Below are 53,044 nucleotides of genomic sequence, written 5' to 3' on the forward strand. Positions count from 1 at the left end.
CCCCAAAGGGGATAAAGTGGAGGAGCCGTATGCGATGACCCGCACGTACGGATCTGTGAGAGGCGCATGAAATATTTTCATGCGCCTACTCTATTACGAAAAGATACATAATAACAAAAGGAATATTTTTTGGACTACAAGTTAAGTTATTCATCATGTTTGTTGAGGTGAACGAATCAATGCCAATGCTGAATGTGAAAGATGTCAGCCTATATTATAATGTTAAAGGAAATGGAACGCCCATAGTTTTTATTCATCCTCCTTTACTTACCTGTGAAAATTTCAGATATCAAATGGAAGAACTTTCTCAGTATTTTAAAGTTATTTCTTTTGATATAAGAGGACATGGAAGAAGCCAGTATTCTGTCAAGCCCATTACTTATCACTTAATTGGAGAGGATATAACTCATCTTTTAGATCATTTAGGAATAGAAAAAGCATTTCTTTGCGGTTATTCAACTGGTTCCTCTGTGGCGTTGGAGTTTATGCTGACCTATCCGGACAGAGCATTTGGAAGTATCTTAGTCAGCGGAATGTCGGAAGCAAGTGATTTTTACATTCGTAAGAGGATTTCTTTATCAATCAAACTCGCAAATCCAGCTACTTTTTCTATCCTAGCTAAAGCGATTACTATTGGTAATGCTGATTCAATGGAGACATTTAAAACATTGTACCAGGCAGCCGAAAAAGGTGACGTTAAAAATATTAATCAATATTTTCAATATAGTTTGGAATATAATTGTACGAAACAGCTAGAAAATATTGAACTACCCGTATTACTGGTCTATGGTAAGAAAGACAAATCATTTCATCAATATGCCAAACTTTTGCACGAAAAATTGCCATATAATGAATTAAAGTTTTTATCTAATGAAAAACATCAAATACCCACAAAAGCAACACAGCAATTGAATCAATTAATAATAGATTTTGTGCACTTACACAATAAGAGTTGAATCCTAAAATTATTTTAAAGATATGAAACGATCGTAGGCATGGATAACTCGGGTTATTAAAGGATTCCAAAGGTTCGAAGATAGGTTAACACATGTAGCAACTATACTTCCTATTAAAGCACTGCCTATAATATCGGAAGGATAATGCTGTCCCATCCAAATACGTGATAGCCCTGTTAGGAAAGCTAAGATGGACAGTATAAGACCTAATGTGTGCTTGTAAAAAAGTACGGAAATGGCTGCAGCAAAGGCTAATGCCGTGTGTTTGCTTGGGAATGTAGAATTCTTTTTTGATGGTACCGGCGCTAATAGATTTACTCTTTTTTTCAAAAATGGACGAGGCTTAAAATAAACAAATTTAATCATACTGGTGAACAGGAATGCAGTAATTGCTGAAATTCCTGCTAAAATAGCGATTCTTTTATGAAAGTTATTTCGAAACCACAAGATGATCAAAATAATCGCAAATAGATAGCGAAGTTTCTTTGAGATTATGATCATAAAAATATCAAGAAAATGATAGCGCCCTGTGAATTGATTTAGTATTCTAAATAACCAATTGTCCATCATAATGCCTCCTTTTAAATTGCTCCATTATTTTTTCCTTAATAGTATTTATTATGTGATTTCTGTTCTGTAGTTAATTGGCTCGGTTAAAAGGAGAATCTGATTGAATTATTTCAAAATTCGGGAAATTTTTTCTATTTCTTGGGAAAGCGCAAGAACAGACATTTCTTGAGCTATGGTGTCAATTGTTGTTGTCGTAATAAAAGGCGGGAAAAATTGATTTTCATCGATACCACCAAGAAGCATAGAGTGTTTTTCGAAAATAGAGAGGAATAGGTATGAAAATTGTCGTAATTTCGGATACACATCTTCCAAAAAGAAAAAAAGGATTGCCTCCTAGGTTATTAGAAGAATTAAAGGATGTCGAACTCATCATACATGCGGGAGACTGGCAAACAATTGATATCTATCATGAGCTGCTGTCGTATGCAAGCGTTGAGGGTGTTTATGGGAACGTGGATGAGGAGGAAATAATCGGATTATTACCATCAAAAAAGATTGTGGAAGCGGGCGGTTTTAGATTTGGCGTTACACATGGACACGGGAAAGGAAAAACAACTGAAAAACGTGCCATTGCAGCATTTGAAGGGGAGAAAGTAGACAGTATAATTTTTGGACATTCTCATATTCCTGTCAAGAGGTATGAAGGGAATCTATTAATTTTTAACCCCGGTTCACCGACCGACAAAAGAAGACAAAAGTTATTTTCCTTTGGGGTAATCAGCTTAAGTGATAAAATAACGGCAGAACATATTTTTTTTAATGAACAGCAGTAACGGTTGGAAGGAGAGGAACCAATGGATAAAGGAGTTATTGTCTATACAACAAACGACTGTATCGAGTGTACGATGGTCAAAAAAGTACTTACTGAGGAAGGCATTCCTTTTGAAGTTAGAGATATATCAATTAACGCGGATTATCAACAAGAAGTGGAAAAGTACGGCTATCTAGGCGTTCCAGTAACGGTGTTAGGAAATAAAGCTGTTAAGGGTTTTACGAATGAATTAAAGGAAATTATCGAAACAGCAAAAAAGAGCTAATGTTTAGTTAGCTCTTTCGATATATTAAAAACCTGTTAGCTTTTTAGCATAAAGCATATTGGTTTTTAGAATCTCATAGTAAAGCCCCGGATATCCTGCTACTAACGCAATATCGTGTGATGGGTTGCAATGGTCAATTTCTGTAAGCCAAATATCACCTAATTCTCCTACCGTAATATCAACAGCTGCGTTTGCAAAATGTACGTCCATACCTTCAATTTCTTTTACACAATCAATGGCAATATGGTGCAGTTCCTCATAGGTTAAAGAAGCATGCAAATCACTTTGCTGCAAGAAATCTTTTACGATTTCTTTTTCAAATTTCACCAATGGCAGTAATCTGCCATCATTTTTTACCGATTGGTCTCCTCTCGTAAACGAACCCATTACCTGCCATTCACCTGAGTGATTTTTAACCGTAATAAACCTTATAGTGATGGTTCGATATCCTGTTACATCAATGGATTCTTGGATGATGTTTTCTCCCTCTTTAAAATATTTACTAAAGATAGAATAGGCTTGGTCCCGATTATTAAATCTATAATTCTTTGATTCCATATTTGCTAAATTCGTTATAACGAGAGAGTTTGAATCTTTTAGTAATATTCTATATGTCTGTCGGTTGGCGCTGTTTAGAGGCTTCACCGTTAAATTAGGAAATTTCTTTAAAAAGTAGTATAGATCTTGTGGTGATCCATAAAGATTTGTATCGGGAAGATAACATTTTACCCCGATGGAACCTGCCAATTTCTTATGAATACTCCATCGATTAAGAAAGAAATCATTAAAAACCACATTGCCGATAATCGATTTGAAATGTTGAATCCATGCAGTGCTTACGGAAGATGTCATCACAAAAATAGAGGCTGGATATGGGTAAGTTCCTTCTTCCCATTGTTTTGTCCGAGGATTATAAAGATAGCCTTTAACTTGATGGTTAACTTTATCAACATGGTCAAGAGAAAAGACTAGGATGGCACCCTTAATTTCACGATAAAGTAACACATAATCACGAAGATGATCGAGATATTTCTTAATCGAGCTTTGATAATAACCTGCAAGTAAACCGATAAAGGGTCCAATTTGTAGTTCGTTGCCATTCTGCTTGATTTCAAGGCTGCAATGCTGTGGTATATTCAGCATGTCCAAAATATCTTCAGATAGGCTTGCCCCATTTAGTGGCAGTTCATCAGAGATGTCAACAATAGATTGATAGGTGTTTGCTCCAAATCTGATTTTTCTAGCCGTAATTTGAGTAATTCCCATTGATTCTGCTAACTTGGGATGTAACGTTAAAATCCCTCTGTTAGAGGTGTTTCTTGATAGCAGAATAACATTTTCCATTTTAATTCCCCCCAACCATAATATTGGATAAGTTATTATATGTACAATAACGAAGAGTGTCTTAAAAATGGGGGGGATTCTTACAAATTGGACAAGTGTACCATTGTTATCTTGAAATATGTTTGGAGGCTTATTCGTCTTGTTTATGATTGTTTTTATCTTCGTTTTCTTCAACAGGGTGACCGTATAGCTCATTGATTTCATTAGCTAATTCATCTAAAAATTCATCTGATAAAAGCGGCTTTTTCTTTTTAGACATATATAATTCTCCAATCTTTATTTTTTTATAAAATTTTCATTTACATTTAAGAAACACAGGAGTATGATAATCACAGTTTCATATTTCTAAATCGCTGAGACCAGAATTGGTGCGGGGGACCCATTCAATGGATAGTATATCCAAGGGGTGAATCCTTTAAAAGGTAGGGCTACTCAAGGCCCGAATCCGACAGCTAACCTCGTAAGCGTTAATGAGAAGGAAGGTGGAGCTTGTGAGACAAGTTTATTAATGTCTGCAGGTCTATTTAACTTTGACTTGCAGGCATTTTTTTGTGCTTTTTTAGGGTGAATTAACAACTAATAACTTTATAGAAAATTCGGTGGTGCAGACAATGGTTTCTTCGGTCAAAAGATTATTAATTGGCAGACCTTTAAAGTCAACAGAATTAGGGGAACAAAAGCTCAATAAAACAAAAGCGCTGGCAATTCTTTCGTCAGACGCATTATCGTCGGTAGCTTACGGACCGGAACAAATACTGATAGTGCTCGTAACCATTAGTGCTGCGGCCTTTTGGTACTCCATTCCGATTGCAATCGGTGTATTAGTTTTATTAGTTGCCTTAATTTTATCCTATCGACAAATAATTTTTGCCTACCCGCATGGCGGAGGAGCCTATGTAGTTTCAAAGGAAAATTTGGGTGTGAATTATGGGCTGATATCGGGAGGTTCACTCCTTGTTGACTATATTTTAACGGTGGCAGTTAGTGTGTCAGCCGGAACAGATGCCATAACATCAGCCTTTCCTGCATTTCATGACCATAATGTGGGTATTGCGATTATTTTTGTCATCTTGATCACTACTTTAAACTTAAGAGGTGTAACGGAGTCTGCTTCTATTTTAGCATATCCTGTATATTTATTCGTGCTCGCTTTATTTATTTTAATTGGCGTGGGAATATTTAATATTCTAACGGGGCAGGTTCCAGCAGAATTGCATACACCAGTTGGAACTCCTATTGCAGGGATATCTTTATTTTTGCTCTTAAGGGCATTTGCTTCAGGCAGTTCAGCTCTTACTGGAGTTGAGGCGATATCGAATGCGATTCCGAACTTTAAAGATCCAGCTCCAAATAACGCTGCTAAAACTTTGGCTGCAATGGGAGGATTACTGGCGATATTATTTTCGGGAATTGTATTGTTAGCCTATTACTATGGGATTACTCCGAATGAAAAGGTTACAGTCGTTTCCCAAATTGCGGAGCAAACATTTGGACGAAACTTTATGTATTTCTTTATACAAGGCACAACCGCATTAATCTTAATTCTTGCTGCAAATACAGGATATACAGCTTTTCCACTGCTGGCAGTCAATCTTGCAAATGATAAGTTTATTCCAAGAATGTTTAAGATTAGAGGTGACCGATTAGGGTATTCTAATGGAATTATTACATTAGGTTTAGCTTCGATCTTGCTAATTATCTTTTTCAAAGGACAAACGGAGCACTTAATTCCACTTTATGCGGTTGGGGTCTTTATTCCGTTTACCTTATCCCAAACGGGGATGATGTTAAAATGGCTTCGTGAAAAGCCACAGGGCTGGATGTCTAAGCTTATCATTAATACGATGGGTGCTGTTATCTGCTTTGTCGTAACGATTATGTTCTTTTTAACTAAGTTTGCACAGGTATGGCCTGTCTTAGTGTTCTTACCAGTGATTGTGTTTGTCTTTTACCGAATTAGAAAGCATTATGAAGCAGTGGGAGAGCAGCTCAGATTAAATTGTGACGAACCTGCAGTGCCAATAGAGGGGAATGTGATTATTGTTCCTGTAGCTGGTATTACGCAAGTGGTAGAAAACTCACTTAATTATGCAAAATCCTTAGGTGCGGATCAAGTACTCGCAGTCTATGTTTCCTTTGAAAGGGACGATGAAAAGAAATTTGAAGAAAAATGGAATAAGTGGCAGCCTGATATTAGACTCGTAACCCTTCACTCACATTACCGGAGTATCATTCAACCTTTAACTAAATTTGTTGATACGGTGCAGCACAAAGCAAGTGAAGCAAACTACAGGGTAACTGTCATCATTCCACAGTTCATACCGAAAAAGGGCTGGCACAATATTCTGCACAACCAATCCAGCTTATTAATAAAAGCATACCTGTTATATAAACGAAACGTAATTATTACCACAGTTCCATACCATCTAAAAAAATAATTAAAAGAGCAGACTCCATTTTGGGAGCTGCTCAATTTTCGTTTTCAGGATTCGTGAAGATACATCCGGGAACCTCAAAGGTTAGACCATTCGCGGTTAAAGTGATCGAACAGATCGCAGTACCAATGATTGTTTCATGCAGAAAATGTATGTTTGATAGAACGGCATTGTCATGAAAGTTGACTCCAGAGGCTTGTCCTTCGGCTGTTAATATCATACCGGTACCGCCGCCGGATACGGATTCATATGTTGGCAAACCGGGTGCTGCGGATTTAAAAACAAAGCTATTGTTTTGATTAATATCGTCACCATAAAGAATGGAAATAAAACAGTTATTGGCTGTACAATCAACATCACATATTCGTGCAGATACCGTAATTATGCCGCTAGAAGGGAACCGATTGATTAAGGTTTCGACGGGTACGGCGGTTGCCGATACTTTTGCACGACAGTTACAACTTTCCATAAAACACCTCTCATTCACAATATTACTTATATATATGAAACAGCTTGTCTTTTGGATTGGACAAGAAGTGGAGTAAAATGGAAATAAACAAATAATATTAATTATTAGGGAACACTTTTTTGTGCTGCGGTTTGATTGGAAGTACCATAGTATGGGAAAATATGGAGAGGTGATAAAAAATGTTGAAATTTGATTTACATACACATCATGATCGGTGTGGGCATGCAAGGGGAGGCATTCGAGAATATATCGAAGCCGGTATAAAAAAGGGGTTAAATATTATCGGGATTTCTGACCATACCCCTTATTTTTCAAGTAAAGAAGACCATCCGTTTCCTCACATAACCATGGCAGCAAGCCAATTTCCTGAATATGTAGAGGAGGTCTTGAAGTTAAAACAAGAGTATTCTGGGAAAATTGAAGTACTATTAGGAATTGAGGCTGATTTCTTTCCTGAATATGTAGAAAACTATCGTCTGTACTTTGACCGCTATCCATTTGATTATATTATTGGATCTGTTCATCACGTAGATGGGGTGAGCATTTTTAAAAAGGACCGCTGGGAAGGGATGAGTTCTAAAGACCAAATAACGACCAAAGAATCCTATTATTCATTAATTGAACAATCTGCGCGCAGCGGCATGTATCAAATTCTTGGTCATATTGATGCGATGAAAGGCTTCTATCCTGACTTTTCAAACATTCAAACAGCTGCAGTCGAACACACACTAAAGGTCATAGCGGAATGCGATGTCGCTATTGAAATTAACACCTCAGGAAAAACCAAATACGTGGGGGGCTGGTACCCAGCCGATGACATTTTAGAAATGGCACTCCATCACGGAGTAAAAGTCACCTTCGGCTCAGACGCCCACGACCCAGAGCGAGTCGGCGACGAATTCGAAATCGTCCAAGCCCGCCTCAAACAAATAGGCTTCAAAGAATGGGTTTACTTTAAAGAACGAAACAGATATGCAGTAAAACTATGAATAAATGCATAAATGGTGACAGGCACCAAAAGGCAAAAAAAATGTAATGGAAACTAGTCCATTACATTTTTTCTTGTTTACCAATTTGTTTGCGTTTTTTGGTTAAGGTTCTAATTAGGTAGATACCGCCGATGAGTGCTAGTAGATTCAGTGAGTCACCCAGGTTTATGGTTAGGTTGAAGTTGTTGTTTCAAAATGCTAGTTTTTTACTAACATAGTTTTTGTGAATTTCCTGGTACGCGAATACATGAGAAGAAATACAAAGGCACTTCCTATTCTCATAATGGAATTCAACTCCATAGCTGTTTGTATGCCTAGTCCTTCTAGAAGCAAGATACCAATTTGAGGAGCAATAAAGGCAACAAAGGAAAGGAGTACATTATAAGTAGTGATACAATATGTTCTCGTTTCTTCTGGTGATTGCTCCAGCAAAAGGTTGAACAATAAGAGCACAACCCCAGAAATGAAAAATCCAGAAAGTGCCTGGACACAAGTTAAATAGAATAGATTGGTAGACAAAACAGTTAGAAATGGAACAAGCGCCATTCCCAGCGCAGCCCATACGAGCATAAGCGTATTAGATTTTGCCTCTGCCCATTTTTTCCATAGAGGGAAAGTAAAGATTTGGACCAATTGACATGCCACCGAAAAGATACTAATCCAAAGGATGGTCGCTTCTGCGATTCTGACATGATAAATATTGAAAATACCCCAGGACATCTGCCAGGTGAAATTAAAACAGAGTGCCGCAATCAGGAACCATTTGTACCCATGATCTTTAAAAATCGACCAATCCATCGACGACTTTTTTGTAGAAGTTACGGCTTGAACTGTCTCTTTATGTTTCATTAAGAAAAACACTTCAAGTAATCCAAAAAGTAACGCTGTGAAAAATAACCACTGATAGGCGTTTGCGTTATTTGTTTGGTTCTTCATGATAATCCCGATAATAAGCGTGGAAATCATCCCAGCGATCGTCAATAACCGGTTACGATCACTAAAAAAAGAACCCCTGCGTTCGTCTTTAATCATCCCGCTAATTAATGTCTGCCAGCCAATGTTAGCAATGGTGGCGGGTACATTCATAAATGCGATAATGATTAAAAATACCCATGCTTGGTAAGAGGCAGAGATATAAACAACTCCGATGAGAAGTAAAAATAATAATCGAGCCCCTAATACTGACATGGCAACCGTTTTTTTCTGCGTCTGCAAACGATTTAAGAGAATGGCAGCAGGAATGGTCATCAAAAGGGCAATTAAAGGTGGAAGAGAACTAATTAATCCAACTTGATAATTGGTAGCTCCAAGAATCGAGATAGCAAAGATGGGATAAAAGTTGCCTGCCAGGTTTATAGCAATGGTAGAAACCATTCCATGATAGATACTAATCTTTTCATTATATTTACGCACGATTCTTCACCAGTTTTCTCTATTAATAAATAACGATAATATTATACTACGGTATCCGAAATTTCTATATAATACTTTTGAAAATTATTTAACAAAAAATAGACCGTTTAGAGCAGCAAATATTACTCAAGTGAGCCAAAATCCAGTATAATAAATCTTTGGCTTTTATATTTCAGTTTTTCTAGGAGTTTTTATATGAATCAGACGTTTACATTAAAAGAAAAGACAAAACAAATTTTTGTCATGCTTATACCTATTTTAATCACTCAGCTCGGGATGTTTTCGATGGTGTTTTTTAACACGATTATGTCGGGAAAATACAGCTCCTCTGACCTAGCCGCTGTTGCCATTGGTTCGTCGATTTGGAGCCCGATATTTACAGGGATAAGTGGAATTCTGCTGGCGGTTTCTCCAATAGCAGCTCAACGGTTCGGGGAAAAGCGGAGCAGGGAAGTGGCATCGGTTGTAAGACATGGACTCTACATATCCGTCATGATTACCATCTTGGTAATTATGCTTGGTGTCTTCTTTTTAGATCCACTTTTAGATAAAATGAATCTTCCAAGTGACGTACAGGAAACAGCATTTGACTATTTGGTTGGTCTTAGCTATGGAATTCTTCCGCTGTTTATCTTTAACGTGCTTAGGTCATTTATCTATGCATTAGGAAAAACAAGGATAGTAATGTATATCCTGCTCTTGTCTTTACCGATCAATTTCTTTTTGAATTTTGTGCTGATCTTTGGATATTGGGGTTTTCCGGAACTTGGCGGAGCAGGTGCAGGATATGCCACCTCCATCACGGAATGGTTGATAACTGGGATGACAGTGTACATTGTAAAAACACAGGAACCATTTTCAGGCTTTGCCGTGTTTGAGAATTTGAAGAAATTTTCATTAGCAGAGTGTAAGGAAATACTGAAAATTGGTGTACCCATGGGACTATCAACGTTCTTTGAAACAAGTATGTTTGCAGTTGTAACCATTCTATTAAGTAAATTTAATGTCACAACGATTGCAGCCTATCAATCAGCATTAAACATCGTTTCTTTCCTTTACATGATTCCGATAAGCATATCGATGGCACAAACGGTTCTTGTAAGTTATGAAGTAGGGGCACGAAGATACAAGGACGCAAAGAGCTACAGCTGGTTAGGTATTTATCTCGCTATCTTAATAGCTCTCATTACCGGGGTGTTAGTGGTTTTATTCCGATACCAAGTGGCTGGATTATACTCAAATGAAACAGAAGTCATTAACCTAACGGCGCACTTCTTAATTTTTGCGTTGTTCTTCCAAATCAGTGACGCCATACAAGTAACGGCACAAGCCGCCTTACGGGGATATAAAGATGTTAATATTGCCTTTGTCATGACTCTAATCGCGTACTGGTTAATCTGCCTTCCAGTTGGCTATCTACTTGCAAACTATACAGGACTGGGTGCGACAGGATATTGGCTTGGTCTCACAGCAGGTTTATTAGCGGCGGGAATCGCGTTATCATGGAGACTCATCTACATCCAAAAACGAAAATTCATAGACACACAAAAATTAGAAGCAGTATAACAAGCGGCCAAAAGTCCTCATCACTCTCTATTGTGATGGGGACTTTTTTGAACCAACTGTCCGCCTGAGGTGGACAGTGTCCACGAGCGGTGACAGGCACCGTGATGACGGCTCCAAAATGACAGTGTTGTCATCGTGATTATGGGATAATGTGTTTATTCTTATAGGAAAGAAGGGGTTAGGATGGAGAGGTATTTTGTTTTTGTGTATGGGACGCTTAGGAGGCATGAGCGAAATCATTATTTATTGAAGGATGCGGAGCTTGTTGCGGAGCAGGCTTGGACAGAAGGGAAGTTATTCGATACGGGTTTTGGCTATCCTGCTCTCCAGGAGTCGGCTGCGGATGTGGTTTATGGAGAATTGTATCTCGTTACGGAGGATCAGCTTCATAGATTAGATGAGCTGGAAGGTTATAGTGTGAAGGCGCAAGATAACTTATATAACCGTAAAATACAACGGATCTTTCATGATACTGGGAAAACCGAAGCTTTTATTTATACCATTGCAAAACACAATATTCATATGTTGAAAACGCCCATCAATAGTGGTGATTGGAAGGAATATCACCTTCGCAAACAAGATCCAATCCTTTATTATGCATATGGAAGCTGCATGGATCATGCGCGATTTAAACTTGCAAAAGTGGATCAATATTTTCAAAAGGTGACAGGCACCGGCATTCTGCACGGTTATACATTACGATACTCTGTGAGTATGCCTGATGGCGGTCGTGCTGACATTGTCGAGGAAGGGGGCGTGGTAGAAGGAAAGGTTTATGAGATTCCAACAGATTGTGTTCCCTATCTTTATAGGAGAGAAGGGGTAGGTTCACGCTTATATCGTCCAACATTTGTGGACCTATTCATAAATGGAAGCTTATACAAAGATGTGTTGACCTTTACGGTTGTCAGTAAGGAAGCAGAAACAGCGCCGCCCGAACATTATTCTGAAGAAATCATTAGAGGCGGAACAGGCTTCTTAAGTGAAGCTTATCTTAAAGAGTTGAAGAATCACATAAATATATTATGTAAACAAAAGTAAAACAAAAAATCTTACTCTAAAAACAGGGTAAGATTTTTCAATTTATTAGAGTAATAGGCAAATATGTATTTTATGTGTATTTATGAATTTTCAGTTAACAGGCTGAAAGGTTAATTTAAATGAGCTAAGAATGTGCTTAAAAAGAGAAAAATAGATGAATTTTGAGGGTTAAAATAAATGTCGAACTATGTCTTTGTAAATAAAAGCATTAGTCGGAAATAAAAAATATTCATTATACGTTAAAAATTAACGTTCGTCAATATGGTACACCAACATTGAATAGTATAGTGTGAGTGACCAAAAAATTATTTATATATAACAGATTTACTTTCTATCTTCTTGTAAAATATACTATTTTTGAGGAGGAATTTTGTGGAAATGTGTAACGGAAACGAGGAAAAATTATCACCCTCGGGTATTGATCTTAGCGGAACGAAACCCAAGGGCAAGGCAAGTTGAGTATATCAACTTTATGTTAGTATACTCTTATTCTTAAAATAAGCAACCACTAATACTAGAAAAGAGGCTGACTAATTTATGGACATAAGAGATAAACACCTAATTAATGAAAAGACGGTTTTACTAACAGGTGAATACAATAATCGAGGAGAATTATGGTCAAGGTTAATCGAAGGGGAAGAAACTTTCCTCGTTAGAAAGAGTCCAATTACGGTTATCGAGGAAACACTATTACATTTAGGGTCAAATTTCCTTGGAGCCCGACGCAGTTCAAAATACCTGCTTTCTCCAACAAGGATGCACCCTATAAGTGTGAACCCGCAGATGGGCATTTTATTGTTTCCTACAAAAAATATGAAATGCCATTGCAATATATGGTTTTCACTTATGCATGTAAAAACAACAAACCCTGCTGGAATCAATCAAATTGAAGTGTTAACGAGCTTTGGTCATACAATCTTAATCGATATGTCGGAAAGAGCCTTTAACAACAAACGGCAAAAGGCAGTTCAGCTTCAAGAAGCCATTACCCATAATCTAAATTGTCCCTTAAATTTCTATATCGAACCAAAGAAAGGCTTTTATATAAGTAAAAACCAAAAAGAAAATAATTATTCCCTTGAGAAAAAATAATGAAAGAGAGCAGCGTCCTTAATGGAGGCTGCTCTTATAATTTGGTAGTTTTGATTTTCGGCGAAGCAGTAAGTCAATCCCCGCAAGCACAATACCTATCAAAAACGGTACAACCTTCAGGCTGACAGTCTGATCATATAACAAGAATCCATAAATACTAATCATCTCTGTAAGAAGGATTCCAAGAACAAAACCGGTAATAAAAATTAGCACAGTTCTCATTCCTCGTCTCTCCCTTCAAATATCTGTTTTCTCTGATTACCAGTATAGCAGTGCAGTGATATTTTCAAAATGAGCCAGAGCCGTAACTTTCTCTACACCTTAGGTCTTAGATACACCCACTTTTGTACCAAATAGTGGAATAGTTTAGATAAGAATAAACAATGCTAATATTGGAGGATTAAAGTTCCATAAGCGTAAATTTGTGACATTATGACATTCCCTTGAAACAACAAGAGAAGATAGTAGGAGTGTTAACGTACATGAGACGTCCATTTTTAAAAAAAATAAAAACAAATCATATAGAAACCAGTGAAGAGTTGTTTGAACATGATGAAAGCACGAAAAAAAACTACATTTCAGGAGATCTATTACTCGATGTTCCTAAAATAAAAGAGCTTTACTCTTATCCAAAAAATATAGACTTTACGGTGAGGGAATTCACGATTCATATGATGGGTAGAAAGGCAGTTATATTCTTTATTCCATCTTTGACTGACACGAAATTAATTGATGAGGAAATTATAAAACCTTTAATATTAGCTACCAAAGAAATTATCGATATTCCTTCAGCTATAAGTATCAGTGCAATCCAAGAGGAGAAAATGATATCCGGTGCAGTAAGTGAATTAAACACAGGAGCCACTTTGTTACTTGTTGAGGGCATAAATGTGATCTATATCCTAAAAACTTCTTCCGCAGCAGGAAGAAGTGTTGAAAAACCACAAAATGAAACAACACTATTAGGTCCAAAAGAATCATTCGTTGAGAAAGCAGACCAAAATATTTCACTTATCCGGAAAAAAATTCGTTCAGAAGATTTTACTGTTGAAAAAATGATTATTGGCAGTCGTTCCCACAATGAAGTCTATATCATTTACAACAAAGAATTAGCCGGAGAGAAAATTTTAGATGAAGTAAAATCAAGGATTGGGGCTATTCAAAAAGACGCAGTCCAGAATCTAGGTCTGCTTATTCAGCATATAGAAGATCGGTCAACTAGCTTATTTCCGACCATTTTACAAACGGAAAGACCTGACAGAGCTGCCTCTTTTATCGAAGATGGTCATGTTATTGTGGTAATGAACAACTCCCCGTTTGCGATCGTAACACCAGCAACTTTTTGGTCCTTTTATCATTCTGCCGACGATCATTATTTAAGATTTATATATGGTAACTTTACAAGGTTTTTGCGGATGACTGCCATGTTTATTACGTTATTTACTCCTTCTATTTATATCGCAATTACAAATTATCACATTGAAATGCTTCCTGCCGATTTACTCTTAGCGATCGCCGGTGCCCGTGAGATGGTCCCGTTTCCAGCTATTTTAGAATTACTTTTAATGGAAATGGCATTTGAATTAATACGGGAAGCGGGGATTCGAGTACCAACTCCGATTGGTCCAACGATTGGCATTGTTGGTGCATTAATTTTAGGTCAGGCTGCAGTCGAGGCAAATGTGGTGAGTCCCATCGTGGTGATCGTAGTAGCATTAACGGGCCTCTCGTCCTTTGCGATAAGTGATGTGAATTTAAATTATGCCATAAGGATAGCTCGATTTGGCTTTCTTTTATCCGCTAGTTTATTTGGTATATTCGGCATGGTGGGTATCTTTATGATCGGATTATTTTATTTATCGGTTGTTAAAACGTTTGGTGTCCCTTATTTGGCGCCATTTACACCGAAATACAAGTCTTCAAGAGATACATTATTTCGGAGGTTATTAAAGAATGAAAAATTAAGACCAGCTTATGTAAAAACGAAGGATTTAACAAAAGAGCCTGTTCAAAATGAGTGAAAATAGGTGGTAGTTTGGTTAAGGTTGAGAAGGATTTAATAGGTATTAGGGAGTTTTTTTCAATTATGGTTTTTATGATTAGTACAAAGGCCACAGATATGAACACAACACGTCTTTTTGAAGATACTCTTAACTCAGCTTGGATGGTTATCATTGGTTCCTTTGTCATCATTCTCCCTTCTATCATTGTTTTAAATCTTGTCCTAAAAAAATATCAAACGAAAAATTTAATAGAACTCCTGCAAATAGCGATGGGGAGGTATGTAGCCTTTGGAATTGGGTTTATCCTGTTTCTATTCTTGTTGGTTAACACAACAGTGGAAAGCAGAAGCTATGCGGACCAACTTATTACGATGAATTTCCCGAAGACTCCATTATTTATCCTTTACATTGCATTGTTATTATTTTGTTTATGGGGTGCTAAGAAAGGCTGGGAAGCACTTGGTTCTGTCGCATGGATGATCTTTCCTTACGTTACCATTGCATTAGGGATATTGGTTTTTCTTCTAGCGAAAGATGCTGTAATAAACCGGATATTTCCATTGTTTGGAGCGGGTAAATGGGAGATAGCGAAGTCAAGCTTTGATAATGTACCTATTTATGCAGAAGCCTTTTTCGTTTCTATGTTGTATCCCTTTGTCAAAGATCATAAAACCTATTCGAGAGGTCTTTTTGGTTCTTTAGCTTATTCTGCTTTGATGATGGTGATACTCTATATGTCCTATATATTAGTTTTTGATTCCCAGAGTGTAGGGAAAATAACCTACCCTTTTAATGAAGCAACTAGACTAGTGTCAATTGGAAGAGTCATTACCAATATCGAAACCTTTTTCTTAACTTTTTGGTTATTGGTGATCATAGTAAAGTTTGCTGTTTATCTATACTTGGTAAGTATGTTGTTTGGATATGTTTTTAATATAAAGGAGTTTGAACATACTCTCATTCCAATTACCATATTGGTTCTGTTACTTGGATTGATCCCAACAAATCAATTAGATAATATCTTTATCGTTAAACAAAAAATAATCATGTACTCGAAGTACATGTTGCTGCTCCTTCCTCCGTTGCTTTGGCTAATACTCAAAGTAAAGGCGGTAAGGAATAGATGAGTTACATAAAAATCATTTTAGTGTTGGGGATTGTCTTATCCCTTGCCGGCTGCTGGGATCGGAAAGAGTTAGAGCAAATGTCATATACGATCGCAATTGGATTAGATTTACCCGAGAAGATTGAAGCAAAAGAGAAACAAGCGGTAGATGTAAGCTTTCAATTTGCTAATCCAAAGTTGAATATTAAAGGAGCACCAGGACAAGAGGAAGATCCAGAGAGAAATATTGTTACTTTGACAGCACCGGATATTGTAACAGCCAAGAATATGGCTAATTCTTTTGTTACAAGGCAAATTTCATTCAGTCACGCTAAAGTAATCGTGGTATCAGAGGAGCTGGCAAGAACAGACGTCTTTTATCGTTTCATTGGATCTGCGCTCAAGGAGAGAGAGGTCCGTAGAGAAACAAGTATTATTGTAACAAAGGAGAAAGCATCTGAATTTATTAGAAAAAATAAACCAGAATCACAAATACGTGCACACAAATATTATCAATTTATTATCGATCGATCAGTTGAAACCGGTTTAGTACCAGAGTCAACGATCAATCGTCTATTAGCGATTACAGATGGAGACGCCGACCTATTTTTAGCGATAAACGGCTCAATTGGTAAAAAAAACAATGGTGTTACATTTAAAGAGGAGGACCAATATTTAGCTGGCCATGTTCCGAAAAAAGGTGGGAATCAGGTGCAGTTAATAGGTTCTGCGGTATTTAAAGAAGGGAAAATGATCGCTAAATTAACAGGAGAAGAGACCCGAAGTGCTCTTCTCCTAGATAATACATCGAGGATTGAAGATATGTATGTAAGTTATCAAGATCCATTGAACGAAAAATATATGGTAGCATGCAGAGTTAAGAAAAAAACGGCCACAAAGGTAAAAGTAAAATTAAGACAGGGTCCACCCGTAATTAATGTCATGGTGCCCATTGAAATAGAAGTATTATCTACCCCGAGTATGGAAAATTATGCTGAAGACCTAAAAAAACAGAAGATCTTGAAAAAGAAGATTGAAAATGAATTAAAAGAAAATCTAAGTACACTTGTTAAAAGAACCCAAGATGAATTTAAATCGGAACCTTTTTATTGGTCTTTGTATGCACGTCCTTTATTCAGTTCGACGAAGGAGTACGAAAAGTGGGACTGGACCAATAAAAATTACCCTTTTGCAGCGGTGAATATAAAGGTAGATGTAGAAATTGTCGGATTCGGTAAGCAGATGAAGGAATCTGAAATGGAAAAGGTGAGGGATTAGTCGTGCAGGTCGTTTTATGGATTGTCGTGCTTTTTGGTGGACTTTATAGTTTCGCACATGCTTATTTCCTTATTAAAGATAAAAATAAACTAGGTGCTTTTGGCATTACCTTAATTGGTTTAGTGATATGCGTGTGTCCCTTCTTCATTAGATTAAAATAATCAAGGAAAACAGAGGTCTTTCTAAACCTCTGTTTTTTTAATCACTGATTCTAATGGTTAGGGAGGAATAAAATTGAGAAACTGGTAAAAATTATGAGTTAGGAGGTGGGAGTGTGTCCTTATTTCGAAAGAAGAAACGAACCGTAAAAAAACCGCAATTGTTAACTCCGAGTAAATTGGTATCAAAAAAGGCAAACACACCAACTTCTAGCTCATTAACGGAGACAGAGAAGCAAATAAAGGAAATTCTTGGTAATAACGAAGATTTAAGAATAAAACATTTTAAAATTTTTGGCAAATTTTCAGCAGCTTGCGTGTATTTTTCAAGTTTAGTTAATAAGGATTCACTTAATAAGGATATACTGAAGCCTCTTATGAATGAACCTGACCATTTAGTTGGAAAAGAGAAACCACTTACCCGGTTAATCGATATGATCCTAACAGAAACACTTTATCATAGTGAGGCAATGGTTGGAGAAAGTATTGACGAATTAATTGAGTTAATGCTCCGCGGTGAAACCGTGATTTTTATTGACGGAATAGAGGAAGCCATTCATATAGGAACACGAAAAGTTGAAAAGAGAGCGATTGACCAACCGCAAACAGAACAAGTCATTATAGGGCCGCGGGAAGGTTTTATTGAAAGTATCGCCACGAATATTGCCTTATTAAGATACAGGCTTCCGACACCAGACTTCCAAGTAAAAACGATGAAAATCGGCCGGCTGACAAAATCAACGGTGGCTATTTGTTACCTTAAAGGAATTGCAAATGAGACGGTAATTAAAGAGGTGGAAAAAAGGCTATCAGAGATTGATATAGATGCCATCCTAGATGTGGGGTATCTAGAACAATTTATTGAAGACAATCCTTTTTCACCATTTCCACAGACCCAAACTACAGAAAGACCAGATAAAACCGTGGCAAATTTAATAGAGGGGCGAGTGGCTATACTTGTCGATGGTTCTCCTTTTTCTTTATTGGTTCCAGTAGTTTTTAATCAATTCTATCAAACCACAGAAGATTATTCGTCAAGGTTCTTAATGGGAAGTTTTGTTAGGCTGGCCCGGATATTGGCATTAGTGTTTTCACTTATTTTTCCATCACTATATGTTTCCCTTATTTCATTTAACCCGGAACTACTGCCGACAGAATTTGCAGTAGCTGTTGCGGGCGGTCGGGCAGGGGTTCCTTATCCCGCCGTTATCGAGGTTTTGATTATTGAGGTCGCGATGGAAATATTACGAGAAGCCACCGTCCGGCTTCCCAAACAAGTAGGGGGAGCCTTATCCATTGTCGGGGTGCTGGTAATCGGACAGGCGGCAGTTGAAGCGGGTTTATCCAGCCCGATAACAGTAGTGGTTATCGCCCTGACTACAATTGGATCGTTTGCCACACCTACCTATACAGCAGCGTTTGCACTGAGGATGCTCAGATTTCCAATCATGATTTTGGCTGGTATTTTCGGACTATACGGGATAATGGTAGGTGTTATCTTTATTTTTAATCATATGCTTTCCTTAAAATCATTTGGTGTCCCATATATGGCACCTGTTTCTCCGGAAGACTACCAAGGAATGAAAGATGTTGTGATTCGCAGCCCGTTGTGGTGGATGCCAAAAAGGCCCGACTTTCTTCATCCAGCTAATCGATCGAGACTTCAGGAAAAAGATAATAAGATGTTAGAGGATAGCAAACTTGGAAATGATCAGCGGGAGGGTAAGAGCAATGGGGGATCCGAAGGAGATTACAGCACTTCAAGCGACAACGATCTTAATTAGTACGATTATTGGTGTAGGTGTTCTCCCATTGCCTTTGTTTGCAGTCAGAGCAGGAGAAACAAGCGCTCCATTTGTCACCTTTACCGGAATTGTTTTAGCAGCCATTGGATTAATGATCCTAACGTATCTTGGGGTTCGCCATCCACAACAAACGATTATTACCTATAGTGAAGATATCATTGGGAAATGGCTGGGGAAGATTTTTAGCGTAGTTGTCATCTTCTTTTTTTTAATATTAACCAGTCTGACAGCACGAGAGTTCGGTGCGGTTGTGGTAACGGCAGTGCTAAGAGAAACACCTTTAGAAGTAACGGTTATTGTCATGCTTTTATTGGCAGCGATTAGCTGCCGGAACAATATCAATGTTTTTGCCTATATCCACAATCTTTATGTACCTATGATATTGGCACCGGTGTTAATTGTCGTTGCCTTTTCTTTGAAGAATGCCAATCTCTTATATTTACGTCCGATATTTTTAGGAAATGAAATTCGCGATATGGTCGGAGGTATACTTACCGTTTCCGCGCTATTTCAGGGATCCTTCGTTATTACGATGATTATTCCATCCATGAAATCACCAAATAATGCAATGAAAGCTAGTTTTTGGGGAATTCTTATTTCAGGAGGATTATATCTATTAATTGTGATTGCAACTGTGGCTATTTTTGGCCCAGAAGAAATTAAACAAATCTTTTGGCCCACGTTAGAACTAGCTCGGACGACGGCGATACCAGGTAATATCCTGCAAAGGCTGGATATCATCTTTTTGGCGGTTTGGGTATTGGCAGTTTTTACTACATTATTCTCTAGCTACTACTTAACGATACATTCTATTAAGGAGCTTTTCAGATTAAAAGACCATAAAGTCCTTTCTTATTTTATTTTGCCATTTGTGTTTTTTTTAGCGATGGCACCGCAAAATGTTGTACACATGTATGAGATTGTCCAATTAATCGGAAGAGCGGGTTTGCTTATTACAATTATCTATCCTGCATTCCTTTTACTAATCGATTTCCTCAAGAGCTGGAGGAGGAAAAAAAATGTGGCAAAATCATAGTAAGATAAAAGTTGTTATGATGTTTCACTTCCTCATACCATTACTAACAGGCTGCTGGGATAGTAAAGAAATTGAACAAAGAGCAAATGTTTTGGCGATTGGAGTGGATATAGCGAGTAAGGAGGAGCGAAAAAAGGAGGATGAAATCTCTCATTTGGGAGAAAAATTTCCAATTCCTGATGAAGAAATGATTAAGGTCACGGCCCAAATTGCAGTCCCCGGAAGGATACCACTCGGTCCGCAGCAGCCTGGTGGTTCTGTTAAGCCCGTATTGGTAGTGGAGGTTGTGGGCCATACCTTTCAGGATACCATGTTAAGTCTGCAGCAGGAAGTCGCGGATGAATTGTTTCTGGGACATTTACGGATTATTGTCTTAAGTGAGGAAATAGCAAGAACAGGAACAAACCGTTTTAATGATTTTCTTAGACGTAATCCCGAAATACGCAGAACAGCATCATTAGTGGTCTCAAAGGAATCAGCTTCAAAATATATGAAAATAACCCCTGAGCTGGAACGTATTCCATCTCTTTATTTAGCAGACATGGTTGATAATTTATCCGCAATGGGCAAATTTCCGCCCAGCTTCATTGGTCTTTTTTGGACACTTAACTCTAGTAAAGGTCAGGATCCTTATCTCCCATACTTAGAATTAAAAGGAAAGTCTGCAATACAACTTAACGGTCTAGCTTATTTTCATGGTGATAAGATGGTCGGTAAGACAAATCCATTGGAAATAGGTGTTTTTATGTCCATAAGAGGAATCGGCAGAGGCGGTTATGGTGCCTTTGCCGAAGTACCTGGCAAGGATGAATCCGTTTTAGTAAGGACAGTCAGCCGAAATACAAGAACGAAAGTCAGTATTAAGAATGGTAAACCGCATGTCTCGATTAAGATCCAGTATGAAAGTGAAATTGATGAAAAGGAAAGTGCAACGATAGAGCTATCGGATTCAGCTACATTGAAAAAAATTGAAAAAGAAACTTCTAAAGATGCCAAAAAGGCGATCGAAAAATTAATAGCAAAAACACAGAAAACAAAATCTGATATTTTTGGGTTTGGTGAACACTTCCGAGCCAAATTACCGCGATATTGGAACAAAAACGTAAAGACAAAAGATAAATGGGATGAAATTTATCAGAATCTTACATTTGATGTTAAGGTGGATACCCATATTCACCGTGTTGGTATGAAATCTAAATAAGGAGTTTCTTTTATGTATATCGGATATTTTCATTATGTAATCGTACTCTGCTGGGTAACGGGGGGATTAATCCTATTTACCGATGTAAAAGCATACAAAAATGCTTCCCTCAAAAAAGAACATAAGGTGTCAAAATACTTAGGCTGGGTCAATATATTAATTGGCTTTGGTATCATTACTGCTGATTTCATTTATTCACATTTCATGTGGTGATTTGTTTTTTTGGACCCCAATTCGGGGTCCAATTTTTTTATGAATTTTGAGGGTAAATGTATCCGTTATCACCTTGATGAAATAAAGGTTTTTACGATACTTTATTCGGTTAAAGTGTGAAATAATATGTAAGATAACCTTCCAAACTCATGTTAATAAAGTTGTCATGATGTTATAAATGATTCAGATAATTCAAAACGAATAAGGAAGGTGTTCACATGAAAAAACAAAAGCTAGTTCTCATAGGGAATGGTATGGCAGGGGTCAGAGCGATTGAAGAAGTGTTGAAAATTAATCCAAATGGATTTGAAATTACGATTTTTGGCACTGAGCCCTATCCGAATTATAACCGAATTCAGTTATCAAAGGTCCTTCAGGGTGGTACTTCGGTGAGTGACATTACTTTAAATGACTGGGAATGGTACGAAGATAACAAGATCCGTTTTTATCCCGGAGAGACGGTAACAGCCATTAACACAAAAGCACAAACTGTGAGTACCGATAAAGGGCGAATAGAATCCTATGACCAATTAATTATTGCCACAGGCTCTAACCCATTCATGCTTCCATTACCAGGAGCAGATAAGGAAGGGGTTAAGGCATTTCGGAATATAAAAGACTGCGAAGAAATGATTGAATATTCGAAAAAGCATAAGAAGGCAGCGGTCATTGGCGGAGGTTTACTTGGATTGGAAGCGGCAAGAGGACTTCTTAACCTCGGGATGGAGGTTGATGTCATTCATATTTTCGATTACTTAATGGAGCGTCAGTTAGATCGAACGGCAGGGAAATTGCTGCAAACAGAGTTAGAGAAACAGGGCATGAATTTTATTTTACAAAAAAATACTGCAGAAATTACCGGCCGAAAACATGTTACAGGATTAAAGTTTTCGGATGGCAGCAGAATTAAAGCAGATTTGGTTGTGATGGCGGTCGGGATTAAACCGAATGTCGCGTTGGCGCAAGAAGCGGGAATACCAGTTAACCGTGGAATCCTTGTGAATGATTATTTAGAGACAGATATACAGAATGTGTTTGCGGTAGGGGAATGTGCCGAGCACCGCGGAATTGCCTACGGTTTAGTAGCGCCACTATATCACCAAGGACAAGTATTAGCGAAAAGACTCTGTGGGATACAGGATGAAGGCTACCAAGGTTCTGTTTTATCGACCCAATTAAAGGTATCAGGTGTCGATGTTTTCTCAGCAGGAAAAATCAATGAGGATGAGCGTACAAAAGTATATAAAATGTACGATGATTGGAATGGTGTTTATAAAAAAGTACTCATTGAAGACGGAAAGATTGCAGGTGCTGTACTGTTCGGTGATACAAAGGATGGAAATAAGTTATTTGACTTTATTAAAAAAGGGGCACTGATAGAGGAATATTTAGAGTCCTCTCAAGGTGATAATTCAGAGGTAAATTTAGTTGCCAGCATGTCTGATGAGGAGCTTATTTGCGGCTGTAATGGTGTCACGAAAGGAAGTATTGTCGAGGCAATTAAAGCAAATGGATTAACGACAGTTGACCAGGTGAAAGGCTGTACGAACGCTTCCCGTTCATGCGGGGGATGTAAATCACTTGTTTCTGATTTACTCGCTTGTACACTTGGTGACCAATTTCAAGCAGACCAAAAGGAAGCAATCTGCGGCTGTACGACATTATCAAGAGAGGAAGTGCTGGCAGAAATTCGTGAAAAGGGACTCACTCATATACGCGAGGTAATGAACGTGCTGGAGTGGAAAACAGATGGCTGTTCAAAATGTAAGCCTGCTTTAAATTATTATCTGGGTATGATTGATCCGGTAAAATATCAGGACGAGCGCGAAGCCAGATATGTCAATGAAAGAATGCATGCTAATATCCAAAAGGATGGGACCTACTCCGTTGTTCCTAGAATGTATGGCGGCGTTACAACCTCCGATGACCTAAGAAAAATTGCTGATGTTGCCGATAAATATAAGGTTGGCATGATAAAGGTTACGGGTGGTCAACGAATTGATTTACTCGGTGTCTACAAAGAAGACCTGCCAAAGATTTGGGCAGAACTTGATATGCCATCTGGGTCGGCTTATTCTAAGGGACTACGCACTGTGAAAACCTGTGTAGGTGAAAATTTCTGCCGGTTTGGAACGCAGGATTCAATTGGAATGGGAATCCGGTTAGAAAGGAAATTTGAAGGCTTAAACACTCCTCATAAAGTGAAAATGGCTGTGTCAGCCTGTCCGCGCAACTGTGCAGAAAGTGGAATTAAAGATGTTGGGATCGTTGGTGTGGAAGGTGCATGGGAAATGTATGTAGGCGGGAATGGCGGAACACATCTGCGTGAAGCGGATTTGTTGTTTAAGTTTAAAACAGGTGATGAGTTGGTCGAGATGATTGGTGCATTCCTTCAATATTATCGTGAAAGTGCGAAATACCTGGAAAGAACTTCAGCATGGGTGGAGCGCTTAGGGATCGACCATATTCGAGAGGTACTATCAGACGAGTTAATGGTGCAGGAATACAATAATCGAATTGATGAGGCATTGTCTGTGGTTCAAGATCCATGGAAAGAAGCGTTAAATAATAAAAACCTTTTAAGAGATTTATATCAAAATGTAAAGATTCCAGTAGAAACGAAATAAGGGGGAGTTGGAGCTTATGGAAAAAACATTACGCAGTGTCTTCATCGGTGAAGCAGCAGAATTACCACAAAAGTTAGGAAAAACTGTCATCGTCGGCAATAAGGAAATAGCCGTTTTTAAAACGGAAAATGGCGATATTCGTGCCATTGAGAACCGCTGTCCCCATAAAGGGGGCGTCCTTGCAGAAGGTATACTAAGCGGCGAATATGTATTTTGCCCTATGCACGATTGGAAAATCAGCGTAAAGGACGGCAAGGTCCAGGAGCCGGATATAGGGTGCGTTCAGACTTATCCTGTCGAGGTTACGGGTGGTCAAGTCTATGTCTTAATTAGAGAATAGATGGGGGATGTGGGTCTTTTTTTATAGGTTCATAGTGAGCGAGTCAGGGCAGTCGTCCAGGTTTCGGTCACTATGAGAGGTCTATAGTGCCCGAACCAGAAAATAAAGAAATGGTTAGGTAACTATGAACTTTTCAAAGCGACATAACCCCAAATTATCTAAAATAAGGGGGGTGAAAAGATGGTGATTGTGAGTCCAAATCAAGTAGTGGAAAGTATGATTCAAGCTGGAGAACGAAAGGCGAAATTACCTGTGAAGGATTTGCTCATCAGGGGGGCCCTTGGTGGAGCGCTGCTCGGATTTGGAACAACATTAGCTTTCACGGCTGAGATCCAAACAGGGCTAGGGATTGTCGGGGCATTACTATTTCCAGCCGCATTTGTCATTATCATTCTCCTTGGATTGGAATTAGTAACGGGCAGTTTCGCTCTAATACCCGTTGCTGTGCTGGCGAAAAAAGCATCCACAGCACAGATGTTAAAGAATTGGTTTTGGGTCATTATCGGTCATATAATAGGCGCTGTTTTTTACGCTATTCTATATATTGCAGCAGTTACACAGCTCGGACAGGTCACAAATCATGCAGTTGCAGCAAAGATCCTGGCAGCGGCAGAAGCCAAAACGCTAGGGTACAAAAGTCTTGGCTCAGAAGGTTTACTCGTTGTTTTTGTAAAAGCGCTGCTCTGTAATTGGATGGTGACACTTGGTGCTGTTATGGCGATGACGACAAAGTCCGTAATTGGGAAAATTGCTGCCATGTGGCTGCCGATATTAATTTTCTTTGCCCAAGGCTTTGAGCACGCTGTGGTCAATATGTTTGTCATCCCTGCTGGCATGATTCTTGGCGCAGATATTAGTATGGCTGATTGGTGGCTGTGGAATCAAATGCCTGTGCTAATTGGCAATTTAGTCAGCGGGGTTCTTTTTACTGGATTTGCACTGTATTACACACATGGGAAAAAGCAAACAAAAATGGTGTTGGAGCTGCCGAAAACAAGGGCTGCGGCAACTAGTACACAGCGATAAGAAGGAGTGATCGTTATGGGGAAAGCGTATATTGTTGGAGCGGGTCCAGGTGACCCGGAATTAATAACGGTAAAGGCATTAAAATGTATCCAGAGGGCAGATGTTATTCTTTATGACCGTCTGGTGAATCCAGAACTTTTAAAAGAGGCAAAACGCGATTGCCATCTCATTTATTGTGGGAAACAACCAAATTATCATACATTACAGCAAGAAACGATCAACCATCTGTTAGTCAAGTACACCAAACAGGGGAAAAACGTTGTCCGCTTAAAAGGCGGTGATCCCTTCGTATTTGGACGCGGAGCGGAGGAGGTCGAAGCTTTGCTGGCAAAGGGGCTCCAAGTTGAAGTGGTTCCAGGGATAACAGCCGGAATAGCCGCTCCAGCCTATGCTGGAATCCCGATTACACATCGCGATTTAGGAAGCTCTTTTGCTGTCGTCACGGGGCATAAGCCGAAGGGGAAACCAACCGACATTAATTGGAAGAGCCTAGCTACAGGTGTTGACACACTGGCAATTTATATGGGAATCACAAACCTCCCGTATATTTGCGAGGAATTAATGAAGCATGGAAAAAAGGAAAATACTCCAGTTGCGATCATTCAGCAGGGAACAACTCTGGCGCAGCGAACCGTTACAGGAACACTAAGCTCAATTGTCAGCGTGGTTAAAAAAGAAGGTATTCAAAATCCTGCTATGATCGTTGTTGGAGAAGTTGTCACCTTCCGTGATAAAATAAGTTTACTAGAAGCAGAGGGGAAGGCGGAAAGCTATGCAACAATGGCTTAAAGAAGTCGCAAGAGGAAAAAGAGGGTCGAAAGACTTAGACTATCAACAAACAAAAGAAGTCGCTCAAACGATTATTAGCGGCAAGGCAACAGATGCCCAAATTGCTGCCTATCTGATTGCGCTCCGCTTGAAAACGGAATCGCCGGAGGAATTGCTGGCGTTTGTGCTTGCCTATCAGGATGTTAGCAATAAACTTGAAGTGTCAAACCGGTCTATTATTGATCTAGCCAGTCCGTATAATGGAAGGAATTCCTTTACGGGGACTATTCCTGCTGCCATTTTGATGGCTGAATACGGGTTTCCAGTGTTTTTACATGGCAGCGATTCACTGCCGCCGAAATATGGAACAGCGCTCAAGGATATTCTTTTACAATTAGGTATTAATGTTTCTCAACCGCCGCAAAGATTGGCAGAAACAATCCAAGAAGCAGGAATTGCTTTTGCAAACACAGAGGAATATTGCTCTAGTTTAGGAAAGCTGCGAGGAATCCGCAAAGAGCTGGGGGTGAGAACTCTTTTTAATACAGTAGAGAAGTTATTAAATCTAGCTAATGCAGAATCTCTGATGATGGGTGCATATCATCGGACAGCGATTAACAAAATTGCACCTATGTTTAAAGAGCTTTCCTTTAAAAATGTCTATGTCGTTCAAGGAACGGAAGGCTCTGAGGATTTGCCTGTTCACCGCAACAGCTTTATTTACAAAATAACAGACAATAAGATTGAATCTTCCATCGTAAAACCGGAGGAATACGGCCTGTTGGTGCACGAGTTAGATAAAGATATCAAGCTGTCTGTACAAGAACAGTCTGACATTACGCTGGCGATTCTCAGCGGGGAACAATCTGCATCACTCCAGCCCTATTACAATCAAGTGCTATTTAATACTGGCATAAGGTATCACCTGTTTGGTGCAGTAAATGACATAGGAGAAGGAATAGAGATCGCAAAACAACAACTAACGGATCAACGAGGTTTAAGTCAATTAGAAAAATGGAAAGTGATGTCTAACTAATGCGTTCTAGACGGTATTGCGTCCAGGGCGTTTTTTTTCTTGGCGAATGGAATAAAATGGTAGAAAATTTATTTTTCAAAATTTTTGTTTTACTCATTTACATAAAACCTATTGGTATGGTAGGATTAATTTCATCAAATACAAAATACTTATCAAGAGAGGCTGAGGGACTGGTCCTATGAAGCCCGGCAACCTGCTGTGCAAGGTGCTAATTCCAGCAAAATGATCTTCATTTTGGGAGATAAGGCGTTAAACTATCGTGAGATGCCTTTCCTTTTCGGGAAGGCTTTTTTGATAAACAGAGGAGGTTTATAGTAATGGCTACACCGGTAACATATGAAAACTTGAACCAAATATCCGATCATTTCTCTATTGAGGATAAAACAAAGGGAGCAAAATCGGTATTAGAGTGGGCATACAACTCGTATCCAGAAGACCAAATTGTGTATGCTTCGAGCTTTGGAGCTGAAGCGATTGTATTAATCGACCTTATCCAGCAGGTTAAGCCAGACGCGCATATTGTATTCTTAGATACTGGCTTACACTTTCCGGAAACGTATGAGGTAATTAACAAAATCGAAGAGCGTTTTCCTTCACTAAATATTGAGCGAAAACTCCCAAAGCTGACATTAGATGAACAACGCGAGCAATATGGGTCAGCACTATGGAAGAGGGAGCCTAACCAATGCTGTAATATCCGTAAAGTCATTCCATTAAGGGAGACGCTGACGGCAAAACAAGCTTGGATCTCAGGGCTTCGCCGAGAACAATCACCCACTAGAGCAAACACTCAATTTCTTAATAAAGATGATAAGTTTCAGAATATTAAAATCTGTCCGCTTATTCACTGGACATGGGACGAAGTTTGGGACTATATCAAGGAAAAAGATATCCCTTACAATACCTTACATGATCAAAATTACCCTAGTATCGGCTGTTTCCCTTGTACACAGCCTGTTACGGCAGATGGTGATTCACGTGCAGGGCGCTGGGCGGGAAGTGGCAAAACGGAGTGTGGCTTACACACATCCTAAAAGGGGGCTTTTAGTTTGCTCACAATTATAGCAGTTACGATAGGGTTATTTTTTGCAATTAATATTGGTGCAAGTGGTGCAGCTGCTTCGATGGGAATTTCTTACGGAGCAGGAGTGGTGAAGAAAAAGCTGGCACTGTTACTATGCGGTATTACCGTGTTCTTTGGGGCTTGGCTTGGCGGCGGTGAAGTAGTAAAAACCATTGGCAGCGGAATTGTACCAAACAGCACTTTTACCGTACCAATCGCTCTCATCGTTTTAGCATCAGCTGCGCTGTCTTTATTTTTAGCGAATATATTCGGGATACCACTTTCCACCAGTGAAGTAGCAGTAGGATCAGTAGTAGGGGCTGGAATTGTCTATCAATCTGTGTTTGTGAGTAACCTTGCATGGATTATGTTTTTTTGGCTGCTTACTCCTTTTGCGGCATTCGTGATTGCGATTCTAGCTGCGAATCTATTAAAAAATAAAACGTTGAAACGTTGGATGGAAGCGCCGAAAGCCATTCCAATCCTTTCTGTTCTTGTCGTATGTATGGGGTTATTTGAAGCTTTCTCAGCGGGGATGAACAATGTTGCCAATGCAGTGGGACCGCTAGTCGGGGCTGATATCATGTCGACAAGTGCCGGTATTTTCTGGGGCGGGCTTTTTGTAGCAGCTGGTGCCATTCTGTTAGGTCATCGTGTTCTTGAAACAAATGGGAAGAAAATTACCACGCTTCGTCTGGAAGAGGGCTGTGTCATTTCTGGAACAGGAGCAGCGATTGTTACTGTCGCCTCTGTTTTCGGCATTCCTGTACCACTGACACAAATCACAACATCTTCAATTATCGGCATTGGCTTTGCCAAACAAGGCAAGTCTGTCTTAAAAAAAGGTATAGTGGTTCAGCTTCTTACGGTTTGGATTGTGTCACCTGTTTTATCTATGGTGCTTTCTTATACACTTATCCAATTGCTGATTGAACATAACTTTTATCCGATTGTAGCAATGGCAGGTGTTTTAATCTCCGTATTTGGAGTGTCGTCATTGATGAAAAGGTCGAATCAACCAGTCGTAGAAGCAGCAGAAAAGTAGTTTGTTCGCTTCGCTAAAACATTTTTGATTTCAACGATAAATTCTTTATCGCTGATATAAATCTCTAATTTAGAGGATTTTTAATAAAATAACGTAAATTCAAAAAAGAAAGGTATGATTCTGTTGTCATTTTTACCAGCACCTCATGGAGGTAAACTAATCCAAGCATTTGATCCAAACTATGATGTAACATCCATTGTAAAAGAACTCGAAATCGACGCCATTGCCTTAAGTGACCTTGAGTTGATCGGTGTTGGGTTATTTAGTCCACTAACCGGTTTTCTTGGAAAAGCAGATTATGAAAATGTCGTAGAGAACATGCGCCTTGCAGACAATACGATTTGGTCTATTCCTGTTACACTTCCGGTTTCTTATGAAACAGCAGCAACACTTGAAGTGGGGGAGAAAATAAAGCTTGTTTACAATAAAGAGGTATATGGGGTTATTACCGTTTCAGAATGGTATGAACCGAATTTAGACAAGGAAGCCGTTGAGATTTATAAAACACTAGAAACTGCTCATCCAGGAGTTAAGCGTCTGTATGAAAGAGGACCTGTCTATGTGGCCGGTGAAGTAGTGTTAGTTAAAAAGCCTGAAAAAGGAATCTTCGGCGATGTTTGGTTCGAGCCGAAAGAAACACGTGCATTGTTTGAAGAAAAAGGCTGGAAAACAGTTGTCGGTTTCCAAACAAGAAATCCTATTCACCGTGCACATGAGTACATTCAAAAAGCAGCACTTGAAACAGTTGATGGACTTTTCGTGAACCCGCTTGTTGGGGAAACGAAGTCTGACGATATCCCAGCCGATGTTCGTCTAAAAAGCTATCGTGTCCTTCTTGAAAATTACTACCCTCGAGAACGTGTACAGCTTGGTGTCTACCCAGCGGCAATGAGATATGCAGGACCAAGAGAAGCGATTTTCCATGCAATTGCCCGCAAAAACTTTGGCTGCACGCATTTTATCGTTGGCCGTGACCACGCAGGTGTCGGTAATTATTACGGTACGTACGATGCTCAATTAATTTTTAATGAATTCCCTGAAGGGGAACTTGGTATTAAACCTTTATTCTTTGAACATAGCTTCTATTGCACAAAGTGTGAAGGAATGGCTTCTGATAAAACTTGCCCGCACAGCAGCGAAGACAGAGTGATCCTTTCTGGAACAAAAGTAAGAGAATTGCTTCGCGCAGGACAGCTTCCTCCATCCACATTCAGCCGTAAAGAGGTTGTTGAAGTGTTGATTGAGGGAATGAAAGAAGAAACGACGGTTTAAGGAGGAGAAACAAATGACAAAAGCAACGAATATCACTTGGCATGCTAGTACCGTTTCAAAATCCGACCGTCATGCTCAAAATGGTCATGGAAGCTGTGTACTATGGTTTACAGGACTTTCTGGTTCTGGTAAATCCACGATTGCAAACGCCGTATCAAGCGCATTGTACCGTCAGGGTATTAATGAATATGTTTTAGATGGTGATAATATCCGCCATGGATTAAATAAAGATCTTGGTTTTTCAGACCATGACCGGACAGAGAACATCAGAAGAATTGGCGAAGTTGCCAAATTGTTTGTAGATAGCGGTGCTGTTGTAACGACAGCATTTATCTCTCCATTCCGTTCCGACCGCGACCAGGTCCGGGCTATTTTTGAAGAAGGCGAGTTTATTGAAGTTTTTGTTGACTGTCCTCTTAATGAGTGTGAAAAGCGTGATCCAAAGCAGTTATATGCAAAGGCTCGACGCGGGGAAATAAAGGATTTCACTGGGATTGATTCTCCTTATGAAGCACCGGAAATTCCAGAGATTACAGTCCGTTCTGACCTTTTAACAGTGGAAGAGGCCGTGAACCAAATTTTAAGTTACCTCCTAGAAAAAAACATTCTCTAACATGAGTTGATAAGAAAGGATGGTTGATCAATGGTTGGCAAGGTTTATTTAGTAGGTGCGGGTCCTGGAGATCCAGATTTAATTACAGTAAAAGGATTACGCTGCCTCAAGCAAGCTGATGTCATCCTCTATGATCGGCTGGTAAATCCTGAACTTTTGGAGAATGCGAAAGAGGGAGCGCAGCTTGTCTATTGCGGCAAGCTTCCACATTATCATACAATGAAGCAGGAGACCATTAATCATTTCCTCGTGAAATACGCCAAAAAGGGGTATCAGGTTGTCCGCTTAAAAGGAGGAGATCCTTTTGTTTTCGGACGTGGCGGCGAAGAAGCGGAGGAATGCGCGAAGCATAATGTTCCGTTTGAAATTGTTCCAGGCATTACGGCTGGAATCGCTGCCTCTGCTTATGCAGGAATTCCTGTTACCCATCGGTCCTTAAGTAAAAGCTTTGCATTCATCACCGGACATCAGGCTGGCGATGTTGAGGCGGAACACCAGTGGGCGCATTTGGCAAAGGGTGTAGATACGATTTGTGTGTATATGGGGGTATCTCATCTTTCGACAATTACCAAACAATTAATCGAAAACGGTAAATCATCACAGACTCCGATTGCTCTGATTCATTGGGGTACATTAAGTGACCAGAGAATCGTGGTCGGAACGCTTGAGAATATTGAAGCAGTGGTGGAAAGAGAACAGATTACCAATCCAAGTATGATCGTGATTGGAGAGGTAGTAACCCTCCACAAAAAATTGAATTGGTTTCAAGAAGAAATTGTACCAAATATTCCAGCAGCCAACCGGTAACAGCAGAAGGGAGCACAATGTATGAAAGCAATTCTTTATATCGGCCACGGTACTCGCTCCAAAAAAGGTGCGGTCGAGATTAGAGCCTTTATCGACAAGGTTAAGGCACGAATTGATGTACCGATTCAGGAGCTTAGTTTCCTTGAGTTGACAGAGCCGTTGATTGAAGAAGGCTTTGAAACATGTGTTGAACAAGGTGCAACGGAAATCGATGTAGTTCCTCTGTTTCTTTTGGCAGCGGGACACATTAAACGGGATATCCCTGAAGCATTGTCACCCTTGATGGCTAAATATCCTACTATTCCGGTCAAAATAAAGAATCCATTTGGCGTGCAGGAAGTTATTTTGGATGCGGTCGCTGAGTTAATTAAGGATTCAGCAGGTGAAGTGCTCCCCGCTGATAGGTTATTGATTGTCGGTGTGGGCAGCAGTGACCCTGATGTTCATGTGAACTTTGCTAAGATTGCAGATGGCATAGGGGTGCGGCTTGGACCTGAAAAGGTATCCGTTTGCTATTTAGCAGCGACTGAACCAAAGTTAAGTGAGGGATTGGAGACGATATCGGAAGGAGCAAAAGGCCGAGTTATCGTCGTTCCTTATATGCTATTTACCGGCCTCCTTCTTGCAGAATTGAACAAAATCGTTCGATCCCGTCAAAAAGAAGGTCAAAGGATCCTGTGTACTCCAGCTTTAAGCAGCCATACCGTAATCGAAGATATCGTAATCGAACGTGCGGTTGGTGAGTAGATTACCAAAAGGATTTAGGTAACTAAAACTTATTAAATAGAGAACTGGGTCACTAAAAAGACTAATTTAAATCTAACAGCCTCTAAAAAAATACTGTATGATAAAGTTTATATTCCATAGTGAGGTGGATAACGTTGCAACTTCAGGTAATGAACAGTCCGTTTAATCAGGAGCAGGCGGAACTCCTAAATCGTCTTTTACCTACTTTTACTGAATCTCAAAAAGTTTGGTTGAGTGGGTATCTTGCGGGTGCAGCTTCTGCGCCATTGGCTTCAGTCCTCGGAGTGCCAAGCCAGCAAGGAACCACAGAGGGGACACCTTCAAAAGAAGTGACCATTCTTTACGGTTCACAAACAGGTAATGCACGAGGCTTAGCAAAAAAGGCCAGTACGACACTTGAGGGGAAAGGGTTCCAAGTAACTGTTTCCACTATGAGCGATTTTAAGCCAAACAATATTAAAAAAGTAAAAAATCTACTTATTATCGTAAGTACGCATGGGGAAGGCGATCCACCGGATAATGCCCTGACATTCCATGAGTTTTTACATGGTAAGCGTGCTCCGAAGCTTGAGGAATTAAACTTTTCAGTTTTATCTCTTGGAGACAGCTCATATGAATTCTTTTGTCAAACAGGAAAACAATTTGACGCCCGCTTAGAGGAACTAGGGGGTACCCGGCTTTATCCGCGTTTCGACTGTGATCTTGATTACGATGAACCGGCAGCAGAATGGCTTGAAGGAATCATCAGCAGCTTAGGTGAAGCAAAGGGTGGAATTCCTGCACTAACTCAGGCAGCAACTTCCCAAACGGTTGAATCGACCTACTCTAGAACCAATCCGTTTAGAGCAGAAGTGCTTGATAATCTCAACTTAAACGGCCGTGGATCGAATAAAGAAACACGACATCTCGAGTTATCGCTGGAAGGGTCGGGTCTAAGCTTCGAACCAGGGGATAGTCTAGGAATCTATCCAGAAAATGATCCAGAGCTAGTTGACCTGCTTCTGGAAGAATTGAAATGGAATCCAGAAGAAAGTGTAACCATAAATAAACAAGGCGAAGTTCTTTCGTTAAAAGATGCGCTGACAACCTATTATGAGATTACAACATTAACAAAACCGCTTCTTGAAAAAGCAGCAAAACTTACTGCAAACAGCGACTTACAGGAACTTCTTAATGACAGCGAAAAAGTAAAATCCTATCTTGATGGGCATGATTTACTAGATGTGGTTCGCGAGTTTGGACCGGTGAACAGCTCTCCTCAAGAGTTTGTTTCGGTTCTTAGAAAAATGCCTGCACGACTCTATTCGATTGCAAGCAGCTTAAATGCAAATCCAGATGAAGTTCATTTAACGATAGGTGCTGTCCGTTACAATGCGCACGGCCGTGACCGTAAAGGTGTCTGCTCTATTTTTACCGCAGAACGATTACAGCCGGGAGACACTGTACCAATCTACATTCAACACAACGAAAACTTTAAGCTCCCAGCGAATCCTGATACCCCAATCATTATGGTTGGACCTGGTACAGGTGTAGCTCCATTCCGCTCCTTTATGCAAGAGCGCGAGGAAACTGGGGCAGAAGGTAAGTCTTGGATGTTCTTTGGAGACCAGCATTTTGTGACAGATTTCCTATATCAAACAGAATGGCAAAAATGGTTAAAAGACGGTGTATTAACTAGAATGGATGTTGCTTTTTCACGTGATACAGCTGAAAAAGTTTATGTTCAGCACCGTATGCTTGAACAAAGCAAAGAAGTGTTCCAGTGGCTTCAAGAAGGTGCTGCAGTATACATTTGCGGTGATGAGAAACATATGGCACACGATGTCCATCAAACCCTTATTGAAATAATCGAAAAAGAAGGAAGCTTGAGCCGAGAAGAGGCAGAAGCCTACTTAGCAGATATGCAGCAGCAAAAACGATACCAGCGCGATGTATATTGATACAGTAGTGGAAGGAGATTTTTCTTAAATGGTGAAGCAAAAATTAAAGGCACCTGAAGGCGCGCCAAGTGATGTAGAGCGTATAAAAAGAGAAAGTAACTATTTACGCGGAACACTGAAAGAAGTTATGCTCGACAGAATCAGTGCAGGAATTCCAGACGATGATAACCGCCTAATGAAGCACCATGGCAGCTACTTGCAGGATGACCGTGACCTCCGCAACGAGCGGCAAAAGCAAAAGTTAGAGCCTGCTTACCAGTTTATGCTCCGTGTTCGTATGCCAGGTGGTGTCGCTACTCCCGAGCAGTGGCTTGTTATGGATGACTTAGCAGAAAAATATGGCAATGGTACGTTAAAACTAACAACGCGTGAAACATTCCAAATGCATGGAATTTTGAAATGGAATATGAAAAGCACCATTCAGGAAATTCATGCTGCCCTTCTAGACACCATTGCAGCTTGCGGAGATGTGAACCGTAATGTGATGTGTGCCTCGAATCCTTATCAGTCTGAGGTTCACGCTGAAGTGTACGAATGGTCGAAAAAATTAAGTAATGACCTATTGCCGCGGACAAGAGCTTATCATGAAATTTGGCTTGATGAAGAAAAAGTCGCTGGAACACCGGATGTAGAAGAAGAACCAATGTACGGACCGCTTTATCTGCCGCGTAAATTTAAGATCGGTATCGCGGTGCCACCATCTAATGATATTGACGTTTTCTCACAGGATCTCGGTTTAATTGCGATTGTTGAAGACGAAAAGCTTGTCGGCTTTAACGTGGCCATTGGCGGCGGAATGGGTATGTCTCATGGAGACAAAGAGACCTACCCGCAGCTTGCCAAGGTAATAGGCTTCGTTAAACCAGAGCAAATCTATGATGTGGCAGAAAAGGTTATTACGATTCAACGTGATTATGGAAACCGCTCAGAACGTAAAAACGCACGTTTCAAGTATACTGTCGACCGATTAGGCCTTGAGACAGTTAAGGAAGAGCTAGAAGAGCGCCTTGGCTGGAGTCTTGATGAAGCAAAGCCTTATCATTTTGATAACAATGGCGATCGTTATGGCTGGGTGAAGGGCATTGGTGGAAAATGGAATTTAACACTGTTTGTTGAAGGCGGACGTGTGGCAGATTTTGATGATTATAAGCTGAAGACAGGATTAAGGGAAATTGCCAAGATACATACAGGTGATATCCGTCTGACGTCTAATCAGAATATTATCATTGCCAATGTATCAGCCCAGAATAAGAAGAAAATTAGTGAATTGATTGAACTATATGGTTTAACGGATGGTGAGCATATTTCAGCACTCCGCCGCAGCTCTATTGCCTGTGTTGCTCTGCCAACATGCGGTTTAGCAATGGCAGAAGCAGAACGTTATTTGCCGCGTCTAATCGACAAAATTGAAGGTATTGTGGACGAAAACGGTCTTCGAGATAAAGAAATAACCATTCGTATGACAGGATGCCCGAACGGCTGTGCGCGTCATGCGCTAGGGGAAATTGGCTTTATCGGCAAGGCACCCGGCAAATACAATATGTACTTAGGAGCCGCACATGACGGCAGCCGTTTAAGTAAAATGTACCGAGAAAACATTGGTGAAGAAGATATTTTGAGTGAACTGCGTGTCGTTCTTTCCCGTTATGCGAAAGAACGTGAGCAAGACGAGCACTTCGGTGATTTTGTTATTCGTGCAGGAATTGTCCAAGCTACGACAGATGGCACAAATTTTCATGCTTAATATCTGAAAAGAGACAGAAATCCTGTCTCTTTTTTTTATGTGTAAATGTTCAGAAATTTTAAATAACGTCTAGTTTTGTCACTTTTTAACTTGTTTTATCGAAACGATTTAATAGATTAAAAAAAATGCTATAATTCATTTCATGACATTAAAAGATTAAAGCATCTGGGTAATTTATTTTTTTCAGAGGTGTATTTTGTAATGAGGATAGTAGATTTAGAAGAGGCAATAAATGAGAAGAGAGCTGAGATGATAGAAATAGGGATGGCAAAAGGCCTGTCTAGTGAAGAAACGGTAGTATGCAGCCAGGAACTAGACAGATTGCTCAATGACTATAGAAGGTTAACAGCCATGCAAGGACGGTCTAAATTTCCTTTATTTCGAGAAGAACTTTTAACCTTTATCCAGAACTTGCAAAAATTAATAGTGAGACCGTACAAACTATTACTTCCTTATAAGAGTAATAGATTCTTCTAAGTTAATATGTATGCTAATAAAGGTATGTTTAGACCCACCCATTTGACCAAGATGGGTCTTTTTTTTGGCTAAAATTCTTACGTACGCTGGATCGTAGAGGTAGAAAAACTTTTTACCATTTTCTGCAGGTTTCTATGTGCTTCTCTTAGTTTTATTGTTTCTTCGATGATTTTTTGGAATCCTTCAATGTCTCTATCAGACGCATACAAAAGTGTCTTTGGAACTCCTTCAGCGATTTGTTGTAGGGTAATATCTTGGCTCATAGCAATGACCACCTTTCAACTTATTCGTTAGACTAGCTTTTCGTTCTACTTAAATAGTTTGAGGTAGAGGGGTGTTTCTCCTGCCATGACTGTAAAAAACTTGTCTACATGAATCACCAGATTCTATTAGAAATAGCAGCGTTCTACCAAATAACGACGGGAATCCATCAGGATTGCTAGGCAATTGTAGAAAAATATTTAAAGAAAATTCAGTTAATATAAAAAGAAATAGAAAAAGAATAAATAGAAAAGTTTTCAGAATGAAAGAATAATAGTTGACTTAAGCAATGTTTGTAATATAATAAAACCAATGGTTTTACTGGGTATTAAGAAGAGGTGAAATATAATGTACTTAACGATTGAAGATATTCAGAAAAGTTTTGTAAATGATAGAAAAGAAAAAGTGAAAGTACTTGATGGAATAAATTTGAATGTTAAAAAGGGAAGCTTTGTTTCAATCGTTGGACCATCAGGATGTGGAAAGTCTACATTGCTATACCTTGTTGCAGGACTTGATAAAGCAGATAGCGGCGAAATCCGCGTCGATGGAGACTTGGTATCAAAACCTGGTCCCGAAAGAGTAGTAGTTTTCCAGGAAGCAGGTTTATTTCCTTGGCTGACTGTTTTAGAAAATGTAACATATGGGCTGATGCTAAAAAAAATGCCAAAAGAAGAGGCAAAAGCGAAGGCGCTTGATGTATTAAAAATGGTTCACCTCAGTAAATATGTAAATTCCTATCCTCACGAATTATCTGGAGGAATGAAGCAGCGGGTTTCAATCGCTAGAGCGTTAGTCATGGAACCTGACATCCTGCTAATGGATGAGCCTTTTTCAGCTCTAGATGAACAAACGAGAATGGTACTGCATAAAGAGCTGCTAGAAATCTGGAGGAAGACGAAAGTTACCATCTTCTTTATTACTCACAATATTAGGGAAGCGGTTCTCCTTTCAGAAGAAGTCGTTGTTTTTGCCACACGTCCAGGAAGGATCAAGGAAATCATTCCTGTTCCAACCATGAAAGATGGGGTTACACCTGATAGTGTGACGTTAAATACCGAACAACGAATCTTGTCTATCTTGCAAGAAGAAATCGAAAAAGTATTGAAGGAGGAAATCGGTGATGACTACAGCTTTAAGACGGATCATCTTCATCGCGGCGATAGCGGTGATATGGGAAGTCACATCTAGATTTTCCAGCCTTCCAGATTTTATGTTTCCTAGCCTGACTCAAGTGCTCGAAACGCTTTTTAACGGCTTAATGAGTGGTCAAATTACACTGGCAATCGGTAAAAGTATGGGGCGTATCCTACTTGGATTTACGATTGCAATCGTCGTCGGATTGATATTAGGGTACTTCATCTGGCGATATAAACTGGTCGAAGATACACTTGGTTTTGTCGTAACGGCTCTTCAATCGATTCCAAGTATTGTCTGGTTCCCGCTGGCGATTATTTGGTTTGGTTTAAATGACTTTTCGATCTTGTTTATTGTTACAATCGGTGCCACGTGGACCATGACGGTTAACGCAACCAGCGGATTCAAGAATGTCCCACAGCTTTACCAGCGGGTTGCCAAGGTGTATGGTTCAAGTGGTTTTCACTTCCTGCGCACTGTGATCCTTCCAGCATCTGTACCACAAATCATTTCAGGGCTGCGGATTGCATGGGCATTTTCATGGCGCGCGTTAATGGCAGGTGAACTGCTTGGAGGCGGAGGAGGACTTGGTCAGCTGCTCGAGATGGGTCGTTCACTCGGTCAAATGGATTTAGTTATTTCTGTCATGATTATCATTGCGATTATCGGGACAATTGTCGATAATGTTGTTTTTTCAAGACTTGAACGCAATGTAGAAGTAAAATGGGGTATTAGAAAAAGAGCTTAATAAAATACTTATATGGCCAGGAGAGAAAAAAATGTTGAAAAAATCTATGCTGTATTTATTTATCACCATATTATTTATCGGTCTGCTAAGCGGCTGTGCGCAATCTTCAAACGAAGGTGGAGGCGAAGGTGAAGAGGTAAAAACTGTTAAGATTGGATATTTTCCAAACTTAACTCATATCGCAACAATTGTTGCACTGGAAAAAGGCTATTTTGAAGATGCTTTCGGTAAGGATGTTACAATTGAAACGAAAACAGTTGCAAATGGCGGACTATTTATGGAAGCTATGGCTACCAAAGCAATTGACGTTGGTACAGTAGGACCTGGTCCATTACTTAACTTTTATGTGAAAAACAAAGAGTACCACCTCATCTCAGGTGCGGTAAATGGCGGAGCGGTTCTTGTAGCTGCAGAAGGCAGCGGAGTGGAAAAATTAGAAGATTTAGATGGAAAAAAAGTAGCGATTCCGGTAATTGGAAGTACACAGGATGTTATGTTACGTAAAGCGCTAAAAGAAGCAGATTTAAAAGCGAAAACAAGCGGCGGTACAGTAGATTTATTTGCTGCAGCCCCTGCTGATACAGCATCTTTATTTGTTCAAAAACAAGTAGATGCAGCTGCAACACAAGAGCCTTGGGGATATGTACTTGAAAACCAAGCAAATGGAAAACTCCTTTTAGACTGGGATGAATTTGCATGGGGGAAGGAATCTACCAATACAGTAGTTGCTGCTAGAGCAGACTTCTTGAAAAACAAAGACCTATCACAGAAGTATCTTGATGCACACAAAAAGTCAGTACAATTCATTCAAGACAACCCAGAAGAGAGTAAAGAAATTGTTATCAAACATTTAAAAGATCTTACAGGGAAAGAATTAAATAAAGACGAAGTAGATGCAGCATTCTCTCGTTTAGCGGTCACAACAGACGTTAACGAAAAAGTCATTCAGGAAATGGCAGATATCAGCAAAGAAGCTGGATATATTCCAAGCAGTGATATCAAAGGCTTAATCGACATGTCATTATTGAAGTAATACGAAAGGTTTTGGACTCAATTATGGGTTCAAAACCTTTTTTTAAGGTAAAATAAGGGTGGTATTACATAAAGGAAGGGATGGTAGAAATGAAATCAACGATTACATGGACAGGAGATATGGCTTTTACGGGTACGACACCGTCAGGACATGAATTAAGGATGGATGCTGCACCAGAGGTTGGAGGTCAAAATAGCGGTCCGAGACCAACAGAGCTGCTCCTTTATTCACTAGCAGGCTGTACAGGAATTGATATCGTGATGATTTTGAAGAAGATGCGTTTAGAATTAACGGGTTTTGCCATGGAAGTAGAGGGAACACGTGCGGATACAGAACCGAAGAAATTTACAGATTTTCATATTCACTATTCAGTAGAAGGGGATCTGCCAGAAGACAAAGTCGTTCGTGCAATCCAATTGTCAAAAGACAAATACTGCTCCGTATCCCATTCATTAAGTGCTAACATCGTTGCAAGTTATTCTATTAATGGGGTAAAAGGGGATCAAGTATTATAAAAAAAAGGGATTCAGCTTTTGGCTGAATCCTTTACTTTGTCATAGTGTTCATAAAATACTCTAAAGAGCCGGTCATCGCCGCCTCGATCGGGATGAAGGGCTTTTAATAGTTTCTTGTATTCTTTTTTGATAGTATCACTATCAGCCCCAGGCTCTAAGCCTAATAAAGAGGTTAAAGTCAGAGGCGGAGTGTCAGAAAGAGCATATTCAGCTTTTAACATTCTTTTAAGTGAACGATTTTTTGCTTGTTCGATCCGAATGGTGGTTTTTAACTGATCCATTTCTTCTCTTAATTTTTGATTGTCACGAAACGTTTTTTCCCAATCGTGAAAATCTACTCCAAATTGCCTCGTTTTGTTTTCAATCTTCTTTTCTAGAATAAACGACGCTAAATCAACGGGAGTTACGGAGTATTCAAGATTAAGGTGCTTCGTTCTTCTAGCTTTAATTTTTCCATCGAGAATCCAGCGAATAACAACCTGTTCACTATCTGTAATCCCCTCAGCTCGAAGCTGTTCCGTAACCTCTTTAACATTTAACATAAAATCAACTCATTCTACATTCGTCTAGTATCTACTAAACTAATGTATCACATGGAAAATGTTACAGGTTTACAAGACTATTTTATTTTTGTTAAAAAAAGTTTTCATTAACGATTATCGACTTTTTCTGGGTAAAGGTCATGGTTCATCAAACGGAAAGCTGCCATCTCTTCGAATTTGGTACCTGGCTTGCCATAGTTGCACCATGGATCAATGGAAATGCCGCCGCGTGGCGTAAACTTACCCCAAACCTCAATATAGCGGGGATCCAAAAGCTTAATTAAATCGTTCATAATGATATTAACGCAATCTTCATGGAAATCACCATGATTTCTGAAGCTGAATAAATAGAGTTTTAGAGATTTACTTTCTACTATTTTCTTATTGGGAATGTATGAAATATACATCGTTGCAAAATCGGGCTGATGGGTAAGCGGACACAGACTAGTGAATTCCGGGCAATTAAATTTTACGAAATAATCACGCTCTGGGTGTAGATTATCGACTGCCTCCAAAACCTCTGGAGCATATTCAAATGAGTATTGTGTATTTTGATTTCCTAGTAGTGTTAAATCTTTTAATCCTTCTTCGTGGCTGCGGCCTGACATAAAAAAACCTCCAAGTCAAAATGTATATTCCAGAGAGCCCAAGCAATCATTCTATAACAACTAATATGATAAAAACAAAAAGCCATGTCCGGTATGGACATGGCATAGAGTCATGTATCCATAGTTTTTTATAGAGGGTATCAGCTATGAACCTCTCCCGTGTAAGTACGGGTATTATCTTCCTCATATGATAAAGGACACTCAGCCAAACGTCAATTGAAAAATTTTGGACCAAAAATAATCCCAATATTTAAAAGATTAACCTTTTACTTTTATTATGGTATCATACAAACAGAAAATAATAGAGGTTCTAGCACCCCTCGTTAAAAAAACTAAGATGAAGCGGTACTTCTATCTTGGGGTACTGCTTTTTCTATTTTGGAAGGAGTTTCCTTAAACATGTTAAAAGATGAAAAAGCCATTGTCGTATTTAGCGGCGGGCAGGACAGCACTACTTGTTTATTTTGGGCATTACAACAATTTAAAGAGGTGGAAGCCGTCACATTCGACTACAATCAACGGCATAGCTTAGAAATTGAATGTGCCAAAAATATAGCCAATAAACTCGGTGTAAGACACCACATATTAGATATGTCTTTATTGAACCAGCTCGCACCCAATGCGTTAACACGCTCAGATATTGAAGTCAAAGACGGAGAAGAGGGTGAACTTCCATCAACGTTTGTTCCAGGAAGAAACTTATTGTTCCTGACTTTTGCCGGAGTGTTAGCCCGTCAGGTTGGTGCGAAGCACTTAGTGACAGGAGTTTGTGAAACAGATTTCAGCGGCTATCCGGATTGCCGCGATATTTTTGTCAAATCACTAAATGTTACCTTGAATCTTTCTATGGACGAGAACTTTGTCATCCATACCCCGTTAATGTGGCTTAATAAAGCGGAAACTTGGGCATTAGCGGATGAATTAGATGCATTCACATTTGTACGTGAAAAAACATTAACCTGCTACAATGGTGTCATTTCTGACGGCTGCGGGGAATGTCCCGCATGTGTGTTAAGAAAACGCGGACTCGATGACTTTCTAAGTGGGAGGTTTTAAGACATGTACGGCTTTAGAATCGTCGATAAACTACAAATAATTGATGAAGATATCCAGCGAAAAGAACTCAAGTATCATAATAAGCGCGTATTAGTCAGTAAAGAATTTACTTTTGACGCAGCCCATCACTTACACTGCTATGAAGGTAAATGTAAGAACCTTCACGGTCACACTTATAAAGTAGTTTTCGGTATCAGCGGCTACGTGGATGAAAGAGGGTTAATGATGGATTTTGGCGATATCAAGGAGATATGGAAAAATGAAATTGAAATTTACCTTGATCACCGTTATTTAAATGAAACCCTTCCGCCAATGAATACAACGGCTGAAAATATCGTAGTTTGGATTTATGAAAAAATGAAAGAAGCATTAGCCAAAGAAGAAAACAAGGATCATTACATTGGAGCTAGAGTTGAATTTGTCCGTCTCTTTGAAACGCCTACGAGCTATGCGGAAGCGAGAAGGGAGTGGATGGAGGAATGAAGAGAATTCCCGTACTAGAGATTTTTGGCCCCACTATCCAAGGTGAAGGTATGGTCGTTGGACAAAAAACAATGTTTGTTCGAACAGCCGGCTGTGATTACTCCTGCAGCTGGTGTGATTCAGCCTTTACGTGGGACGGCAGCGCCAAAGATGATATCAGACAGATGACCGCAGAAGAAATTTGGACAGAATTAAAGGCCCTTGGCGGGGATAATTTCTCCTTTGTTACCATCTCAGGGGGGAATCCTGCGCTATTAAAAAACCTAGATTCTTTAATTGATTTATTAAAAGAAAACGAGATTAATATTGGAATTGAAACGCAGGGAAGCAGATGGCAGGATTGGTTCTTAAACATTGATGAACTCACCGTCTCTCCAAAACCACCAAGCTCAAAAATGGAAACCAATTTTGAAATTTTAGATTCTATTTTTATTAACCTAGACGAAAATCAGTTTGAAAATAATGTAAGTTTAAAAGTCGTTATATTCGATGAAGACGATCTAGAATATGCGAAAATGGTTCATAAAAGATACGAAGGCATTCCGTTCTATCTCCAGGTTGGAAATGATGATATCACGAATGCTAATAATCAAGAACTTATTCAAAAACTTCTCCTCAAATATGAGTGGCTGGTAAATAGTGCAGTTGAAGACAACCAATTGAATAATGTTAGAGTACTGCCTCAATTACATGCCCTGCTTTGGGGAAATAAGCGCGGAGTTTAACTGGATAAGCCCACCTAATAACTTAGGCGGGCTTATCTTTGTCTTTTAACAAAATTTGCTCATACCGTAGACCATTAATAAAAATACAGTTTATTTTCTTTTATTAAATTAAGATGAAGTTTGCTTTAAGAGTAGGTAAAAATGCTAAAAATCGACACACACCCGCCAAGGAAAAGTTTACAATCGGATAGGTAACTAAGGAGCATTAAAAAACCTGGAGGTGACATGGTATGAAGAACATTCTTCGAACCGCAGTCCAGCAAAGAAGGCAATTTCTTATAGATAAACTGCTTAAAGTGGGTGTGTTCAAAAAAGAAGATCGACATCTGTATGAATGGACCTTAAGTGACCTAGAGGAAGAATACAAATATATTGAAACCAGCAGTCTGGCAAAGGGAAAGATGGACCGAGACAGCCAACTACAACAATAATGTGGTAAATACTTAGATAAACACAACCAAGGCCGGTTACTTGACCGGCCATTTTACATATTAATTTACGTTTTTTCGGTACCTAACTCACCACGATCTGCAGCCATCGGAGGTTGTTCCATCCATTTATTATTGATCATGATATTAGCGCCATCTTCTGAATACAATTGAATTTCTAATGATAATCTGTTATACATGACCCCCAAATCCATCCGAGGGCTTTGTGCCACACCCGTACCGTAATAACCAATGCTTAAGCCAATTAACCCGGCCGTAAAGAACATGATCAATTTATCGGAAAATGTATACGATGTGCTTGTTGTCACTTCAGCAGATAAGCTGGCCGGAACGGGGAGGTTACATTCCTCTAATTTTTTCCCAAACAATTTTATATGTTTCTTACCAATGTCGATCCCTCTTAGCAAAAATTGGATAACTTCTTTGTCCCTTGCGACCTGGCTAAATCCCATTAATGTAGCCACCCCTAAAATGTTTCGCTGGACGTTTGCATATAGATTGCCTACTTCTGCGACAATTAATGGTCTTTTTTCACCGATAACATCGAAAAGAAAGGCTTGCTTATTGACAAATTCCACCTTCTCCATTGATACATGAGGAGACCTTACATACAGACCTTTTTCCAATAATAAATCCTTCGAAACTTTGTACAATTGCATGGTTTCAGAAACACATTCCATATAATAATCAGTAATGTCGGATCGTACGGATGAAGCGACACTGGCTGAATAGGTGGTAAGACCAATCTTTGCCATTTGGTTGATAAATTGAAGAACATAACTGTCCGTATACAACTTCGGAGCCGTTAAATCAACATCCTCCTCTACTTTAAAACCATAAGGGACCGGATAATCCTCTTCATTAAAAAAGACCGTTAGTTTTTCAATATGTTTCTTCGATAAGTTTAAGGCAAATTCAATGACTGGTTTGATTTCGGGGTCCTCCGCCTTTTCTAAAAAATAGGTAAGGACACAAGCGCTGCCGCTGTCATTCATGTATTGAGCCCAAAGCTGAGCAAATTCTGCAGAAGTAATCATTACTTTCTTATCAATTTCCATCATCTGACCTCCAATTACGGATACCTATTTCCATCATTTCCTTTAAAAATAAATTTATGTATGTATAGTAATTTATTTAATTCCATCCATTAAGGGGCTCTTTTGTTAAGGTTTGTTTAAGGTTTCCTTTTTAAAATGAATCCATGTTAGTGAGATACCAAATCCCTGGATTTGTTAGAAATGAAAAAGGAGACAATATAATGAGGAAAAAATCAATGTTTTTAAAAGCAGGTTCTATCATAGTATGCTCAACCCTTTTGTTTTCCTGCAGTCAGAATACTGATTCGATGAACGAATCTAGTACGGTTGCAGCTGTAAACACGGAGAAGTTAAGTACAATTGGAGATAAGGAGGTTAGCGCAGTTATAGGTGAAACGGTTTCCTATAGCGATGACGATTTTTACACTAACTGGGAAAATGAAAATCCAACGTATATTGAATTAAATGGGACAAGCGCCAGCTTTGATGGTGCAGGTGCAGTGTTCGTTTCTAATAATGTAGTTACGATAAGAGCGGCAGGAGTCTATGTCATCAGCGGAAAATTAGATGATGGGCAAATCGTGGTTGACGCTGAGGATAAAGGAAATGTCAAAATAGTATTAAATGGCGCAGAAATTAATCGTTCTACTCAATCCCCAATCTATGTAAAAAACGCAGGAAAAACGATTATTTCTCTACCTGAGGGAACAGAAAACACTCTTTCGGATGGACCAGAATATGTGCTTGAAGATTCATCTGATGAGCCGAATGCAGCCCTTTTTAGTAAGGACAACCTAACGATTAACGGCTCTGGAAAACTTACGGTTCATGGAAATTATAATAATGGAATAACAAGCAAAGACGAACTAAGAATCACAGGCGGTACCATTAAGATTCATTCAGTGGATGACGGATTAATGGGACGAGATGTTGTTGCCGTTAAGGAAGGTAACATTACAATAGAAGCAGGTGGAGATGGAATTAAGGCATCAAATGATAAAGATACTTCGAAAGGGAATATTGCCCTTGAGGGAGGAACGTATGACATTACAGCAAGTAGTGATGGAATGCAAGCGGAGGCCTCCTTATTAATCGCTAATGGAGACTATACCATTTCTTCTGGTGGCGGCAGTCCAGAAACGGTTGCTGTTAAAGGAAATGATATGAGACCAGCTGGCAATGAAACCACAACCACTACAGTAACAGAAACTGAAAGTGCAAAAGGATTAAAAGCAACGGTAGATGTGGCAATCGGCGGGGGAAGCTTTATGATTGATTCTTCTGATGATGGAGTTCACAGCAACAACAGCGTCACGATCGCAGGCGGTGATATGACCATTTCTTCAGGTGATGATGGCATTCATGGAGATACTGCTGTCCTTACGAAAGGCGGAAAAATAAACATTACCAAGAGCTATGAAGGAATTGAAAGTAAAGTGATAAGTATATCCGATGGTGAAATTGATGTTATCGCAAGTGACGATGGTATCAATGTTGGCGGCGGAAATGATGGTTCAGGAATGGATTTCCAATCTACTGAAACGGAAGACAATTTATTGTCGATCTCAGGTGGAACTGTAACCGTTAATGCAGCTGGTGATGGACTCGATTCAAATGGTTCGATTCAAATGACTGCTGGTACAGTTTTAGTTAATGGTCCAACAACCAGTGGCAATGGTTCACTTGATTACGATCAAAGTTTCGAAATGACGGGTGGTTTCTTGATTGCAGCAGGCAGTGCAGGGATGTTACAGGCTATTTCAGAACAATCAACGCAGAATGCCATCGTTATGACCTACCCTGATACACAGGCAGCAGGTACACTCTTGCATATTGAAGACAGCGATGGAAACACAGTAGCAACCTTTGCACCGGAGAAGGATTATCAAGCCGTATTTATCAGTTCACCAAGCCTCGAAAAGGATAAGAATTATACGCTTTATTCAGGGGGAACGTCAACAGGTAAAGTGGCAGATGGTCTTTACAATGATGGAGATTACAAAGATGGTACAAAAGTAGTAGAATTTACAATTTCGGACAGTGAAACATGGCTTAATGAATCCGGTGTAACAACTGTCAGCAGCGGTGGCCCTGGAGGCGGAGGTATGAGAGGCGGCGGTCAAAGACCTGACCGTAACCAAGCACCTCCAAACGGTGTTATCCCTGATGGCGGTCAGACTCCACCTGTAAATGCTGAATAACTATTGATTAGATTATAACGAACCATCGTTATAATCTTTTTTCAATTAAAATGAAAGGGAAGGATGAGAACAACTGTAAAAATTAAGGCTTTGAAATATTCCGAGATTTCTATTAATATAAAATAATTAGACTTGCTTTTAGAATGCCAAAATATTTGTAAATAGTACTTTAACGGGATGTGTTAGCATGTGCGTTACAATTTATGAAGAGAGTTATAGTCAGGATGTCGTATTAGGGGACCGTAAACTTGTAACATCAGCGTCCGTTTTCGGGATACTCAGACAGCAGCTTGCTAAAAATATAGGAATTAAGAGAATAAAAGGATTCTTGTTTCATTATGGCTGGGAAATGGGCGTTAAAGCTGCCAAAGAAGCACTGCAAACAGAATCATCTTTAGAATATCTCATTAAACATGGACCGATTCTTCATATTGAAAACGGGCATATTAGAGGGATTAAGCATGAAGCCAATTATGAACTGGATGTTCAAGGCAGGATCAAATCTTTTTTTTCTCACGGTACCTGGTTTGGTTCTTATGAGGCAGAGGAGCATATAAAACGCCTTGGACATTCTAATCATTCCGTCTGCCATACACTGATTGGTTATGCAAGCGGTTTCATGTCGACGATTTTTGGAGAAACGCTGCTCGCTAAAGAAGTCACGTGCGTAGGTAAAGGGGATGATGGCTGCGGATGGGTCATTAAGCCGAAAAAAGACTGGGAAAATGAGCTGGATGCAGATGAGGTTCTCGAGTTTTTTTATGAAACACCAATTGTAATGGAATTAGAGTATACCTATGACCAGTTACTAGACCAAAAGAATGTCGTTACTCGTTTATCAAATTTTCAAAATAAATTAACAGAAGAGATTATCAATGGAAGTGATCTTCAAACGATTGCTGATATTGTCTTTAACATGGTTAACATACCAATAATCATTGAGGATTCAGTCCTTCGAACGATTACGTATTCAGGTTTATCGGAAGAAACCTATTCGGTGTTAAAAGCAGAAATGGAAGATTATCTGGAAGAAAGCCGCATCAATCATAAACAGCTTTTACCTATAAGTAAAAAATTAATTAAAACGGCCAATCACAAACGTCTTATCACGCCGATACTTTTACAAAGGGAAGTAATTGGTTATTGTACCTTGGTATATGTGAGTGGGAAGGATCATCATGAGGAGGATTATTTATTTTTAGACCGTTTCGCCAATGCTGCGTCTCTGATTCTATTAAATGAGAAGACGAAGTTTGAATCGTTTGAAAGAATGAAAGGGAATTTTCTAGAACAAATACTAGAGTCACGATTGCCAGTCAGTGAGATCGTTAATCGGGGTAAATATACAGGAGTAGACCTTGAGCAAAACTACTATATAACAGTAATGGAATATAAGAACACAAAGACTACTATTGAGGATGAATTTCTTTTACAGGAGCAGATATTTGAAACGACGTTCCGCTATTTTAATGACAGAAAAACGAATTTATTGGTTGGTCACCGCGATGGCCATATCGTTTTATTGATCACAAATGAGTCGCTCAAACATACTTCCATCCATGATGTAATCAAGGAATATCATGATTATATGATCAAAAAATACCCTTATGGCAATTTTAAGTTTGGAATAAGTCATTTAGGTACTGATATTCATCAAGCACCGAAATGTTACGAGGAAGCGAGTATTGCTCTCCGGTTAGCAGGGAGTAAAAAAATCGTACCGTTTGATTCATTAGGGATTGTGGGGGTCCTGATCAATTCCAAAAATATTAACGGTATTAAAATGATTGCCGAGCAAGAGTTGGGACCTTTGTATAACATGAAGGATCCAAGAAACATTGAGCTGCTAAAAACATTATATAGTTTCTTGCTAAATGGCGGGAAATTGGAACAAACAATGAGTGATCTGTCACTCTCTATGAGCGGACTTCGCCATAGAGTTAGCAGGATCGAAAGCCTGCTGGAAAAAGACCTGAGAGATTCAAACGAAGCCCATCAATTATTATTAATTATCAAGTCATTAATCGCGATTGGGGAACTAACCATCGAATAAAAAAGACCATTCAGCTTAAACTGAATGGTCTTTCTTATTTTTTAATGAACAAAAAATGTCTATGAATGAAAAAAACATGAGCAGTTTTTGCTCTAGTAGGAAAATTATGAATTCTTTAAACTTTATTTATAAGGTGTTAATAGTAACAACCGGAAAAGCACTAATGTAAGCGATGTCAAATTTCTGACCAAAGGACAATGGTCCATAAAATTTATTTTTCAAAAATATGAACCTATCAGAAGGGGTGTAAACAATGGCAACTTTTGTAGTTAAAGAAGAAAATGTATCGATTGATCAATTGTTAGCTGGAGCGGAACGAATTGGAAAATTAGCCGAGGAAGAAGCCCAGGAAGCAGAAAAAAATGCAAGTATTTCACAAAATGTGGTGGATATCATTAAAGAAACGCAAATTTCACGGATGATGCTTCCGAAGAAATATGGCGGACCGCAGGCAGATTTGAAAACGTTTGCGAAGGTTGTTCGTAAGGTAGCAAACTACAATATTTCAGCTGCGTGGCTGACCTATCTATATCCGCTTCACAATATGCTTCCAGCTTTCCTGCCAGAAAAGGGAGCGGACGAAATTGTCAATCAAGGCGGATTAATCTGTGATATCTTTGCTGCATTAGGTAAAGCAGAACGGGATGGCGATGGGTATCGCATTAGCGGTAAGTGGAGCTTTGTCAGCGGTGTCAATTTTAGCGACTGGGTCGGTGTTGGGGTTATGATCCAATTCCCTGACAGTCCTAAACCAGTATATTGCTTGCCGATGTTAAAGGTTTCAGAAGTAGAAGTGGTAAATAATTGGGATACATTTGGGCTGAGAGGGTCAGGAAGTAACCAAATTTTTGCGGAAGATGTATATGTCCCGATGGAACGGATTTTACGACTAGACCAGGCAGAACTTACTAGAAGACCGCCAGTAGAAGAGTATGACACAGATTACCCGTTTTACCATGTACCATTCTTTCCTTCCTTCTATCTTGGATTCGGTTACATGGCACTTGGGGGGGCAGAGCGGATTCTTAAGGAATTTAAAGCCCAAACCGAAAAACGTGTGCGCTTGATGGATGGTGTAAGAGAAAGCGAGTCGCCAAGAAGTCAACGGGTATTAGCAGAAATGACGACTGATTTCCATATGGCAGAAGCTTTACTCGATAAATATATTGATCTTCTAGAAAACTATGAAAAAGACGGCTGTGTGACACCGCCTTCTGAATTCTTTTCGATTCGGACAAAAGCAATCAAAATTTGTACCGATATTGCTGTAAGGTCGCTATTAACACTAGGTGGCGGGGCTCTTTATAAAGGCGGTGCAATGGAATTATTCTTACGGGATATTATTGCCGTTGCTACACACAAAACTTCTTTATATGAAGATGCAGTCGCCGCATATGGAAAGGAATTGTTTGGTTTTGATGGAGGCGTTAGGGGATAACTTCATTCCAAAGAGTATGAAGAATAGAAAAATATAAATATTCATAACAGGAGGATTATAAATGGATGACCGTAAATTTCGTACTGCAATGGGTAAATTTGCAACTGGTGTGACTGTAATAGCAACAGAGGTTGAGGGGGACGTTCATGGAATGACAGCCAATGCTTTCATGTCCGTGTCACTTGATCCAAAGCTCGTAGTAGTTTCAATAGGGGAAAAAGCAAAAATCTTGAACAAAATAAAAGAAAGCAAGATTTTCACTGTTAATATTTTAGCTGCTGACCAGCAGGAGCTATCAATGATTTTCGCAGGACAATTGAAGGAACATAAAGAAGTTACCTTCGACCGCTTGGATGGAAAACCAGTTTTAGCGGGAGCGGTCGCACAAATTGCCTGTGAAGTATCAGCTGAGCATGTAGAAGGGGATCATACCTTGTTTATCGGAAAAGTAACCGATATTCATCTCGAAGACGCTGAACCACTTGTATTTTATAGCGGAAAGTATCGTTCATTAACGGAAGAAAAAGCTGTAACAGTCTAAAAGACTTGAGAGGAGACCGATATGGAAACAATTCATATAAACCGTAGTAATTTGGCAGAATGGCAGAAAAGGGCGAAGCCAAATGTGATGGCACTTGGATGTTTCGACGGTCTCCATCATGGTCATTGTACCGTCATCCATACTGCTTATCAGAAAGCAAAAGCGAAGAAGGCAGAATTAGCAGTAATGAGTTTTTTTCCTCATCCGAAAACCGTCATCTCAAATGGTAACGTTCATGTTCACACGTTAATGCCGCTTGCAGTAAAAGAAGAAAAGCTTCGGAAAATGGGTGTCGATACGTTTTATATTGTTGAATTTGATATAGAGTTTGCTGCCCTTTCGCCTGAACAGTTTGTTTCTCAATACTTGAATGGACTAGGTGTTGTTCATGCTGTTGCAGGATTTGATTTTTCCTACGGCAGCCGAGGGGCTGGGAATCTTGATCGCTTGAATCAAGACTCTGGCGGCCGAATTGATGTGACAAAGGTTGAAAAAGTTGAACTGTGGGGCGAGAAAATCAGTTCTACTTGTATTCGTGAACGGCTGTTGAACGGCAAGGTGGCAGAGCTGCCTGATTTGCTTGGACGCTTTTATGAAACAGAGTGCGAGTGGGATGGAGAGGCATTTATACTGTACCCGTACTATACTCTCCCTGGTCCTGGCAGATATGCTGTGACACTAAGAAACGAGGGCTTTTCTGTTCAAACAGAAGTAACTGTTTTCCATGAGGGAGTCCAATGTACAGCAGAAAATCCTCCATTCTTAAAGGGAAAACTTTCAATTATATGGAAAAAGCAGATTCATAATGCACCTAAGAAACTACTAATCTCTTAATAATTCTTAAAAGGAGTGGAACCAATGGCTAAAATTATCGCAGGTGTCGCGATGTCACATAGCCCGATGATGATGACGAATGAAGCTGGAGGCGGAGAGAAAGGACAACGTTTCCTTCAGACAGCTGCTAAAATGAAGAAATATATCGAAGATTTAGGAGCAGATGT

At 39.4% G+C, this 53,044-nt stretch carries 52 protein-coding genes and 3 riboswitches; of the genes, 42 read left to right on the forward strand and 10 right to left on the reverse strand.

The genetic code is table 11. The features are described from left to right. The first annotated feature begins 179 nt into the window (after window positions 1-179). Window positions 180-956, forward strand: a complete 777-nt coding sequence (locus tag ACIQAA_RS31265; protein WP_402627515.1) for an alpha/beta fold hydrolase — start codon at window positions 180-182, stop codon at window positions 954-956. 9 nt (window positions 957-965) lie between these two features. Here the strand turns inward: ACIQAA_RS31265 and ACIQAA_RS31270 are convergent, their stop codons facing one another. Then, window positions 966-1,523, reverse strand: coding sequence for a phosphatase PAP2 family protein (locus ACIQAA_RS31270; RefSeq protein ID WP_402627517.1), 558 nt, complete (start codon window positions 1,521-1,523; stop codon window positions 966-968). A 278-nt stretch (window positions 1,524-1,801) separates the two neighbouring features. Between ACIQAA_RS31270 and ACIQAA_RS31275 the strand changes: the two genes are divergently transcribed. After that, on the forward strand, window positions 1,802-2,299 hold the full coding sequence (locus tag ACIQAA_RS31275) for a metallophosphoesterase family protein (RefSeq protein WP_402627519.1): 498 nt from the start codon (window positions 1,802-1,804) through the stop codon (window positions 2,297-2,299). Window positions 2,300-2,320: 21 nt separating this feature from the next. Then, window positions 2,321-2,563 carry a glutaredoxin family protein gene (locus ACIQAA_RS31280; protein ID WP_402627522.1) on the forward strand — a complete coding sequence of 81 codons (243 nt, stop codon included), beginning with the start codon at window positions 2,321-2,323 and terminating at the stop codon, window positions 2,561-2,563. Window positions 2,564-2,587: 24 nt separating this feature from the next. Here ACIQAA_RS31280 and ACIQAA_RS31285 read toward each other — a convergent pair whose 3' ends face one another. Next, window positions 2,588-3,907, reverse strand: coding sequence for a YheC/YheD family protein (locus ACIQAA_RS31285; RefSeq protein WP_402627525.1), 1,320 nt, complete (start codon window positions 3,905-3,907; stop codon window positions 2,588-2,590). A gap of 130 nt (window positions 3,908-4,037) precedes the next feature. Then, on the reverse strand, window positions 4,038-4,166 hold the full coding sequence (locus ACIQAA_RS31290) for a bacitracin ABC transporter ATP-binding protein (RefSeq protein WP_402627528.1): 129 nt from the start codon (window positions 4,164-4,166) through the stop codon (window positions 4,038-4,040). An 82-nt stretch (window positions 4,167-4,248) separates the two neighbouring features. Beyond that, window positions 4,249-4,389, forward strand: a riboswitch (cyclic di-AMP (ydaO/yuaA leader). A gap of 129 nt (window positions 4,390-4,518) precedes the next feature. Between ACIQAA_RS31290 and ACIQAA_RS31295 the strand changes: the two genes are divergently transcribed. Continuing rightward, complete coding sequence (locus ACIQAA_RS31295) at window positions 4,519-6,345, forward strand: APC family permease (protein ID WP_402627531.1); 1,827 nt, start codon at window positions 4,519-4,521, stop codon at window positions 6,343-6,345. 31 nt (window positions 6,346-6,376) lie between these two features. Here ACIQAA_RS31295 and ACIQAA_RS31300 read toward each other — a convergent pair whose 3' ends face one another. Further along, window positions 6,377-6,811, reverse strand: a complete 435-nt coding sequence (locus ACIQAA_RS31300) for a hypothetical protein (RefSeq protein WP_402627533.1) — start codon at window positions 6,809-6,811, stop codon at window positions 6,377-6,379. Between the two features lie 182 nt (window positions 6,812-6,993). Here ACIQAA_RS31300 and ACIQAA_RS31305 point away from each other — a divergent pair, with 182 nt between their 5' ends. Further along, on the forward strand, window positions 6,994-7,800 hold the full coding sequence (locus ACIQAA_RS31305) for a histidinol-phosphatase (RefSeq protein ID WP_402627645.1): 807 nt from the start codon (window positions 6,994-6,996) through the stop codon (window positions 7,798-7,800). A 198-nt stretch (window positions 7,801-7,998) separates the two neighbouring features. Here the strand turns inward: ACIQAA_RS31305 and ACIQAA_RS31310 are convergent, their stop codons facing one another. After that, entirely contained in the window at window positions 7,999-9,213 is a 1,215-nt protein-coding gene (locus ACIQAA_RS31310; protein ID WP_402627536.1) for an MFS transporter, read from the reverse strand. Window positions 9,214-9,408: 195 nt separating this feature from the next. Here ACIQAA_RS31310 and ACIQAA_RS31315 point away from each other — a divergent pair, with 195 nt between their 5' ends. The 3 genes from ACIQAA_RS31315 (at window position 9,409) to ACIQAA_RS31325 (ending at window position 12,912) form a co-directional block, all read left to right on the forward strand. Continuing rightward, on the forward strand, window positions 9,409-10,779 hold the full coding sequence (locus ACIQAA_RS31315) for an MATE family efflux transporter (protein ID WP_402627538.1): 1,371 nt from the start codon (window positions 9,409-9,411) through the stop codon (window positions 10,777-10,779). A gap of 183 nt (window positions 10,780-10,962) precedes the next feature. Further along, a complete protein-coding gene (locus tag ACIQAA_RS31320; RefSeq protein WP_402627541.1) occupies window positions 10,963-11,820 on the forward strand; it encodes a gamma-glutamylcyclotransferase family protein in 858 nt (285 codons plus the stop codon). Between the two features lie 537 nt (window positions 11,821-12,357). Beyond that, the gene (locus ACIQAA_RS31325) at window positions 12,358-12,912 is read left to right on the forward strand and encodes a competence protein ComK (protein ID WP_402627544.1); all 555 of its coding nucleotides are present in this window, start codon (window positions 12,358-12,360) and stop codon (window positions 12,910-12,912) included. An 18-nt stretch (window positions 12,913-12,930) separates the two neighbouring features. Here ACIQAA_RS31325 and ACIQAA_RS31330 read toward each other — a convergent pair whose 3' ends face one another. After that, window positions 12,931-13,134, reverse strand: coding sequence for a DUF5957 family protein (locus ACIQAA_RS31330; protein WP_402627547.1), 204 nt, complete (start codon window positions 13,132-13,134; stop codon window positions 12,931-12,933). 260 nt (window positions 13,135-13,394) lie between these two features. Here ACIQAA_RS31330 and ACIQAA_RS31335 point away from each other — a divergent pair, with 260 nt between their 5' ends. The 21 genes from ACIQAA_RS31335 to ACIQAA_RS31435 all read left to right on the forward strand — a co-directional run bounded on the left by ACIQAA_RS31335 (window position 13,395) and on the right by ACIQAA_RS31435 (window position 37,216). After that, window positions 13,395-14,933, forward strand: coding sequence for a spore germination protein (locus ACIQAA_RS31335; protein WP_402627550.1), 1,539 nt, complete (start codon window positions 13,395-13,397; stop codon window positions 14,931-14,933). A gap of 14 nt (window positions 14,934-14,947) precedes the next feature. Then, a complete protein-coding gene (locus ACIQAA_RS31340) occupies window positions 14,948-16,042 on the forward strand; it encodes a GerAB/ArcD/ProY family transporter (RefSeq protein WP_402627553.1) in 1,095 nt (364 codons plus the stop codon). Further along, window positions 16,039-17,298: a Ger(x)C family spore germination protein gene (locus ACIQAA_RS31345; protein WP_402627555.1), complete on the forward strand. Its 1,260-nt coding sequence runs from the start codon at window positions 16,039-16,041 to the stop codon at window positions 17,296-17,298. Before ACIQAA_RS31340 ends, ACIQAA_RS31345 begins: the two co-directional genes overlap by 4 nt. Window positions 17,299-17,572: 274 nt before the next feature. Further along, on the forward strand, window positions 17,573-19,240 hold the full coding sequence (locus tag ACIQAA_RS31350) for a spore germination protein (RefSeq protein ID WP_402627558.1): 1,668 nt from the start codon (window positions 17,573-17,575) through the stop codon (window positions 19,238-19,240). Next, window positions 19,188-20,297, forward strand: coding sequence for a GerAB/ArcD/ProY family transporter (locus tag ACIQAA_RS31355; protein ID WP_402627560.1), 1,110 nt, complete (start codon window positions 19,188-19,190; stop codon window positions 20,295-20,297). The genes ACIQAA_RS31350 and ACIQAA_RS31355 overlap by 53 nt, the downstream gene beginning before the upstream one ends. Continuing rightward, a complete protein-coding gene (locus tag ACIQAA_RS31360; protein ID WP_402627563.1) occupies window positions 20,281-21,498 on the forward strand; it encodes a Ger(x)C family spore germination protein in 1,218 nt (405 codons plus the stop codon). Before ACIQAA_RS31355 ends, ACIQAA_RS31360 begins: the two co-directional genes overlap by 17 nt. Window positions 21,499-21,510: 12 nt before the next feature. Further along, window positions 21,511-21,711, forward strand: coding sequence for a CLC_0170 family protein (locus tag ACIQAA_RS31365; protein ID WP_402627565.1), 201 nt, complete (start codon window positions 21,511-21,513; stop codon window positions 21,709-21,711). Between the two features lie 218 nt (window positions 21,712-21,929). Beyond that, window positions 21,930-24,338 carry a nitrite reductase large subunit NirB gene (gene nirB, locus ACIQAA_RS31370; RefSeq protein WP_402627567.1) on the forward strand — a complete coding sequence of 803 codons (2,409 nt, stop codon included), beginning with the start codon at window positions 21,930-21,932 and terminating at the stop codon, window positions 24,336-24,338. Window positions 24,339-24,354: 16 nt separating this feature from the next. Further along, complete coding sequence (gene nirD / locus ACIQAA_RS31375; protein ID WP_402627570.1) at window positions 24,355-24,678, forward strand: nitrite reductase small subunit NirD; 324 nt, start codon at window positions 24,355-24,357, stop codon at window positions 24,676-24,678. 180 nt (window positions 24,679-24,858) lie between these two features. After that, window positions 24,859-25,704 carry a formate/nitrite transporter family protein gene (locus ACIQAA_RS31380; protein ID WP_402627572.1) on the forward strand — a complete coding sequence of 282 codons (846 nt, stop codon included), beginning with the start codon at window positions 24,859-24,861 and terminating at the stop codon, window positions 25,702-25,704. Window positions 25,705-25,719: 15 nt separating this feature from the next. Further along, a complete protein-coding gene (cobA, locus tag ACIQAA_RS31385) occupies window positions 25,720-26,493 on the forward strand; it encodes a uroporphyrinogen-III C-methyltransferase (RefSeq protein WP_402627575.1) in 774 nt (257 codons plus the stop codon). Then, a complete protein-coding gene (locus ACIQAA_RS31390) occupies window positions 26,477-27,508 on the forward strand; it encodes an anthranilate phosphoribosyltransferase (protein WP_402627577.1) in 1,032 nt (343 codons plus the stop codon). Before cobA (ACIQAA_RS31385) ends, ACIQAA_RS31390 begins: the two co-directional genes overlap by 17 nt. Window positions 27,509-27,654: 146 nt before the next feature. Next, window positions 27,655-27,756, forward strand: a riboswitch (SAM riboswitch). A 69-nt stretch (window positions 27,757-27,825) separates the two neighbouring features. Beyond that, complete coding sequence (locus ACIQAA_RS31395; protein WP_402627580.1) at window positions 27,826-28,542, forward strand: phosphoadenylyl-sulfate reductase; 717 nt, start codon at window positions 27,826-27,828, stop codon at window positions 28,540-28,542. Between the two features lie 15 nt (window positions 28,543-28,557). Further along, a complete protein-coding gene (locus tag ACIQAA_RS31400) occupies window positions 28,558-29,616 on the forward strand; it encodes a sulfate permease (RefSeq protein WP_402627582.1) in 1,059 nt (352 codons plus the stop codon). 114 nt (window positions 29,617-29,730) lie between these two features. After that, window positions 29,731-30,888: a sulfate adenylyltransferase gene (sat, locus tag ACIQAA_RS31405; protein ID WP_402627585.1), complete on the forward strand. Its 1,158-nt coding sequence runs from the start codon at window positions 29,731-29,733 to the stop codon at window positions 30,886-30,888. Window positions 30,889-30,901: 13 nt separating this feature from the next. Next, entirely contained in the window at window positions 30,902-31,501 is a 600-nt protein-coding gene (gene cysC / locus ACIQAA_RS31410; protein WP_402627588.1) for an adenylyl-sulfate kinase, read from the forward strand. A 30-nt stretch (window positions 31,502-31,531) separates the two neighbouring features. Next, window positions 31,532-32,308: a uroporphyrinogen-III C-methyltransferase gene (gene cobA / locus ACIQAA_RS31415; RefSeq protein ID WP_402627590.1), complete on the forward strand. Its 777-nt coding sequence runs from the start codon at window positions 31,532-31,534 to the stop codon at window positions 32,306-32,308. A gap of 21 nt (window positions 32,309-32,329) precedes the next feature. Beyond that, complete coding sequence (locus ACIQAA_RS31420; protein WP_402627593.1) at window positions 32,330-33,055, forward strand: sirohydrochlorin chelatase; 726 nt, start codon at window positions 32,330-32,332, stop codon at window positions 33,053-33,055. Between the two features lie 134 nt (window positions 33,056-33,189). Then, window positions 33,190-34,995 (forward strand): assimilatory sulfite reductase (NADPH) flavoprotein subunit, encoded by a 1,806-nt coding sequence (locus ACIQAA_RS31425; RefSeq protein ID WP_402627596.1) that lies wholly within the window; start codon window positions 33,190-33,192, stop codon window positions 34,993-34,995. A 28-nt stretch (window positions 34,996-35,023) separates the two neighbouring features. Further along, entirely contained in the window at window positions 35,024-36,739 is a 1,716-nt protein-coding gene (gene cysI, locus ACIQAA_RS31430; protein ID WP_402627598.1) for an assimilatory sulfite reductase (NADPH) hemoprotein subunit, read from the forward strand. Between the two features lie 201 nt (window positions 36,740-36,940). Then, a complete protein-coding gene (locus tag ACIQAA_RS31435; protein WP_402627601.1) occupies window positions 36,941-37,216 on the forward strand; it encodes a Spo0E family sporulation regulatory protein-aspartic acid phosphatase in 276 nt (91 codons plus the stop codon). Window positions 37,217-37,293: 77 nt separating this feature from the next. Here the strand turns inward: ACIQAA_RS31435 and ACIQAA_RS31440 are convergent, their stop codons facing one another. After that, window positions 37,294-37,479, reverse strand: a complete 186-nt coding sequence (locus ACIQAA_RS31440; RefSeq protein ID WP_090759593.1) for a hypothetical protein — start codon at window positions 37,477-37,479, stop codon at window positions 37,294-37,296. 346 nt (window positions 37,480-37,825) lie between these two features. Between ACIQAA_RS31440 and ACIQAA_RS31445 the strand changes: the two genes are divergently transcribed. From ACIQAA_RS31445 to ACIQAA_RS31460, 4 genes are all read left to right on the forward strand, one after another. Then, window positions 37,826-38,668: an ABC transporter ATP-binding protein gene (locus tag ACIQAA_RS31445; protein WP_402627604.1), complete on the forward strand. Its 843-nt coding sequence runs from the start codon at window positions 37,826-37,828 to the stop codon at window positions 38,666-38,668. Further along, window positions 38,601-39,362, forward strand: a complete 762-nt coding sequence (locus ACIQAA_RS31450) for an ABC transporter permease (protein WP_402627607.1) — start codon at window positions 38,601-38,603, stop codon at window positions 39,360-39,362. Before ACIQAA_RS31445 ends, ACIQAA_RS31450 begins: the two co-directional genes overlap by 68 nt. Window positions 39,363-39,393: 31 nt before the next feature. Further along, window positions 39,394-40,395, forward strand: coding sequence for an aliphatic sulfonate ABC transporter substrate-binding protein (locus ACIQAA_RS31455; protein WP_402627610.1), 1,002 nt, complete (start codon window positions 39,394-39,396; stop codon window positions 40,393-40,395). An 89-nt stretch (window positions 40,396-40,484) separates the two neighbouring features. Then, window positions 40,485-40,910, forward strand: a complete 426-nt coding sequence (locus tag ACIQAA_RS31460) for an OsmC family protein (protein WP_402627612.1) — start codon at window positions 40,485-40,487, stop codon at window positions 40,908-40,910. Between the two features lie 11 nt (window positions 40,911-40,921). Here ACIQAA_RS31460 and ACIQAA_RS31465 read toward each other — a convergent pair whose 3' ends face one another. Together ACIQAA_RS31465 and queF are read right to left on the reverse strand one after the other, a co-directional pair. Then, window positions 40,922-41,452, reverse strand: coding sequence for a J domain-containing protein (locus tag ACIQAA_RS31465; RefSeq protein ID WP_402627614.1), 531 nt, complete (start codon window positions 41,450-41,452; stop codon window positions 40,922-40,924). 107 nt (window positions 41,453-41,559) lie between these two features. Next, window positions 41,560-42,060, reverse strand: coding sequence for a preQ(1) synthase (gene queF, locus ACIQAA_RS31470; protein ID WP_402627617.1), 501 nt, complete (start codon window positions 42,058-42,060; stop codon window positions 41,560-41,562). A 114-nt stretch (window positions 42,061-42,174) separates the two neighbouring features. Then, window positions 42,175-42,221, reverse strand: a riboswitch (PreQ1 riboswitch). Between the two features lie 238 nt (window positions 42,222-42,459). Between queF and queC the strand changes: the two genes are divergently transcribed. The 4 genes from queC (at window position 42,460) to ACIQAA_RS31490 (ending at window position 44,755) form a co-directional block, all read left to right on the forward strand. Next, window positions 42,460-43,116: a 7-cyano-7-deazaguanine synthase QueC gene (gene queC / locus ACIQAA_RS31475; protein ID WP_402627619.1), complete on the forward strand. Its 657-nt coding sequence runs from the start codon at window positions 42,460-42,462 to the stop codon at window positions 43,114-43,116. A gap of 3 nt (window positions 43,117-43,119) precedes the next feature. After that, window positions 43,120-43,599, forward strand: coding sequence for a 6-carboxytetrahydropterin synthase QueD (queD, locus tag ACIQAA_RS31480; protein ID WP_402627622.1), 480 nt, complete (start codon window positions 43,120-43,122; stop codon window positions 43,597-43,599). Continuing rightward, window positions 43,596-44,324 (forward strand): 7-carboxy-7-deazaguanine synthase QueE, encoded by a 729-nt coding sequence (queE, locus tag ACIQAA_RS31485; protein WP_402627625.1) that lies wholly within the window; start codon window positions 43,596-43,598, stop codon window positions 44,322-44,324. The genes queD and queE overlap by 4 nt, the downstream gene beginning before the upstream one ends. Window positions 44,325-44,554: 230 nt before the next feature. Beyond that, on the forward strand, window positions 44,555-44,755 hold the full coding sequence (locus ACIQAA_RS31490; protein ID WP_402627628.1) for a Fur-regulated basic protein FbpA: 201 nt from the start codon (window positions 44,555-44,557) through the stop codon (window positions 44,753-44,755). Window positions 44,756-44,820: 65 nt separating this feature from the next. Here the strand turns inward: ACIQAA_RS31490 and ACIQAA_RS31495 are convergent, their stop codons facing one another. Beyond that, on the reverse strand, window positions 44,821-45,831 hold the full coding sequence (locus tag ACIQAA_RS31495; protein WP_402627630.1) for a DUF3231 family protein: 1,011 nt from the start codon (window positions 45,829-45,831) through the stop codon (window positions 44,821-44,823). 200 nt (window positions 45,832-46,031) lie between these two features. On the opposite strand from ACIQAA_RS31495, the gene ACIQAA_RS31500 reads away from it, so the two are divergent. From ACIQAA_RS31500 to ACIQAA_RS31520, 5 genes are all read left to right on the forward strand, one after another. After that, window positions 46,032-48,011 (forward strand): carbohydrate-binding domain-containing protein, encoded by a 1,980-nt coding sequence (locus tag ACIQAA_RS31500; protein ID WP_402627633.1) that lies wholly within the window; start codon window positions 46,032-46,034, stop codon window positions 48,009-48,011. Window positions 48,012-48,198: 187 nt separating this feature from the next. Next, a complete protein-coding gene (locus ACIQAA_RS31505) occupies window positions 48,199-50,064 on the forward strand; it encodes a V4R domain-containing protein (RefSeq protein ID WP_402627635.1) in 1,866 nt (621 codons plus the stop codon). A 253-nt stretch (window positions 50,065-50,317) separates the two neighbouring features. Next, entirely contained in the window at window positions 50,318-51,502 is a 1,185-nt protein-coding gene (locus ACIQAA_RS31510; RefSeq protein WP_402627637.1) for an acyl-CoA dehydrogenase family protein, read from the forward strand. A 61-nt stretch (window positions 51,503-51,563) separates the two neighbouring features. Beyond that, on the forward strand, window positions 51,564-52,043 hold the full coding sequence (locus ACIQAA_RS31515; protein WP_402627639.1) for a flavin reductase family protein: 480 nt from the start codon (window positions 51,564-51,566) through the stop codon (window positions 52,041-52,043). Window positions 52,044-52,064: 21 nt separating this feature from the next. Next, a complete protein-coding gene (locus tag ACIQAA_RS31520; RefSeq protein WP_402627642.1) occupies window positions 52,065-52,877 on the forward strand; it encodes a bifunctional riboflavin kinase/FMN adenylyltransferase in 813 nt (270 codons plus the stop codon). The last annotated feature ends 167 nt before the right edge of the window (window positions 52,878-53,044 follow it).

The sequence above is a fragment of the Neobacillus sp. NPDC093182 genome, assembly GCF_044754045.1.

Bases quoted from the DNA above. Each gene is read 5' to 3' on its own strand.
- cobA (WP_402627590.1), top strand. From the start codon at position 31,532: ATGGTTGGCAAGGTTTATTTAGTAGGTGCGGGTCCTGGAGATCCAGAT.
- ACIQAA_RS31320 (WP_402627541.1), top strand. From the start codon at position 10,963: ATGGAGAGGTATTTTGTTTTTGTGTATGGGACGCTTAGGAGGCATGAG.
- cysI (WP_402627598.1), top strand. From the start codon at position 35,024: ATGGTGAAGCAAAAATTAAAGGCACCTGAAGGCGCGCCAAGTGATGTA.
- ACIQAA_RS31390 (WP_402627577.1), top strand. From the start codon at position 26,477: ATGCAACAATGGCTTAAAGAAGTCGCAAGAGGAAAAAGAGGGTCGAAA.
- ACIQAA_RS31460 (WP_402627612.1), top strand. From the start codon at position 40,485: ATGAAATCAACGATTACATGGACAGGAGATATGGCTTTTACGGGTACG.
- ACIQAA_RS31280 (WP_402627522.1), top strand. From the start codon at position 2,321: ATGGATAAAGGAGTTATTGTCTATACAACAAACGACTGTATCGAGTGT.
- ACIQAA_RS31365 (WP_402627565.1), top strand. From the start codon at position 21,511: ATGTATATCGGATATTTTCATTATGTAATCGTACTCTGCTGGGTAACG.
- ACIQAA_RS31455 (WP_402627610.1), top strand. From the start codon at position 39,394: ATGTTGAAAAAATCTATGCTGTATTTATTTATCACCATATTATTTATC.
- ACIQAA_RS31300 (WP_402627533.1), bottom strand. From the start codon at position 6,811: ATGGAAAGTTGTAACTGTCGTGCAAAAGTATCGGCAACCGCCGTACCC.
- nirD (WP_402627570.1), top strand. From the start codon at position 24,355: ATGGAAAAAACATTACGCAGTGTCTTCATCGGTGAAGCAGCAGAATTA.
- ACIQAA_RS31325 (WP_402627544.1), top strand. From the start codon at position 12,358: ATGGACATAAGAGATAAACACCTAATTAATGAAAAGACGGTTTTACTA.
- ACIQAA_RS31520 (WP_402627642.1), top strand. From the start codon at position 52,065: ATGGAAACAATTCATATAAACCGTAGTAATTTGGCAGAATGGCAGAAA.
- ACIQAA_RS31295 (WP_402627531.1), top strand. From the start codon at position 4,519: ATGGTTTCTTCGGTCAAAAGATTATTAATTGGCAGACCTTTAAAGTCA.
- queE (WP_402627625.1), top strand. From the start codon at position 43,596: ATGAAGAGAATTCCCGTACTAGAGATTTTTGGCCCCACTATCCAAGGT.
- ACIQAA_RS31450 (WP_402627607.1), top strand. From the start codon at position 38,601: ATGACTACAGCTTTAAGACGGATCATCTTCATCGCGGCGATAGCGGTG.
- ACIQAA_RS31435 (WP_402627601.1), top strand. From the start codon at position 36,941: ATGAGGATAGTAGATTTAGAAGAGGCAATAAATGAGAAGAGAGCTGAG.
- ACIQAA_RS31315 (WP_402627538.1), top strand. From the start codon at position 9,409: ATGAATCAGACGTTTACATTAAAAGAAAAGACAAAACAAATTTTTGTC.
- ACIQAA_RS31330 (WP_402627547.1), bottom strand. From the start codon at position 13,134: ATGAGAACTGTGCTAATTTTTATTACCGGTTTTGTTCTTGGAATCCTT.
- ACIQAA_RS31510 (WP_402627637.1), top strand. From the start codon at position 50,318: ATGGCAACTTTTGTAGTTAAAGAAGAAAATGTATCGATTGATCAATTG.
- ACIQAA_RS31495 (WP_402627630.1), bottom strand. From the start codon at position 45,831: ATGGAAATTGATAAGAAAGTAATGATTACTTCTGCAGAATTTGCTCAG.
- ACIQAA_RS31420 (WP_402627593.1), top strand. From the start codon at position 32,330: ATGAAAGCAATTCTTTATATCGGCCACGGTACTCGCTCCAAAAAAGGT.
- ACIQAA_RS31465 (WP_402627614.1), bottom strand. From the start codon at position 41,452: ATGTTAAATGTTAAAGAGGTTACGGAACAGCTTCGAGCTGAGGGGATT.
- ACIQAA_RS31490 (WP_402627628.1), top strand. From the start codon at position 44,555: ATGAAGAACATTCTTCGAACCGCAGTCCAGCAAAGAAGGCAATTTCTT.
- queC (WP_402627619.1), top strand. From the start codon at position 42,460: ATGTTAAAAGATGAAAAAGCCATTGTCGTATTTAGCGGCGGGCAGGAC.
- ACIQAA_RS31395 (WP_402627580.1), top strand. From the start codon at position 27,826: ATGGCTACACCGGTAACATATGAAAACTTGAACCAAATATCCGATCAT.
- ACIQAA_RS31275 (WP_402627519.1), top strand. From the start codon at position 1,802: ATGAAAATTGTCGTAATTTCGGATACACATCTTCCAAAAAGAAAAAAA.
- ACIQAA_RS31440 (WP_090759593.1), bottom strand. From the start codon at position 37,479: ATGAGCCAAGATATTACCCTACAACAAATCGCTGAAGGAGTTCCAAAG.
- ACIQAA_RS31515 (WP_402627639.1), top strand. From the start codon at position 51,564: ATGGATGACCGTAAATTTCGTACTGCAATGGGTAAATTTGCAACTGGT.
- nirB (WP_402627567.1), top strand. From the start codon at position 21,930: ATGAAAAAACAAAAGCTAGTTCTCATAGGGAATGGTATGGCAGGGGTC.
- cysC (WP_402627588.1), top strand. From the start codon at position 30,902: ATGACAAAAGCAACGAATATCACTTGGCATGCTAGTACCGTTTCAAAA.
- ACIQAA_RS31445 (WP_402627604.1), top strand. From the start codon at position 37,826: ATGTACTTAACGATTGAAGATATTCAGAAAAGTTTTGTAAATGATAGA.
- ACIQAA_RS31345 (WP_402627555.1), top strand. From the start codon at position 16,039: ATGAGTTACATAAAAATCATTTTAGTGTTGGGGATTGTCTTATCCCTT.
- ACIQAA_RS31500 (WP_402627633.1), top strand. From the start codon at position 46,032: ATGAGGAAAAAATCAATGTTTTTAAAAGCAGGTTCTATCATAGTATGC.
- ACIQAA_RS31290 (WP_402627528.1), bottom strand. From the start codon at position 4,166: ATGTCTAAAAAGAAAAAGCCGCTTTTATCAGATGAATTTTTAGATGAA.
- ACIQAA_RS31270 (WP_402627517.1), bottom strand. From the start codon at position 1,523: ATGGACAATTGGTTATTTAGAATACTAAATCAATTCACAGGGCGCTAT.
- ACIQAA_RS31335 (WP_402627550.1), top strand. From the start codon at position 13,395: ATGAGACGTCCATTTTTAAAAAAAATAAAAACAAATCATATAGAAACC.
- ACIQAA_RS31355 (WP_402627560.1), top strand. From the start codon at position 19,188: ATGGGGGATCCGAAGGAGATTACAGCACTTCAAGCGACAACGATCTTA.
- queD (WP_402627622.1), top strand. From the start codon at position 43,120: ATGTACGGCTTTAGAATCGTCGATAAACTACAAATAATTGATGAAGAT.
- ACIQAA_RS31380 (WP_402627572.1), top strand. From the start codon at position 24,859: ATGGTGATTGTGAGTCCAAATCAAGTAGTGGAAAGTATGATTCAAGCT.
- ACIQAA_RS31505 (WP_402627635.1), top strand. From the start codon at position 48,199: ATGTGCGTTACAATTTATGAAGAGAGTTATAGTCAGGATGTCGTATTA.
- ACIQAA_RS31360 (WP_402627563.1), top strand. From the start codon at position 20,281: ATGTGGCAAAATCATAGTAAGATAAAAGTTGTTATGATGTTTCACTTC.
- queF (WP_402627617.1), bottom strand. From the start codon at position 42,060: ATGTCAGGCCGCAGCCACGAAGAAGGATTAAAAGATTTAACACTACTA.
- cobA (WP_402627575.1), top strand. From the start codon at position 25,720: ATGGGGAAAGCGTATATTGTTGGAGCGGGTCCAGGTGACCCGGAATTA.
- ACIQAA_RS31265 (WP_402627515.1), top strand. From the start codon at position 180: ATGCCAATGCTGAATGTGAAAGATGTCAGCCTATATTATAATGTTAAA.
- sat (WP_402627585.1), top strand. From the start codon at position 29,731: ATGATTCTGTTGTCATTTTTACCAGCACCTCATGGAGGTAAACTAATC.
- ACIQAA_RS31285 (WP_402627525.1), bottom strand. From the start codon at position 3,907: ATGGAAAATGTTATTCTGCTATCAAGAAACACCTCTAACAGAGGGATT.